This is a genomic window from Vibrio gallicus, assembly GCF_024346875.1.
GTDB lineage: Bacteria > Pseudomonadota > Gammaproteobacteria > Enterobacterales > Vibrionaceae > Vibrio > Vibrio gallicus.
Genome location: NZ_AP024871.1, coordinates 2,306,855 through 2,364,525, shown reverse-complemented (window position 1 = coordinate 2,364,525; position 57,671 = coordinate 2,306,855). Strand labels below are relative to the sequence as shown.

Sequence of the window (57,671 nt, the reverse complement as noted above, 5' to 3'; positions counted from 1 at the left end):
TGGCGAATAAATCTCGAGGGTTTCACGAGCAATGCGACGACGCTTATCTGGACGAAGAGCGCCAAGGGTTCGCATATTATGGGTGCGATCAGAGAGCTTGATAAGAATTACACGGATATCTTGCACCATAGCAAGGACCATCTTACGGAAGTTCTCAGCTTGCGCTTCTTTGCGATCGCGGAATTTGAGCTTATCGAGTTTTGATACCCCATCCACAAGTTCTGCCACAGCAGTACCGAACTCATTTTCGAGCTCTTCCTTGGTGACTTCGGTGTCTTCAATGACATCGTGCAACAAGGCTGCTTGTAGGGTTTCAAGGTCAAGGCGCATTTCAGCCAAGATTCGAGCAACCGCTACAGGGTGGATGATATACGGTTCACCACTAGAGCGTGTCTGCCCTTCGTGGGCATCTTTTGCTACCAAATAAGAACGACGAAGAGCCTCTAGTTGAGGCTCCGAGAGGTATTCTTTGGCAACGTCTTTGAGGCTATCAAATAGATACAAATTCAGACCCAAAAGTTACGTGAGAATGTGCTGATTAACGTGTGTGAGCGATGCTGCTCACTGCTGCTAGTTCAGCTGCTTCTTGTTCTTGCTGTTCTTGACGCTCTTTCGCATCCAAGATCTCTTTAGTAATCAGACCTTCTTCGATTTCACGAAGCGCTACTACTGTTGGCTTATCGTTCTCTTCAGGCACTAGAGAATCTTTGCCACCAGTTTGCATCTGACGTGCGCGGCGAGCAGAAATTAGAACTAGGTCGAAACGGTTACCAACTTTTTCAACTGCATCTTGTACGGTTACGCGTGCCATGAGGACTCCAAATTACTTATTTAAACTTCAAAAATGACGGGAAATTATACAGTGTTATCTCTTATTCTGCTAGTAATGCAGTCAGCATTCCACTGTATTTTGCTGTTTGTTTGTCTTTCTTTAAACGCTCAGCGCGCAGAATGGCTCTGAAATCCATTAAAGCAGCATCAAAGTCATCGTTAACTATAACGTAGTCATATTCATCATAGTGTGACATTTCAGACTTTGCCTCGCTCATGCGCTTAGCGATAACTTCGTCACTATCTTGACCGCGCACATTTAGGCGTCTTTCCAGTTCACCATTTGATGGTGGGAAAATAAATACGCTTTTAGCTTGCGGCATTTGCTGACGAATTTGACGTGCACCTTGCCAGTCAATATCAAGGAACACATCGATACCGCGATCTAGGTTCTGTTCTATCCAAACACGCGATGTACCGTAGTAGTTTCCGAATACCTCAGCATGTTCTAAGAATATGCCTTGCTCTATAAAGGATTCAAACTGATTACGCTCAACAAAATGATAGTGTGTACCATCTTCTTCCCCCGGGCGCGGAGCGCGAGTGGTATGAGAGATAGAGACCTTCATTGCGTAAACTGGATTTTTTTCAAGCATCGCTGAAATCAGGCTAGATTTGCCTGCACCACTGGGTGCTGAAACGATATAGAGGGTACCTTTTCCCATTTTGTTGGAACTCCAAAAGTGAGGGTTTGAAACGGCCGAGTATCGGCATTAGTAAAGATAGCACTAGAGTTAAGTTTAAGATAACCCTAGAAAAATGGTTGCGAAGAATAGCACGATTTTTGAAGTATTCTCAACCACTGTTCAATGTGAACAGCGTACTGTAACCCGTATGTTTGTTGCATTTAAATTTGGAATCTAGGTCGCTTTAAATCAACCCTTTGTAAAAAAACAGGAAATTACACTTTTATCTCATTTGTTAGAAAGCTACGGACAGCTGATGAAACTGATAAAGATAAATTTTTTCCTAATGGTAGGGGTTACCTTCTCTACAAATATGGTGCTAGCCTCTGAAATTTCACTCTATAGGGAATGCTCTGGAGCACTTTCCTGTGATGGTGGAGAGAATGAATCGGTTCCATCAGACTCCACTGACCTTGATGAAAATAATAAGGACTCCGAAGATACAGATACAGATGCAGTGCAGCAAGATTCAAGCGCTATACGCTCAGAGGTAGATGGACTGACATCACAAGCTATTGGTGCCGCTGCTGTAGCTGGTGAGGATGCGAAGCTGGCCGCAGATAGTGCTGATACACAAGCTGCCGCCGCTGATAGTGCAAACAAAGCTTCTGAAGCGCAGGCGAGTGGGAATGGTAATTCAGGTGATGCAACGGATTGCCCTGTTGAGCTTTACTCAGGATGTAAAATCACCCGTGAGGTTGACTTTGAGCATGTGCTATTTCCGCTAATTCGCCAGCATCGATTATCACAGGGCTCGGCGTGGTCTCTAGGAGTAGGCTGGCATAGCGCGATAGATTCTCGAATCCTGTGGGGTACGGCTATTGATAATCAGCCGCAGCAACAGGCTTATGAATTAGCTGCACAACAGTACGTTGCGATTATCGCTCAAATTGAGAGTGCAATTGCGAATCTGCGTTCTCAATTTGTTAACCGCGTAGGGTATAGCCCAGATATTGCTGGGTATATTGAAACTCAAATCGAGACGCTTAATGCGCTACAGGCGTCTTACGTTGCTCAATCTGAAAACGCAACACAGCAACTCGAATCCCTGCGTGAGATTAATAACCGTTCAGATGAGTATAAGCTGCGCAACCGCTACAGTGCTGACCCTAATTTTGCCAAAGAATATGAGATAGGCATCGGCAAGATTAAATGGATTACGCCGCAAGGTAGTCGACAGCTATTTAGCTTTGATTCGGCTTCTTTAAAAGCAAGCGCCTTGCAGGGAAACAGTGCCCAGCTTGAGGTATCACTCGCTAATGGTGCAATCGTCACTACTGCGGTTGGGGTTCGCTACCACTTTAATGTCTATGGTTTGTTGGTTCGTATTGAAGGTAACGATGGCCGCTGGGTAGAGATAGAACGCGATAGTGCACAGCAAGCAATAGCTATAGTTGATGAGTTGGGGCGTTACTTAGCTCTCGAATACTCCGATGGGCGCCTTGTTGGTATCACTGATCAAGTAGGGCGTATAACCCATTTCAGCTACCAAAATCAGAAATTAATTGAGGTGGTTCAATTCGATGGCCAACGTCAGAGTTATGAATACAACTATGAGACCAACCCATTAGCCATTACGCGTAAAAGTGATGGCAAAGGCAATAGCTCTGTTTATACCTATCGTGAACTTGACGGAACAAGCGTGGTTGACGTTCAAATTGACCCTGACGGAAATCGATTTGACTATGAATATGACTTTCCAAATCGTATGACTACCGTCATTAATCGCAATGGAACCCGCACCCGTTACCAATATGACAGCAATAACAACATCATATCTAAGGTATTTGAGGCTGATGGTAGTGAAATTGACTACCTTTACGATGAACAAGGGAATCGAGTCGCCGAATACAATGAGTTGGGAGAACAAACCCTCTATGAATATGACCAATTCAATAGATTGCTTTCAACCACGGATGCTAGCGGTCGAACCACAAGCCTACAGCGAGATAGCGATGGGCGAATCGTAACCTCCACCAACAATGCGAGTGAAAGCACGCATATCGAATATGACTTGCAAGGGAAGGTGCAGACTATAACCCAAGCCGATGGCTCAACGATTGAGGAGTTCTGGCAAAATGGTGTTTTGGTAAAGCGTACTGACCCGGTGGGGAGTCAAACCCTATTTGAATATGATGAGCTTGGCTACCCAACACGCATTGAACAATTTGATGCAAACACCCAATCAGGAGGTGAGGCGCTAACTCTGCTTGAGCATGACGCTATAGGGCGAATAACAAGGGTTTCACAAGGGGCAGGATCGTTAGCGGATGAAGAATGGCGCACAACCTATTATGAGTATTCTACTACCGATGGACGCAGCCTTAACCAGCCTACTCGTATTACTGACCCATTAGGTCGCCAGTCGGTATTTAATTATGATGTTACCGGGCAATTGACCTATCAAAAAGACTTTTCAGGGGTTGAGTCTTTTTATACTTATACCGCTGGTGGGCGTGTTTCTACTAAGCAAGTTAAAGTGCCACACGACGAGAAAAACCGACAATATCTGACTCAATATTTCTATGATGCAGAAAACAATCTAACCAAAACTATTCAAGCAAATGGTGCGATCTGGCACTACCAATACGACGCTCGCAATCGCCTTATTCACACTTATATTGAGGGTACTCAGGTAAGTAAACGATTTAGCTATGATGCGACGGGTCGTCAGCTTAGTGAACTAGATAGTTCAGGCAATATTACGCTATCCCAGCATTATTCTGATGGGCAGTTGCAAAGCATGACTAATGCGTTGGGCAATGTCTCTACATACAGCTATGACAACGCTGGGCGATTAAGCGCGGTGTTTGACGATGAAAGAGGGGATTACACACAGCAGTACCTCAGAAATGAACTAGGGTTTATTACTCAGGTTGTCGATGCCAATCAAAATTATACCGATTATGTGGTGGATTCGTTAGGGCAGAGCATCGCGGTTTCTGTACCAAACTCAAACCAAGAGCGAATTCGCTTGCAGCTGGATTGGCGCGGTAATCCAATCACACAATCGGATGCAGGTAGTGGTGAGCTTCGCTATCAATATACAGTATTTGGTCAAGTATCTCAGATAGTCGATTCCGAAGGTGGTATCGAAAGCTTTGAATATGATGCGATAGGCAGAAAGGTCTCACATCTAAACAAGGCAGGGTTAAAGACGCAATGGCACTACGATCAACAACCGACCAAATTAATCGTTACCCAGACGGAAACCGATACTCAGCAGTCGATAGTTTTCCTCAATAATCTCCGCACAAGCACTAAGACTTATGACCTTTTAGGAAGGTTAATAGCCTATAGTGACTCAATGGATCATGGGTGGTCAATTACTCTAAATGCTATTGGCTTAGTTTCAGGAATAGTCAATCCAGATGGGGGGCGAATTACTCGTGAATATAGCCTTGCTGGGCAAATGACTTCTGAAACAACACACTCAGCAGAGGGGGATTCTCGCACTAGCTACTATACCTATGATGGTGAGGGGCGAGTTATCACAGAGCAGCTGGCACATTACGCATTTGGTAGCGTTAATAGCTATCAATACAATGCGTTAGGGTTGGTAGAGTCGGTCACTATGCCAGATGGCGGTAGCTACAGTTACCAGTACGACTCAGCGGGGAGGCTCATGGCGAGCTATAACCCCCTCGGTTATGTGGAATCGTGGCAATATGATGGCAATGATAACCCCGTTAACTACACCGATAGTGAAGGGTTTGCTTGGCAATACGGTTACGATGCTGACAACCAAGTGGTGCGGGTTATTGATCCGCAAAGCACAGGCTCTGGTATTACCGAATATCAATATGATGAAATGAGCAGGCTTGTCGCGGTGAAAGACCCCCTGGCTAGAGTAACTGTTCAGCATAGAAACAGCTTAGGCAGAGTGATAGCGACATATGATGCGCAAGGGAACAGCGTTAACTATCAGCTTGATAGTGCAGGCCGCGCACTCAGGGTGACCAATCGGTTAAACCAAACTACAGTGCAGCAGTTTGATGCCTTTGGTAATCGGATATCGCTGACAACCCCGCAAGGGAATACTACGCAATTTGAGTATGATGCGCTTAATAGGCCAATAGCTCAAATCGATGCCCATAATGAATATCAGCAATGGACATACAACTATCGTGATCAGATCCATAGCTATACAGATCAGCTCAGTAGAACAACCCAATATCAATATAGTGGCTTTGGTAATCTTGTCTCAGTAGAGCAAGCAAATGGGGCGCAGACTCGCTATCAGTACAACACGGCCGATAAGCTCACTCAGGTTGTAAACCCGCTAGGTGAGAGCCAATCATTTGAATACGATGTTATGTCTCGACTCAGCTCATTTACTAATGAAGTTGGGCAACAATGGCATTATGAGTATGACCAAGCAGGGCAGCTAACTCAAAATAATCAGCCTCAATCATTGACCAATATTAGCTATCAATACGATAAGCGGGGTAACCTAACAGAGCGTCAACACTGGCAAAATGGGCAACTGATAAGTGAGTCCCTTAGCTATGATGAACTCGGACGATTGAGTGGTATTCATAGCCCAGCCCTTTCCGAACAATATCAATATGATAATGCCAGTCAGCTTATTCAGGTCAACAACGATACCCTCGGACAAACATTTAACTATGGCTACGATAATTTGGGTAATCGTGTTGCTAGTCAGTTGACCTCAGGAGACAGCGTTTACTACACCAGAGATGCAGAAGGACAAGTGATAGCCATGCAGCGTGAGGGAGCGCAGGGTACGTTCAACTTTACTGTAAACTATGACAGCAATGGGCGTATAACCCAGATTGATTATCCTAACCATAGCCGCAGAAGCCTCGAATACGATGAGCTTGAGCGAATCGTTGGTATCACCATTGAACAAGAACAGTATAAAGGAAAGCGCTGGAGCGGCAGTTGGCAAGCAATAGAAGTATTGAGTTATCAGTATGATGCTACTGGAAATGTAACTGCCTATAACCGCCAAACCGAGTTAGGTGCAAAAGAGCAATGGGCCTACTTTGAATACGACCAAGTCAACCGCTTACTGTCAGCAGATTATCCAAGTAATGATGATATTGATTATCGCTGGGATGCCGCAGGTAATCTCATTGAAAAGCAGACTAAATCGCATACTTTCTCGTACCGTTATAATCAGGCGAATCAACTTACCCAGATGTACGGACACCGTCTGCCAGGGTTTAGTTGCTCTGACTCCAATTGTGACGATGATGAGCAGGGTTCTAGCCAACATACCTATAATTATCAATATGATGCTAACGGCAACCTTGCCAGTGTTGATGACGGAAATGAAACTCAACACTACCAGCATGATGCACTAGGTCGTTTAACCTCAGTCGTTAACCCAAATGGCTCAGCAACAAATTATGCCTATGATTCACGTTCGCGCCGAGTTGTAACCGAGCACAGCTCTGATGGCGAGGTTACTGCCTTGGTCAGTCACTATGATGGACGCCAAGAGATTGGTCAGTGGCAACAAACAGCTAATGGCTTTGCGAACTTTCGCTCCCTAACTGCGCTACCAATACCGGGACTTCCCTATGCTGAAGTGCTTCATCAAACGCTGTCAGATGTTAATTCCGCTTTAGTAAAGGCAACGGGCACCAAAGGCGCAGATATCTCAAACTTGTTCATCCATCACGACAGGCTCGGCAGTGCAATACAGGTTCTAGATGCACAGGGTACTTCTGCAATGCGTTTAGGCTACAGCCCATTTGGTCAGGTATATCGTAGACATAACGACCAAACATTTTGGAAGATAAATGCGGGCGTGAATGCAAACAAACAACTCGCCCAGTTGATGCCGTATCAGTACACAGGCAGATACACAGATGGCAACACTGGTTTGGTCAATCTGGATTCTCGCTGGTACAACCCGCACATCAGCCGCTTTGTACAACCGGACCAGTGGAACTTCAAAAACACCTATCTCCCGCAAGAGATCCAACATGAACTCATGAGATATACCGGCCTAAATACCAATCAATTACTCCGTGATCCAAGCCAACAAATGTCCTATGGTTATGTAAGTGGTAATCCATTGTCGTGGGTGGATCCGTTTGGATTGTGTATGCCAGAATATTACAGAATAGAACCTGCTAACTCATACATGTCAGGTGGTGCTCTAGTCGAGGTGTATACAAATGGCACAGTAACTCACAATGGTGTCGATGCTTATAAGGCGACTCTAAGAGCAAAGGGTACGGGCTTTACTCAAGGTGATATAGAGGGTTTCTCAGATGCAATGAATATTCTTTCTACTGGCGCTTTATTTAGCGGGCAAGTGCACGTGGCTGTGGTAGCCGGGGCTTTATCTGCTGTAAGTGGTTATGTAGCAGCGGCTATAGATGATGATCCTAAAAAGGCCATTTCACAAGAGATTCTTGCCAATGTAACAGCTAGGAAAACATTAAAAACTATTGAAATGATAGGCAAGGGCAGTAAGATTTTACCTGAAGACTCTAATATGGTCGATGGTACTTTTGAATATCTCTCTAGAGAAATAACGGGCCTATTTGATGAAATTGAGGATGGTAAGAATAAATGAATCTATTTAAGGTGTATTTACCCAAAAAATATTTAAATATATTTAGATTCTTAATGTTATGTTTGGCGACGAATATAGGGTTGGATATCTACCCTGTCCTCGAGAGTGGGGTAACGGAGGATAAATATGGAAATGTTTCAACATTTTCTGATAATACATTCAACTTCTTAGCTAATGTAGGTAAAGACATATCACTTTGTCTATTTGCACTATACCTTGCCTTTAAGGGAAGTAAGCTGAGAGAGTGATAGATATATCACAATGACAATCTGTTGATAGCAGGTTCAGTGTGAGTGGTGATTATTGGTTGTGAGTGGGTTTGTTGGGGCGTGTTCCCTTTGCAGGCTGTGTGCTTTTATCTTTTAGATAAGCTTTCGAGCGAACTTTTATGAGAAGAAGATCATGCTACTAAAACTCAGCGTTACTCTATTGTTTGTTTTAACCCCATTTATTAGCTTTGCGTACGACTCTATCGATGATTTAGTCAATGCCAGTATTAAATATCATTTTGTAAATTCTCCAGAAAAAACAGCAGAACTCTGGGCTCCTTATAGTGGAGATTCTTCACCATTGCTAATGCTTTGATTCGTTATGAAAATCTATATAGAAAGCCCATATCTTATGAGACTATGGCGACTGAAAAAATAACACCTCGTGTTTCTATTGTGTTTCTTGCCGTCAACTATGAGAAAGGAGCGACCTTTTTAAGATTACAAGCCTATCTTGATATGAACAATAAGTGGTCTTTAATGTTTGTCACTATAAATCCAGAGCCTTTTGGTCTAATACCAACCATGATTACTTTTAGTGATAGATATAATAGTTACAATAATTGACGTTAGCGTGGATAACTAGGCTATTCACTGTTGTGGTTTATAGAAAACAACCTAATTTATTGCATAGTTAAGGTGAAAGGTGAAAGGTGAATGAAACTGACAGTAATCTATCTAGAATCAACATGGTTAATGGTCGCTAGGGCATGTATTTTATTATTTATTCTGGGGTGCTCTAGTACTATATTAGACCTTCTGAGTTTGGGACATACACCTAATCGGTATAGGTACCCTGCCTGGGGAGCAAATTACATAATGTTTCTAATTCAATATTCTGCATATGTAATTGTGGGCTTATATTTTTTATTCTATGGATTGCGCAAGAAGAAGAAGTTTGAGTTTAATCAAGCTATCGCTAAGCTTGAGCTTGGTATCATCATGCTAAGGGTTATTATCGAACAGTACCAATTGACCTTAAGTGGAAAGCGCTCTCTAACGCTCAACCATCTTAAGATCCTATAGGCGTTCTTTGTTTGAGGTGACGTTTTTAGGTGACGTAGCATTAAGATAAATAAGGCGAGTAGATAAAACATGAAACCAGGTCGAAATGAACTTTGTCCTTGTAGCAGTGGTAAAAAGTACAAGCATTGCTGTATGAACAGTATCTCTAAGCAGCACGTATCCATGCTAGATGATATTAAGCAGGTTGCCGCAATGAACCCTAACTTATCGATTGAAGAGCTTAATATCATCGCACAGCAAAGGATGAAAGCTGCCAATGAACGGCCTCACCCTGATTTTCATGGCCTTTCCCCAACACAAATTAGTAATTGGATATGTGCACCTTTTAAAGAGTTAGACGGGGTTAAGATTAGTACACCGGACGATCTTAACGCCTGTCCTGTGATGCGTTATTTAGAGTTGATTTTAGATGAAGCGATGCAGAGTGATGGCTCATTTAAAGCTACCAGTAAAGGTAATTTGCCGACAAAAATCGTTAAACAGGCTAGTGAATTATTGCCGGAGTTTGCAGTGTCTCAATTTGAACGAGATATCAGCATCAGCGAGTACGCAGGCAGTAACGAAGATAAGTTTAATGCATTACATTACAGCCGAATACTGGCAGAGATTGCTGGGATCATCTATCGCCGCAGTGGCCGTTACCATGTGAAAAAAGCAGCCCAAAAGCAGTACCGAACACACGGCATTCAAGCGTTCTTTATTCCCATGCTTGAATCGGCAACCACTCAGTACAATTGGGGTTATCTAGATGGGTGGGATCATGATGTTGATCTGAGGCCCTTCTGGTTGTTTATGCTGTGGAGAATGCAAAAGCATGGTAACACTGAGCAGTTTATTGACGAGGTGATTATCGCATTCCCAGATCTATTACTGAGTTGCCCTGAAGATAAGTATTCGTCTCCGAGTCAGCTATTAGGCATCATGATTGAATCGCGATTTATTAAACGCTTCTTGGCATTTTGGGGTTTTGTGACGGTTGCGCCACTGCGGTATGTTCATGAGCTGCGTATGCCAGATAAAGTAGAAATACAGCCATTGATGAAGCTCGTTTTCCAATTCGATGTTTAGCGTTAGTAAGCGATCTGTATTAGTTTTTTGCCTAATCGCTAGGTACTTTGTTTTGGTAAAGAGTTTGATCGCCAAGCGACTTTGTCATTAAGTTAACTTCCAAGGGATTTTATCGGGACTAATTTAATTTACTGTTAAAGCATTAAATGGAGCTTTAGATATCCGAAGGATGTTCTATATGGATTTTAAATCTCAATTTATTGTCGATATCATCAGCAAAGTTTTCGATGGCAAGATTAGTATTAATTGGTTGAAGAAGAGGTTGAAACCTAGATTGGTAAAATTATGATGCAAAATAGACTTTAGTCACTTATTGCAAATTAAGCTATGTTACTATCGTATTGACTTTCAACCGTTGGTCCGGATGATTAGTCATGCAAAGCCTTTTCGAGGGCTTTGCGCTCTTTCAGGATAAGCTCATGATTAGCAAAACAAAATCTTCACTATATCGTCGTCTGTTCGTAGCGTATCTAATAGACAATGGAATTAATACTATCCCTAAAATTCAGGGAGAAATTAATATACCAAGAAGGACTGCGCAGGATACAATCGTTGCGCTTGCTGAAGTTGATATTGTATGTATATTTACAGGCTCCCTTAAAAACGGCCACTATCAAATTGAATCATGGGGTCCCTTTAACAAGCTATGGGTGACAGAAAATCGAGAAGAACTTCGTAATGTATTAGGGTATTGATTATTTTCCTACTTACTAACATTTTTAGCAATTCAAGTTTGCAGTTAAGCAAAGGTGGCTTTAATGCATCAAGATTTCATTCGAATTAATTGTGAAACCAATAAGCTAGTTTTACAGGTATGCCAAATTGATTGGCCAGCCCCTCATGAGCCATCAGAAACTTGGGTTACTGCTAAATCTTTAGACTCTAGTATTGAATTAATGGAACTAGACGCTGAGATTCAATACCTTTTGAGTAATCCAAAATATTTTGGTTTTTGTACCCAATGTAAAGCGCATTTTGTTATCGGTATGATGCACTCTGATTCGCATTGTCACTCTTGTGCTGAAAGATGTTTAGGCATAGTTTACTAGCCTTACTAATTCAGTGTCTGACCTGACAGTTACCCATTTTGAGTTGGTACCTGTCAGATTACACCGGATAAATGTCATTTCGCCAACTCTGCTTTTATGGCAGTCACAGTATTCACTAGACAGATTTTATCAACTGACACAAGCAACATCTGACTGCTCCGATCTAAAAAACAGTATAGAAGATGAGGTTCAAATCCATTAAAAAGCTGAATGAGGGGTGAATCAACTTACCCGGATGCACCCGATCGTCTACCTGTATTTATCTGCTTCTATTTAATACGTCTATATCATTAAGTAAACGAACTAATGAGTGTCCAAGAGCGCGAGCCATATTCACAGGGACAGCATTACCAATTTGTTTATAAGCTGCGTTTTTTGTCCCTTTAAATTCCCAGTCGTCTGGAAAGGTTTGAATGCGAGCATACTCTCGTACTTGCAGGGGACGCGTCTCAATAGGATGACAACGTTCAGTTTGTTTTTGAGCTGGTGATGTGGTTAACGTCAGGCTTGGCTCATCAAGAGATAGGCGTCGCGCCATTCCGGTTTTTCCGCCACCTAAAAAGTAACTGCCACCCATGTACTCTCGTTGCAATTCATCAGAAAGGTCACGCCAGTAGCCACCCTGTGGTACTTCGGCCATAATCTCTCTCTTACGTTTAGGATATGTTTGGCCTTCAGATTCTGGTACTTCAGTGGCGTACAGCTCACCAGAATAAAAAGCATCGCGTAACGTCATTATTCGTTTATAAGGAGATGGCCAATAAAATTTCACACTTGAAGTCAAATCCTTGCGGATGCCCACCAAGATAAGACGTTCACGTTTCTGTGGTACCTTGTAGAAGATTGATTTCAATACTCGTGGCTCAACTAGTTCGTAGCCGAGTTCGTTAATCACTCTTTTAATAGTTTCTAGTGTTCTACCTTCATCATGGGTAAATAAAGCTTTGACATTTTCAGCCAAAAACACCTTTGGTTGTGTCTCTTTGATAGCTCGTGCCATCTCAAAAAATAAGGTACCGCGAGTATCTTCAAAACCGAGACTTTTACCTGCGTAAGAGAAAGCTTGGCATGGAAACCCGCCTGTCAGTATATCAACGTCTTGCTCTATTTGAGTAAAGTCTACCTGACTAATGTCGCCTTCAATCACGTTCCAGTCAGGGCGGTTATAACGTAGAGTATTACAGGCATTCTTGTCCAGTTCGTTTAGTAAGATGCTTTTAAGGCCTGCTTGTTCCATACCAATCGCAAGGCCACCACCACCCGCGAAGAGTTCGACTAAACTATAGGGGCGTTTGGGGGTGATTGCGTGCTCCTCATCCCAAGGGCTTCGGAGCATCTCTTGGATTTCAGGATAATTCTCCACTTGCTCAATCGGAATCTTGCCAGTAGCAGGGCATGGTGTTAACTCCCCTCGTTTGATTCTTGCCCTTATTGTTGCTTTGGACTGGGAGAGAATGTCGGCAAGAATTTCTAAGCTGTAGTACATATTATTTTGCTCAGTCTGGACATCAAACATTATGACGCTTCCAAGTTATGTTGCTGCATGTTCGAGATAATACACACTAAGTTAAGCATGGTCCAGAGTTTTTTCAAAAAATTACAACCACTATTAAGTAGTTTGTTGTTTACCTCTATTAGTAGAGGTTTGATCTGGAGTTTAATAGTGCATGGGCAAGAGCTAAGAGACTTTGATGACCAACTAATAGATACTTGTCAGCACCAACACACTTTGGTGTATGCCTTTTTTCCCATACACTAGAAACGTTATAGCTTCACACGTATGGGATTCAGGGGCTAGGTAATGGCTTGCTTAAGGCATTAAGGTTGATCTATATGCCTTTTTGTTTCTCTATATTGCGATAGCATAGCTAACTGATTTACATAAAGGTAAGCATCAATGTCAGATACGTATGGACTAGGGTTTATTCGAGATGAGCAGCTATTTGAACATGTGAAAGATACAGTTCAAAAGTACCGATTCAAAATTAACCTTTCGCAATTTAATAAAAACTTACTTGATCCTATAAAGCTAACATTTGATTCAAAAGTTTATGGCAAGACGGTACCAGAGATCATTGAATCAGAATCTATCCGCCAGATTGACAAGTCGAATACAAATCACATTGGCTATTTTCACCAAAATATTTTTAACTTTATCGATGGTTGGGAAGTACCCGAACAAGGGTTCGATGCGATTAACTCAGAGCTTAATATCTATGTGGAGATGAAGAATAAACATAATACAATGAATTCTGCGTCCTCTCAGAAAACGTATATGAAGATGCAAAATAAAATCGTTAGGGATGATAAGGCTACGTGCTATTTAGTCGAGGTTATTGCTAAGAATAGCCAAGATATTCCTTGGACTATTAGTCTAGATAGTGAAAAGATCAGCCACAAGAACATCCGAAGAGCTTCAATGGATAAGTTCTATGAAATTGCCACGGGTGATGCTCATGCTTTTAAAAAACTGTGTCAGATACTGCCCAAAGTTATTGACGATGTAATTGCTGAGGCCAATCTTGGGAAGATAGAGAACACGGTCTTAAGTGAGCTAGAAGAAATTTCGGACGATGTACTTAAAAGTATCTATCTTCTCCCATTTCAGCAATATGAAGGTTTTGACGAACTTAATTTTGATTAGTACTGTCTGGCCGTATAGGCAAGAACTTCAGCGGTAATTCGTTATTTTAAGTATAAGCACTCACCATCGATATGGCACTAGCGAGCGCTTCTACTTTAACTGCCAGTTTCCCTATAGCCCGGCATCCATGAGCCCGACTTTAATAGGTAACTGAATATTACTCAATATTCTGGATCTGCTCGCGCATTTGCTCAATTAGTACCTTCAGCTCAACGCCTGATGCGGTGATGTCGGTGCTGATTGATTTAGAGGCTAGGGTGTTAGACTCGCGGTTGAATTCTTGCATCATGAAGTCTAAGCGACGGCCTACTGCGCCACCTTTTTTCAGGATGTTGTTGGTTTCCTTAACGTGAGAGTCAAGGCGGTCTAGCTCTTCTGCTACATCTGATTTTTGTGCTAGTAGAATAAGCTCTTGTTCAACACGTGAAGACTCAAGCTCTATAGATGCGTCAGCAAACTTGTTGATCAGGCGATCACGTTGCCATTGTAGGATTTCAGGCATACGTGCACGAACCTTCACTACTTCTTCGGTGATGGTATTTAGTCGCTGAACAATCAAAGCTTTCATGTTTTCGCCTTCGCTAGCACGTGCATCGATAAAGTCAGAGATAGCCTCTTCAAAACCGACCAGCAGGTCTTTATTGATGCTGTCCATATCTTGCTCTGGTGCTTCCATCACACCTTGCCATTGCATTACTTGGAATGGATTAACGCGGCTGGTTTCTCCAGTCAGTTCCATAATACGGTTTGCGGCATTGATAACCTGCTTAGCAAGGTCTTCATTGATGGTGAGCTCACCCTTTGAGTTTGGGTTCGCTTCAAAGCGTAGGTGGCATTCAACCTTACCGCGAGCAAAGCGCTTACGGAAACGCTCACGTAGAATAGGCTCTAGAGCGCGAAATTGCTCTGGCATACGGAAATAGGTTTCTAGATAGCGTTGGTTTACTGAACGGATTTCCCAAACTGCGTTGCCCCAATCGCCTTTAACTTCTTTGCGCGCATAAGCGGTCATGCTGTAGATCATTGAATTACCTTACTCTTCACTTTTGTGTGTCGTACTATTGTGTGCAATGTTAGCACAACTCGTAGCGTCTCCCTAAGGTCGCATCCTGTTTCATGATGCTATATAATCACGCACCAATTCCTTCCCTATTTCTAAGGTGACTTTACATGCGTCCAAACGACCGCGCACTGGATCAGGTTCGTCCTATCAAAATGACTCGCAACTATACCGCTTATGCAGAAGGTTCTGTATTGGTTGAGTTTGGTAACACAAAGGTATTGTGTAACGCCTCTGTAGAAGAGAATGTGCCTCGCTGGCTAAAAGGTAAAGGCAAAGGCTGGGTGACAGCTGAATACGGTATGCTGCCGCGTGCAACTCATACCCGTAACCGCCGTGAAGCTGCCAGTGGCAAGCAGGGTGGACGTACTATGGAAATCCAACGCCTTATCGCACGTAGCTTGCGCGCAGTGGTTGACCTAGAAGCTATGGGTGAAATCATGGTGACAGTCGATTGTGATGTTATCCAAGCAGATGGCGGCACTCGTACCGCTTCTATCTCTGGTGCTAGCGTTGCAATGGCAGATGCATTCCAGAAGCTTGTAGATGCCGGTAAGCTAAAAGCAAATCCAATGAAAGGGCATGTGGCTGCAGTTTCGGTTGGTATCGTAGAAGGCGAAGCACGTTGTGACCTTGAGTACACAGAAGATTCAGCTGCAGATACTGATATGAATGTAGTAATGACCGAAGAAGGCAAAATGATTGAGGTGCAAGGTACCGCTGAGGGCGAACCATTCTCTCATGATGAACTTCTTCAGTTGTTGGCTCTAGCGAATAAGGGCATTGCCGATATTGTTGAATTGCAAAAAGCGGCTCTAGTCGACTAATTTTGATTTTAATAGCTCCTGTTTCAGGGGCTATTTTTTTGTCTCCAATCTTTGGAGCAACAGTTATGATATGTCTAAGTTTAGACCCCTAATAAGAGAGAAAAAAATGAAAGCATACCAGCGTGAATTTATTGAGTTTGCACTTGAGAAACAGGTTCTTAAGTTTGGTGAGTTTACTTTGAAATCAGGACGTATTAGCCCTTATTTCTTTAACGCTGGGCTATTCAATACCGGTCGTGATTTAGCGCGTCTTGGGCGTTTCTATGCAGCAGCATTAGCGGACTCCGCTATTGATTATGATGTGTTGTTTGGCCCTGCGTATAAAGGCATCCCTATTGCGACAACTACAGCGGTAGCGCTTGCTGATCACCACGATACCGATAAGCCATATTGCTTTAACCGCAAAGAAGCCAAAGACCACGGTGAAGGTGGTAACTTGGTAGGCAGCCCATTAGAAGGCCGAATCATGCTGGTGGACGATGTAATTACTGCCGGTACTGCCATTCGTGAGTCTATGGAAATCATTCAAGCAAACGGCGCGGATTTAGCGGGCGTATTGGTTGCAATTGATCGCCAAGAAAAAGGTAAGAGTGAGCTGTCAGCTATTCAAGAGGTAGAGCGTGATTTTAATTGCTCTATCATCTCAATTGTTAGCCTTACAGACCTAATTACCTTCCTTGAAGAGAAAGGCGGTAACGCACAACATCTAGATGCAGTTAAAGCGTATCGCGCACAATACGGCATCTAATGCTTAATTAAGTCATATTGAATATCAAAACGCCACTCAACTGAATGGCGTTTTTTATTGGCTACGGCTTTAATAACCCTTGTTGAAATCGACTATTGCACTCAATGGCTGTTGGTTAACCCACTTAAGATAGTTGCTCTTAAATAGCCCCATTATCTGATTTGGAAAGGAGTGAGCGGCAATGTGTGGCGTTACCGTTACCTGTGGATGTTGCCAGTATGGACACTGTTGCGAGATAGGTTCATTGATAAAGACATCCAAGTAAGCATGTTTAACCTGACCAAGCTTCAATGCCTCTAATAAAGCCTGAGTCTCTATGGCATCCCCGCGCCCAACGTTAAATAGAAGTGCATCCTTACAATTTGAGAAGGTGTCGCTATTTAGTATACCCTTGGTCTGCTCCGTGCGTGGCAAAACTGAAACTACAATATCGGCTAATTGCAGCGCCTGCTGAATGTCTCCTATCGCAAATACCTGATCAAACTGGCTATCTTGAGGCTGATTACCGCTTGAATTAACCCCGACTGTAGTAAGGCCAAATGCCTTGCAGGTATGTGAAAGGTATGAACCTATCGAGCCAGTCCCTAGGATAACAATGGTTTTTTCATTGAGGTTAGAGTATGAGTGCGGTTGCCAGTCTTGGGCCTCTTGCTGGCGTTGGTAGATGCCTAGGTGTCGGTAGTGATGGATAGCATACCCCAACACATATTCAGAGATTGACTGACCAAAGATACCTTTGACATTGGTGAGTAGGTAATCTTTACGTAAGCCATCTTGGATTAAAGGGTCTATACCAGCCGAGGAAGATTGAACCCATTCTAGATTTGGGAACTGGTCAAGCTTGTCGGCTAACCTTGGTGGGCCTGCAAGTACTATGTTCGCGATCTCTTTATCTTCGGTAACCTCAAGCCCTGGAAGGTCGGCTTGCTGAATGAGTTTGAGGTACTCGGATTTGGTCGCAGACTCGATATAAAGGTATTGAGTGTCCGTTTTCATGGATTGGCTTCCTTAAAAGTAAGTAAAACTATGAATAGCAAGCAATAATTGTGTACACTTTTGCTGTTTCCCCATAATTGCGAGTCGCTATGTTACAGAATCCTCTACAGCTTCGTCTTGAGAAGCTAGAACCTTGGCAACAAATTACTTTCATGGCCAGTCTGTGTGAGCGAATGTATCCAAACTATGCCATGTTTTGCCAGACAACGGAATTTGCTGAGGCTCGAATTTACAGAGATATTCTGGACAGTATCTGGGAGCTATTAACCGTTAAAACGGCCAAAGTGAATTTTGAGCGTCAGCTCGAGAAGCTTGAAGAGTTAGTGCCTAGTGCTGATGACTTTGATTTCTATGGCGTGTACCCAGCTATTGACGCCTGCATGGGGCTATCAGAACTGTTGCACGCTCTACTTGATCGCGACCTACTGATGGAAGCTATGCTTAATATCAGTCAGCAATCAGTATTAACCGTTGCTGATTTAGAGGTTGCGCAAGGTGCAGATGAGATCACCAATGACAATCAAAAGCAGAATGAAGCTGTGTGTGAAGAGTGGGATGTGCAGTGGGCTATTTTCCGCCCTCTAAAAGATTGCACTACCCGCGATATTGAATTGATTAAAGACTTGCGTACCGAACTAAAAGAAGACGCCGTTAGTAACATTGGTGTTGTAGTGGAGTAGAACAAACCACTCGACAAACAGGAGCCGATGGCTCCTGTTTTATTATCTAATCACTATAACTAGTCATCTATATTTTCGATAACATTGTGTTTCTTTTTCCAGCTTTCCCAGCGCTGGTAGGCCAGTTCTTGCATATCATTGCTAGTATCCGCCTCATCTACAATCTCTTCACCTAGTAGAAATTCAAATACATCTTCTAAGGTAACAAGCCCTTGTATCGTGCCATACTCATCGACTATCAGAGAGAGTTGTAGGCGCTTTTTTAGCATATTGTCGAATGCATTGGGCAAGATAATATTATTCAGGAAAACATGGATTGGGCGCATTATCGCGCCTAACTGAGCCTCACCTTGCCCTTGCTGTTGTAACTTAAACAGCTCAAGCCTATGCACGAACCCTAAGATGTTATCTTTCTGCTCGCTGTATACCAAAGGGCGAGAAAAAGGGCAGTCTTGATGCTGTTCTAAAAACTGATTTACGGTAAGGGTCGCGCTAACACGAAATACAACTGGGCGCGGAGTCATTACCTTAGTGACTGGAATGTTTGGTAGGTTGAGCAAATTATTTAAGATGCGCCCCTCATCCTCCGCAAATTCTCCAGATTCGGTGGCTAATACGGCCATTGCTGATATCTCTTCACGTAGCTTAGGTTCGACGGACTTTTTGGATAGGCGCTTGGTTATTTGTTCAGAGAACCACACAAACGGAGTCAACGCCCATACCATCCACCTTAGAATTGATGCGGAAACTGGTGCTAATTGTCGCCAGTAGGTTGCGCCAATGGTTTTAGGTATGATTTCAGAAAACAACAAGATACCCAGTGTCAGTACCGCAGAGAACACACCAAGCCATTGACTACCAAACACCACACTAGCCTGCGCTCCTGCGCTGGCTGCACCAACGGTATGCGCGATGGTATTTAAGGTCAGAATAGATGCCAAAGGGCGGTCAATATCGGCCTTAAGCTTACCCAGTTTTTTAGCCGCAGGGTGTTGGTTTTGTTTGAGGATGGCGATGTAACTAGGAGAGATACTTAATAACACAGCTTCAAGTACAGAGCAGATGAAAGAAACACCAATTGCAATGGAGACATAGAGGGTTAGCAGTAACATAATACCTTGTAAATATGAGTATGAAACATATGGATTATGGCAGGCATTTTGTTGAATTAATAGACTATGCTTAGCGATTGTAGTGTAGATAATTTAACCGGATAACGAGTGACAAGTAGATAATTTGTGAGTTGAATTACAAAATAAGTTAAAAAGTGTTCGCTTGAACCCCAAGATCGCCCTCAAACCTTTGCCAGATGGGGGCTTTATGCTTTAGAGTAATTTTGTTCTCAAACACTTAAGAAGGGAAACCCTAATGAACAAGACCCAATTGATCGATGCAATTGCTGAAAAAGCAGACCTATCAAAAGCTCAAGCAAAGGCAGCTCTTGAAGCTACTCTTGAAGGCGTTACAGAAGCTCTAAAAGAGGGCGACCAAGTTCAACTAATTGGTTTTGGCACATTCAAAGTATCTCACCGTAGTGCTCGTACTGGTCGTAACCCTAAGACTGGTGATGAGATCCAAATTGCAGCAGCAAATGTTCCTGCGTTTACTGCAGGTAAAGCACTGAAAGACGCAGTAAATTAATGTAAAATACGCCGAGTGATAGAGCTCGGCGTATTTTTATATGAAACATGTAACTCCCGTAATTTTTGTAACCCTAGTACTCGCTGGCTGCTCCTCTGCCACGACCCCCCTACGTCAGAACGCCCAGATCACCCAGTTTGCTGGTGGCGAAAGCAATACCGACAGAACCTCTTTCTATTGGTTAACTGAAAAGTTAAACAACCCAGAATCAAGCACCGATGACGTTAAGTTTGCGGATAACACTTGGTATCAAAGTCATTACACTTGGGATGGTAATTACCTTCGTGAGATTACTCGCGTAGGAGAAAGACGAAATAACTCAGGTGATAAAGTCCCTTTTCAAATGACACTGCGCTTTAGTCAAGCGGGTGAGGCTGTATATCAACGAATGCAAATTAACGGCAGAGTTATGCCAATGAAAAATGGCCAGATAGGCGAAGTTCGATCTCAAGCCGGTGAAGTAGTTTCAAAAAGCCGCTCTCAAAGAAATGAAGGACTAAGCCTTATTCAAGGGCATTGGAAAGATGGCGTTTTCACCACTTGCAATGGCGATGAGTATCGCAACATACAATTTAAACAACCCCTGCCTAAATTGTTGGTTGACCGTATAAAAGAAGAAGAGAACTTTGCGGCATTTATTGGTGAGCTTGGTGGGAAAAAGATAGTCGTAGATCAAATGTTGCTATTGAAGCACGGCGGCTATGCCTGCATTGAGCGACCAATGTTTAACGGATAAAAAGTTAAAGGATAAAAAAAGCCACTCCGTTTGGAGTGGCTTTTTACTATGTAGCTGTTATTACTTTTGCTGCTCGCGAGCAATCGCACGATAGCCAATATCATTGCGGTGGAACATGCCGTCCCAGCTTACCTGTTTTGCTAGTGCATAAGCTTGCTGCTGCGCTTCTGAAACTGTGTTACCCAGTGCCGTAGCACAAAGAACACGGCCGCCGTTTGTAACAACGTCGCCTGCTTCATTGTTAGCGGTACCTGCGTGGAAGATCTTCTGGTCTTCAGTATCAGCTGATGGCAGAGAAATCACATCGCCTTTAGCGTAGTCAGCAGGGTAACCACCGGCTGCTAATACAACACCAATTGAAGCGCGTGGATCCCACTTAGATTCTGCTTGGTCTAGCTTCTCATCGATTGCCATTAGGCAAAGCTCAACAAGGTCAGACTCCATGCGCATCATGATAGGCTGAGTTTCTGGGTCACCGAAGCGGCAGTTGTACTCAATAACCTTAGGTGTACCGTCAGCATCGATCATTAGACCAGCGTATAGGAAGCCTGTGTATGGTGCGCCTTCAGCGTCCATACCGCGTACAGTAGGGTAGATAACTTCTTCTAGGATACGGTTGTGGATCTCTGGCGTTACTACTGGCGCAGGAGAATAAGCACCCATACCACCAGTGTTAGGACCAGTATCTTTATCGCCAACACGCTTATGGTCTTGGCTGGTTGCCATAGGCAATACGCTAGCGCCATCAACCATAACGATGAAGCTTGCTTCTTCGCCTTCTAGGAATTCTTCGATAACGACGCGGCTACCGGCTTCACCAAATGCGTTGCCAGCCAGCATGTCTTTGATTGCGTCTTCTGCTTCTTCTAGAGTCATCGCAACAATAACGCCTTTACCTGCCGCAAGGCCGTCTGCCTTAACCACGATAGGTGCGCCTTGTTCACGAACGTAAGCGATTGCTGGCTCAATTTCAGTGAAGTTTGCGTAATACCCTGTTGGGATGTCGTGGCGAGCTAAGAAGTCTTTAGTAAATGCTTTAGAGCCTTCAAGTTGAGCTGCAGCTTGAGTTGGGCCAAAGATAGGCAGTCCCGCTTCACGGAAGGCATCAACAACACCGATAACAAGCGGTGCTTCAGGGCCAACAATGGTTAGCTCGATGCTGTTTTCTTTAGCAAAAGCAACAAGACCTGCGATGTCTTCAACGCCGATGGCGACGTTTTCTAGCTTAGGCTCAAGTGCTGTACCAGCGTTACCAGGAGCGATGAATACAGTCGCAACGTTTGGGTTTTGTGCTGCTTTCCAGCCTAGAGCGTGCTCACGACCGCCCGCACCGATAATTAAAACTCGCATATTTAAAAATCCTTAATCTCAAAATATCGTTTACTCAAAATAGTTGGTGCTGTGGCTAGGCAACAATTGAGCTCACCCCAGGAGCATAGCTCGCTATGTGACTGGGGTGGGCGAAAGCCGTTAACGACGCCGCAGTGCCAAATATGAAGAGTAAATTAGTGGCGGAAGTGACGCATACCAGTAAAGATCATCGCCATGCCATGTTCGTCAGCAGCATCAATAACTTCTTGATCGCGCATTGAACCGCCTGGCTGAATCACACACTTGATGCCAGCGTCAGCAGCAGCGTCGATACCATCGCGGAATGGGAAGAAAGCATCCGATGCCATTACGCAACCTTCAACTTGTAGACCTTCGTCAGCCGCTTTAATGCCAGCGATTTTCGCAGAGTAAACACGGCTCATTTGGCCTGCGCCTACACCGATAGTCATGTCACCTTTCGAATAAACAATCGCATTCGACTTCACGTATTTTGCTACTTTCCAGCAGAATAGCGCATCTTTTAGCTCTTCTTCTGTTGGTTGGCGCTTAGACACTACTTTCAGGTCATCTTGAGAAACCATGCCTTGGTCGCGGTCTTGAACTAGCAGGCCACCGTTTACACGCTTAACGTCAAAGCCAGTCGTCTTGCTTGTCCACTCGCCACACTCTAGAAGGCGAAGGTTCTTCTTAGCCGCAACGATTGCTACTGCTTCAGCAGAAACTGACGGTGCGATGATAACCTCAACGAATTGGCGCTCAGTGATAGCGGTTGCAGTTGCAGCGTCTAGTTCGCGGTTAAACGCGATGATGCCACCAAATGCAGATGTTGGATCGGTTTTGAACGCGCGGTCGTAAGCTTCTAGGATATTTTCGCCTAGTGCTACACCACATGGGTTAGCGTGCTTAACGATAACGCATGCTGGCTCGTTAAATTCTTTCACACACTCAAGAGCGGCGTCAGTGTCAGCGATGTTGTTGTAAGACAGTGCTTTACCTTGGATTTGGCGAGCTGTTGATACAGACGCTTCTTCTGGGTTTGCTTCAACATAGAATGCCGCTGCTTGGTGGCTGTTTTCACCGTAGCGCATGTCTTGTTTCTTCTCGAACTGTTGGTTGAACGTGCGAGGGAATTTAGACTCTTGGTCGCCTTCTTTGTTCTCACCGTAAGAAGGAACCATAGTACCAAAGTAGTTAGCAATCATGCCATCGTAAGAAGCCGTGTGTTCAAACGCTGCAATCGCAAGGTCAAAACGAGTCTCAAGAGTTAGAGAAGCGTCGTTTGCATCCATTTCAGCAATTACGCGCTCGTAATCGTGAGCGTTTACAACGATAGTCACGTCTTTGTGGTTTTTCGCTGCAGAACGAACCATTGTTGGCCCACCGATATCGATGTTCTCAACAGCATCAGCAAGGGTACAACCTTCTTTTGCTACGGTTTCAGCGAATGGGTATAGGTTAACAACAACCATATCGATAGGGTTGATGCCGTGCTTTTCCATTACGTCATCGTCTTGTCCGCGACGGCCTAATACACCACCGTGTACTTTAGGGTGCAGGGTCTTTACGCGCCCATCCATCATCTCTGGGAAGCCAGTGTAATCAGATACCTCGGTAACTGACAGGCCTTGTTCTGCAAGTAGGCGTGCGGTACCACCTGTTGAAAGGATCTCAACGTTACGTTCAGTTAGTGATTTAGCAAATTCTACGATGCCGGTTTTATCAGATACGCTGATAAGTGCGCGGCGAATTGGGCGAGCGTTACTCATGCTTCCATATTCCTCAATGATTCAGAATTTCCCCCAATGCCTGAAATTGAATCCAGGTTAGGGAATTAAGTTGGATGAAAAGATGTTTATCAAAGCTAAATTGCTGATGCTTAACTTTGATAACTATCCTTTACGAGCAAAAAAACACGGTTCTAGAATGGCGCGTATTCTAACGAAGAATGAGCTAAAAAGCTCGCGCAATCGTTTGGCTTTTGCATTTTTTGTTAAATTCCCTTTTCTATAGCTTGAAAAATTGATGAATTAAAACAAAAGTCATTTCCCAGTATTGACCTTGGAGTTATGTCTAAGGTTTATACTTTAAGAATGAACGATAATCTGGTGATGGTATGTATAAGATTGGAGAGCTAGCCAAAAGGTTTGCTATAAAAGCCGATACTTTACGTTTTTACGAAAAGCACGGATTGTTAGCGCCAAGTAGTCGCAGTGAGGGTGGCTACCGTATTTATACAGAGCAGGATGCTGAGCGTTTGAGGTTTATCTTGCGAGCTAAAAAGGTGGGTTTCTCTCTCACTGAAATAGGGGATTTACTGTCTATTCGTATCGACAGAGATCGTTATTCTTGCCATGAAGCGCGAGATATTGTTGATGCAAAATTAGCTCAGGTAAAAGAGAAGATAAGAGAGCTTCAGGTGTTTCAACAATCGCTGACAACTTTGAGTGCGTCATGCTGTGGAGGTAACGAACCTGCAACCCATTGTTCGATTCTAGAAGCACTTGATAGTGCCGATGGTGACAGCAAGGAAGTCCAATCATGAATTTAGTCCAGCATTTTATCGAGCTATTTATTGAATCAGGATTCTGGATGCTACTTGGTCTAGTAGTTGCTGGTTTATTGAAAGAATGGGTTCCGACTGAGTTGCTAAGTAAGCATCTTGGTGGAAAAGGAGCTAAGACAACCATTAAAGCTGCCTTTATTGGGGCGCCTTTACCGCTGTGTTCTTGTGGTGTAATTCCTGCGGCGCTCGGGCTTCGTCGCAGTGGCGCATCAAAGAGTGCAACTACATCATTCTTGGTCGCCACGCCAGAGACTGGATTGGATTCAGTCTCAGTATCTTATGCATTATTAGGGCCGTTTATGGCTGTTATGCGCCCGATAGCCGCTATCTGCAGTGCTATTGTTGCGGGGTTATTGGTTGGTAAGGATGCAAATAGAGCCGAGCCTAAATTAGATATAGCGGGGCTAAGGCCGCTGACTACCCCCCAACCGTCTAGCGTGGTACTAACAACTATAAAGCCGCAACCGGTTGAGTCCAATACAAGTTCATGTTGCTCTACTCAGAAAGCGACATGCTGCTCTTCAAAGTTAGCACCTACCAAGAAGGGAGCAGTACAAAAACTCAAGGCAGGTATTGGTTTTGCAGCGACTGATTTAGTTAAAGATATTAGCACTTGGTTAATAATAGGCCTGTTCTTTGCCGCTCTCGTGCAAACCTATGTGGAAGCTGATTTTCTTGCTCAATGGGGCGGTAGCATCTGGAGTATGCTACTGATGGTAGTAGTTAGTGTGCCTATGTATATCTGCGCCACAGCTTCTACACCAATCGCCGCAGGGCTATTGATGTCAGGTATCAGCCCTGGTGCGGTGTTGGTGTTTATGCTTGCAGGCCCGGCAACTAATGTTGCGACGCTAGGGGTTGTTTGGAAAGAGCTTGGGAAGCGTTCTTTGATTGCTTATCTTACTGGGGTGATAGGCACTGCATTGGTATTTGGATTTATGACGGACTACTTAGTTTCAGTACATGGTTTCGTCGTACAACCACTTAGCGCCGCCGAGCATGAGGTTGTGCCACATTGGTTGAGTATATCATCAGCGATCGTGTTGGCCGCTTTGATGGTTAATTACTATGTGCGGGTTGCTATTAGCAAGTGGAGTGCCAGCCCTAAATGCGGAAGTTGTAGTTAAAAAAGTTCATTCGCTAATAGCTCTGATAATTGTAATAAATGCAAGTTGGTGCAAGGGTCCTTTAAAGACATTCGCAATCAGGTACTGCAAAGGGTACTCGTAGAAGAAAATTACAATAAATCACAGGTTGCTAAGCAATTATCAGTGGATAGAACATCGATCAATCGTTGGCTCAATCAGGATTAAATGAAACTATGGCTGACTGTGATGCTAGCTGTTGATATGTACTATTGGAAAGCTATCAAAAACAATTAGTTATTTTGCTAGTGAGTGCTTTGAGCTAATTTACCTATAGGATGTGCTAGTTTTAAAGCATACCCCCAAGGAGAATTGGTTTATGAACATTATTATATTTTTAGCGATCGGCGCAGTTGCGGGTTGGTTAGCAGGCAACTTGATGAAAGGCGGCAGCTTTGGCCTAGTGATGAACATGGTGGTCGGCATTATTGGTGCTGTAATCGGTGGTTTTGTATTTAGCTCTTTAGGGCTTGCAGCTACTGGCTTAGTAGGTTCTATTATTACCTCTACCGTTGGGGCATGTATCTTGCTCTTCCTAGCTCGGTTGCTTGCTAAGTAGTACTAGCACTTAAAAGCAAAAAAGGTCTGATGCAATGCATCAGACCTTTTTTGTATGGACCAAGAAATTCTTAGTTCATACCATAGATTCCAAGATCTCAAACCCCACACTCTCAATGCTATACCCCGTATCTCAACTAAACTGTTGTCACATGTGACTTCATGCCCTTATTGAGTCTCACCATGTTTTATTGTAATCTTCTCAGCACCAACAAAAAGGCTCGCTTAAAGTGGGGTTTTGAGAGGAAATCATGAAATTAACAACGGCAAAGCTGAAATCCCTACACGGCAAGCCAGTACCCAAGAAGGTTAAGCACCAAGACGGCAACGGACTCATGGTTCTACAGCGCGAGAGTGGCGTTCTATCGTTCATCTTTCGGTATCGCTACAACAACAGGCAGAAAGAGTTAGTGCTAGGCCAATACCCAGTTATCTCTCTTGGAGAAGCAAGGGATAGAGTCTATAACCACAAACGCACTCTACTAGACGGATATGATCCTATGGTTGAAAGGAAGTTGGCAGTTAGCCGAGTACTGGACGCTGTAACGGTCAAAGACGCACTTGAGTACTGGCTAGATAACTACGCGGCAAAGAATCGAGCCAACCATGAGAAGCACCGCTCTCAGTTCGCCAAGCATATCTATCCGCATCTTGGCGCTATACCAGTCGAGAGAGTTGAAACTAGGCATTGGGTTCGTGTATTCGATGACATTTCAAAAGGCACTTTCTATAAACCCGCTCCAACAGCGTCAGGATATATCCTCCAAAACTGTAAACAGGCACTCCGTTATTGTTCAAACAGACAGTTCGCAGAGTCAAACGCGCTAATTAACCTAACCATTGCTGATATAGGCAAGCACCAAGGGAAAGGCGACAGGGTTCTTGAGTGGAATGAACTAAAAGACCTTTGGAAGTGGTGCGGGGATATACGCTCAAACTACTACTACAGAAACCTAACAGTACTTCTAATCAGCTTTGGAGCTAGAACCCAAGAACTAAGACTTAGCAACGTGAGTGAATGGGACTTGGAAAGCATGGTTTGGACTGTGCCAAAGACAAACAGCAAGACTGGCGTTGCTATCAAACGACCAATACCAATCAGCCTTGTAAGTCTGATCACCTCATTGAAGGGAAGCACCGATAGCGAATACCTGCTAGGCGAACTAAAGACACCAGAATCAGTAGCAGTGTACGGCTCTAGTCTTCACAAGAAGCTGAATCAAGAGAAGTGGACTCTACATGACCTACGCAGAACGTTCGCAACCATGCTCAATGATATGGAAATAGAACCTTACGTTGTCGAACAGCTACTAGGTCACGCGCTTGGTGGTGTTATGAGCGTCTATAACAAGTCTCAGCACCTAGAGAAGAAACGCGTAGCGCTAGATATATGGACGAACAGACTACTTACTGACGAAGACGAACAAATTAACAATGTGGTGAACCTAAGATGAGAAACGAAACAAAGAGACGGCTTGTGGAAAACATTGGGGTAAGTGACTGCGAAGCCGAGAAGCTTGCCGAACTGATTGAGTGGCTCGTGATTAACAGCGTTCCTCACGATCATGTAACAAGATACCTAAGCCAGTTAGAGAAGTTCAGAGAGTTAAGCGGCCAAATGCTTGAGCTAATGAACGCACGCGAACTAAAAGGCGGTCTAGGTTGTATCGCTGACGCACGAATACCAACAGAGGAAAGCAGTAACGCAGATGTCGTATTGCCAATTTACGGCAGTTTAGACCTATTCCTAAGAACTGCTGATGAGTTCAGTGTTAGTGAGATAGAGAGACTGGCAAGCAAGAGGCGCACTGGTGGTGTTAAGCGATACCAAAGAGAAAGCCTATTCGAGAACTACAACCACTTATCCGACTCATCACTAGCCAAGATTATGCGATTGTTCTTCGATACCAACATAGACGAAGACAGTGAGCGTAAGGCTTTTCAGAGGATTCGTTCCTCGTTCATTCAGAGTTAGGACAAAACCCCAAAAACTTTCGATACTTTTGTCCCTATACAGCAAAAAATCAAGGTGACAGAATACACAGGTCAAAACAAGGAGACACAAAATGAGCATTAGTAACAAAGAATTTATCGTACAAAACAAGTTGCTATCTACTACCGAAGTCTGTGAGCTAATTGGTCGTGGTCGCAATACTCTTTGGCGTTGGACTAAAGCAGGTCTGTTCGCCAAGCCAGTGCTTCACCCTGAGTACGGTACGGTTATTGGCTACCAAGCCTCTGACGTACAAGAGTGGATTCAATCAAGCAAGCAAGCCTAGGAGGTGTTGAATGTTAATAAGAAGTGAGTGTGAAAAGTTAGGTTTCCCAGCACCGCTAGAGACCGAGAGACAACAAGAGTACTTGGTTAGATTGATGTTAGAAGGTATAGCGCTGAACACACGCCAAGCGCGAGTAATTGGGATCGGCAACCTACATAGCCTAGTCAGCACCATTAAGAAACAAGGTATCTGGCATAGTATCGAACACAAGAAAGCTATGTGCCCTAAAACCCGAATCGTTCCACCATTCCTAGTAGTACACGTATTTATGACTATGGAGCAAAGAGAGGCTTACATTGACGACAAGATACGAAAGCAGGAGTTGGCCGAAGAACTGAAAGAGAAAAGGGCTCAGGTATTAACCCAAGCCCTTTGAGCAGAACATATTAGTTTAGTCGATTAATAGGCTCTGTTATCTATCACCGAGGGCTACGAAAGTTGATACACCGAGTAGCCCTCGACAACAGGAGTGATTATACAAATGTTATCACAAAAGAGTAGCTGTGATTTTAAACAGTTAAGACGAGAAATGAAAGGAGTTGAGATTGGAGTCCTAAGCAATCTAGGCGTTCACGTACACAAGAATCAAAACATTGGCTCACCTTGCCCTATGTGTGGCGGTACAGATAGATTTAGTTGGTATCTAAAAGGTAAGTCCGAATGGCGCTATCGCTGTAGACACTGCTCACCAAGAGGCGGTGATGCGTTCGACCTGATAACCAAAATCAACGATGGTGATGCCGTAGCAACGTCAAGCCAAGTAGTCGGAGTGTTGGGCTTAGAACCAATAGAACCTATCAACTACGCGCAGGTCGTTGCTGTAGACGAGAAAGAACGCGCCAAGGCAGTAATCCTAGCCAAGAAGATAAACAGAACCCTACTGAGTCGAGACGATCATAAGTACCTAGAGAGTCGAGGTCTTAACGGTGTTCGTGTTCCTTGCCTTAGTGCTTCACAACAGAGTGGTGGAATAGACTTCCCAAGCGGCTCTATATGCCTACCAATGACTGACGGCAGTGAGATAGTAAACGTTCAGCTAATCAATGAGAGTGGCCAGAAATGCTACCTAAAGGGTGGCAAGAAGCAGGGATGCTATCACCTACTAAACGGCACTAATCCAACTCGAATCTTTATGGCCGAAGGACTGGCAACGGCACTAAGCGTACATAGGGCTTTTGACGGTAAAGAACCTGTAGTTGTGTGCTTTGACTCAGGTAACTTGTCACACGTAGCAGGGAAGATAAGAGAGCTACATGCGAGAGGATTCTTCTCGAATGTGGAAATCTCGACTGTAGAAGAACTGCCAATGGTGTTTATGGCCGATAAGGACTTGAGCAAAGCAGGTATGAACGGAGCTAGTAACGCAGTACAACCTAATGATCACGTTCATCTACCACCAATAGACATTCCCGAAGGGCAAAAGAGCGTTGATTGGGACGACTACAGACAGAAAGGCGGTGATATCGCTCAAGCGGTACTGGACTTAGAGAACCCTGTAGCCAATGAACCTGAGTTTACGCCACCACCACCAATGGGTAGCTTCACTCCACCACCAATGCCAGTTACCAACGAGAATAAGCCCAATGGAAAGGGTCGAACTTTCATTGACTACCCAGACCTAAGAGACGACAACAAGCCACTAGGTACTTATGACAATGTTAAGGCGTTGGTTGAAGGTCTAGGACTAAAGCCTGCTCATAATACGATGAACCTTGAACTGGAAATGCTAAAGGACAACAAGCCATTGGATCTTAGCTATGAGGCTAAACGATCAATGCTAATCAGCGAGGCGCTAAAGAGTTGGCTACCTAAATCAGCTATCGAAGACCACATGAACGCACTATCAGAAAATGCCAACTATCACCCTGTGAAGGCATGGCTAGACAATGGTGAGTGGGATGGTGTTGAGCGCGTTGAAAAGGTCATAGACGCACTAAACGCTAAAGATAAGGCATTGGCTAGTATTGGCATGAACAAGTGGTTTGTAGCCTGTGTAGCCGCGCTTTATGAGAAGAACTTTACTTGTAAGCTAGTGCCTATCCTACAGGGCGACCAATCCTACATGAAGACAGCGTTTATTAGCCGATTCGCTGATGTAGTGCCATGTTCTTTCCTCGAAGGTGCTGAGTTGAACCCAGATAACAAGGACTCGATTCTAAGCTGTATCAAGTCGTGGATTGTTGAGCTTGGTGAGCTAGAGAGAACGTCCAAGAATAGCCAAGGCAGCTTAAAGGCGTTCATTACCAAGAATGTTGATAGCGTTCGTCCTCCTTATGGCAGGTCTGACGTTAAGAAGAAACGACAAACCGTGTTCATTGCCTCAGTTAATGGATCAGAGTTCTTGCGTGATGATACTGGCTCTAGTCGATACGCTGTTATTGAACTGGCCAAAGCCATTGATATGGATTCAGTGAACGAGATCCTAGGTTGGACTTACAAAGATGGGAGAGTTCAGCTAGTCGATGAGAATAAGCTTAGACAATTCTGGCTAGAGGTTAAGCACAACTACGATACTGGCGGTTCTTGGATGCTTAGTACCAAAGAGCTATCACTATTCGACAAGATAAACACGGAACATAAGTTCAAGAGTAATTGGCGATTCGAGCTTGAAGAAAAATTCCTAGATGTTGATATGAACACTCGCTCTATGGAATGGATGAAGGCTAGTGAGGTGTGCGCTTACTGTGATTTCCCTAAAGGTAAGTCTAGAGAGATTGGCAAGGCTTTAGCGTCTATGGTCAAGGATGGGCTTATTGTTAGCGAGAAGAAAAGCAGGAACGTAACCAAGTATCACTTACCGACACTGAACGAGTTTAACCAGTAATTACAGTCGAGAAGAATCATTACTAAGACCCTGCCTCAGTGCGGGGTTTTTGTTATCTGTAGAACCTTAAAACCTCAAAGTTGGTAAATCTCTTTCACTCTTTCACCGCTTGGCGAAACATAGTGGCCGCGTATCAGCTTTGAAGAATATCCCTCTCGAATGTGGATCTCTTTCTTTCACTCAGGCAGTACACAAACCTAACCAGTAATTACAGTCGAGAAGAATCATTACTAAGGCGAATAAGAGTGTGGGGTTTCTGTTATCTGTAGAACCTTAAAACCTTAAAGTTAGTAAAACTCATTAACACATTAACACCTATTGCCTAGAAGCCTTATACAGTAAGGGTTTGGTGGGGTGTTAATGAAAACAGTCGCTCATTAACACTCATTAACACCATTAACACCATTAACCCTTGGTGGTCGTTGATTTCCAGTTAGTGTTAATGAAAAAAGGTGTTAATGGTAATGAAGGTTTTTCTTTAACACACCCCTCTGAGGCCTTGGTACATAAGGGATTAGGCGTAAGTGTTAATGGTGTTAATGTAATCCCCAAGACTTTGGAAAACCCTAGATAAATCCAAGGTGATTAAAATACACGCAATAAGTCTATGAACTAATATTCTCTCTCGAATGTGGATCTTCATTCATCAATTATCATCATTGAACCTTGTCATTTGTCATTTGTCATATAGGCCAATTGGGTAACTCGGTACACTCTTGTCGCCTATCCGCGCCTACTATCGTCCACCAGATTTCAGCTTTGCTACTCGTGCCATTGAACTACAACCCCCAACCGAAACGATGACCAAACCAGTTAAGCGAGGGAAGTAATGCCAAGCGTTCCATTCAAGAAGCTAATGCCAAACCAGAAAGCACAAATCGTACTAGACCAAATGGGACTCGTTGCCTTGGGCGAGTGTGGCGAGGTTCTTAACTATCGAAGCGGTACTTTGCGTGTGGGGAATACATGCGAGTGGTGCGGAGCTATACATGCGAGAAGAATCCTCTCGACTGTGAATCTCTTGGGATTTGCGCCAAGACTTATCCAGTTTTCGTAAGCTTACAAAATGCGCGTTCCACTACTCGATAGCTAGATAGCTCTATAAGAGGCTTTGCGCTAAATGTTGGTGTTTGTACTAGTTGTGGTGTTTGGCTTGATACGGAGCGAAATAGACCTACTCATGATCGCGTCAGAGTCGTGTCTTAAAAGTGGCAAGGGGTTTATGTGGGGTTTTGGTATTAAAGGGCTAAGTGCTTACACTCTCAGCCCTTGATTTATAAGGGTTCACGGCTTGTTATTTAGTTCATACCATATTTTTTAAGCTTCTTGCGAAGAGTACCACGGTTGATACCCATCATAGATGCAGCGCGAGTTTGGTTACCGCGAGTATATTGCATGATCATATCTAGTAGAGGTTGTTCAACCTCTGCTAATACAAGCTCATAAAGGTCGTTGACATCCTGACCGTTTAGTTGTGCAAGATAGTTTTTAACTGAAACTTTTACCGAGTCGCGAAGTGGTTTTTGCGCGATTTGATCTTGTGCCGTTACAGTAGTAACTGTTAGTGCTTCGGAGGTCAGATTTTGTTCGAACATATGCGGTCTAGCTCTTCTCGTAATTATGATGCAACTGTATTCCTATCATTGATAGGAATTAAAATACTCTTCTAGCGCATCGAGCTGCTGGTTAGCAACCTCGATAGCATTGAAGACACGGCGGAACTCATTTGCTTGTTCATGTTCCTTTAGGTACCAACCAACGTGTTTTCTCGCGATGCGTGGACCTAAATACTCACCATAAAACTGGTGTAAGCTTTGAACATGGCCAAGCATGGTATCCTTAATTTCCCCTAAAGGAGGTTCAGGCATGGTTGTACCGTTTTCCAAGTAATGTTGGATTTCCTGAAAAATCCAAGGACGACCTTGGGCAGGCCGACCAATCATCAAAGCGTCTGCACCGGTATACTCCAATACATGCTTTGCTTTCTCGGGACTGTCTATATCACCATTGGCGATAACTGGTATCGAGATAGCTTGCTTAACGGCTTTGATGCTTTCATATTCTGCTTCTCCCTTGTACATACAAGTGCGTGTACGGCCATGTAACGCAAGTGCTTGTATGCCACAGTCTTCAGCCATTTTAGCGATTTCGACACAGTTCTTATGATCTGTATCCCAGCCGGTTCGAGTTTTGAGTGTCACAGGGACATCAACGGCGTTAACAACAGCCTTCAGAATTTGTTCCACAATTTCCGGATGCTTGAGTAACGCAGAACCAGCTAGTTTCTTATTCACTTTTTTTGCAGGGCAACCCATATTGATATCGATGATTTGAGCACCATTATCAACATTAAATTGCGCAGCTTCTGCCATTAATTGTGGATCTGCCCCAGCAATCTGTACAGAGCGAATGCCCGATTCGCCCTCATGTACTCTGCGTTGTTGAGACTTTGATGTATTCCATGTTTTTGGATTGGCTAGCATCATTTCGCTAACAGCCATGCCAGCACCATACCGTAGACATAACTCTCGAAATGGTCTGTCCGTAACGCCCGCCATAGGCGCAACAATCAAATTATTCTTAAGTTGGTAGTTTCCGATTTTCAAATCATGGTCACATTATTAACAGCAAGGGCGCGCATTTTACGCATTTTTTTGTCGCGTGAAAAGCCTAATATTTGAGCATTTCACAAAATATTTTACGGATTGCTGTTTTTTTGCTCAAAATTTGATGAGGCTCAATTGTTGTGCTTTGTACCAGAGATACGACACCACTCTTGCATCTCTTTTATTGGCTCAATATCAAACTGGTCACGGTAATAGTTTGCAACATCTTCAGCTTGGGTATTGAGTACTCCAGACATTGCCAGTTCACCGTTTTCTTTTACCAAGCTCTTAATTACGCCAGAAAGGTCACGTAATGGGCCGGCTAGGATGTTTGCGACAACAACATCGGCAACTAGGTTTTCAGGTTGGTCTTGTGGCAGGAAGAGCTCAAGCTGTTGTTTAACGCCGTTGCGCTCTGCATTTGCTTGCGAAGCAATAATAGCCTGAGGATCAATATCGATCCCGATAACTTTGGCGGCACCAAGCTTGATCGCAGCGATCGCAAGGATACCAGACCCACAACCAAAATCGACTACGGTTTTGCCTGTTAAATCTAGGCCTTCTAGCCACTCTAGACAAAGTGATGTAGTAGGGTGTGTACCGGTGCCAAATGCCAAGCCAGGGTCTAGCATTACATTGACTGCGTCAGGCTCTGGGATTTCACGCCAGCTCGGGCAAACCCATAAACGTTCACCAAATTTCATTGGATGAAAATTATCCATCCACTCTCGTTCCCAGTCTTTATCTTCGATCTGCTCAATCTTATACGCAAAGTTATCATCTAAAAGAGAGCTGGCTTTTGCTTGTTCAATGATCCAGCTAGTATCAGCTTCTGCATCATAGAGCGCTAGGATATCTGTTTCTCCCCATAGACGAGTTTCACCTGGTAGAGGCTCAAACACTGGCGTGTCTTTAGCATCAAGGAAGGTAATAGATAGCGCACCAGTTTGCTCCATAAGCATGTCACCGATTTGTTCCGCGTTCTTATCGGTTGCGTTAAGCTTGATTTGAATCCAAGGCATGAATTGATCTCTGAGTTTAGGAGTTTTGTGAGGAGTTTATACTCAAGTTACCTCAAGGTACAGAATTCAGCGCATGAGTTGTGTAAGGGGAGTATTAAAAATAGATAAGATAATCACGACTAAAACGAGAGCAGCAGTGGAGTAATGGATACAAAAATGCCCACCGAGGTGGGCATTGGAATTTTTTAATCGCGAGGATTATTGAAGACCGAGTTTCTTCTCTAGGTAGTGGATATTCGCACCACCATGTTGGAAGTTTTCGTCGTTCATGATGTCTTGTTGAAGCGGTATGTTGGTTTTGATGCCGTCGATGATCATTTCACCTAATGCATTCTTCATACGTGCAATCGCCACATCACGGTTTTCACCAAAGGTGATGAGCTTACCAACCATTGAATCGTAATGAGGTGGAACGGTATAACCAGTATAGATATGTGATTCCCAACGTACTCCCATGCCACCAGGTGTATGCAAACCTTTAATCTTGCCTGGGCAAGGTAGGAAGCGCACTGGATCTTCAGCATTGATACGACATTCGACAGCGTGTCCACGCAGTTTGATATCATCTTGGGTGTAAGATAGTGGCTGACCTGCAGCAACACGAAGTTGCTCTTTAACCAAGTCAACACCAGTTACCATTTCAGTTACTGGGTGCTCTACTTGAATACGGGTGTTCATTTCAATGAAATAGAACTCACCATTTTCGTATAGGAACTCAAATGTGCCAGCACCGCGATAGTTGATCTCTAGGCAGGCACGAGTACAGCGTTCACCAATGTATTTACGCATATCATCGGTAATGCCCGGTGCTGGTGCTTCTTCAACTACTTTTTGGTGACGACGCTGCATTGAACAATCACGCTCTCCAAGATGGATTGCTCCACCCTGACCATCGGCAATAACCTGAACCTCAACGTGGCGTGGATTTTCTAGGAATTTCTCCATGTAAACCACGTCATTGTTGAAAGCAGATTTTGCTTCTGCGCGAGTCATCGCAATGGCTTCAACAAGATCTTGTTCAGCATGAACTACACGCATACCACGACCACCGCCACCACCAGATGCTTTGATGATTACTGGATAGCCGATACGCTTAGCGTGTGCTTTGTTAGCAGCATTATCATCATCTAGAGGGCCGTCTGAACCAGGAACACAAGGAACGCCAGCTTTTTTCATGGAATTGATTGCTGAAACCTTGTCACCCATAATGCGGATAGTTTCGGCTTTAGGGCCAACGAAGATAAAGCCAGATTGTTCTACTTGTTCTGCAAAGTCAGCATTCTCTGAAAGAAAGCCATAACCTGGGTGGATAGCAACCGCCCCAGAAACCTCAGCCGCAGAAATAATACGGGGGATGTTAAGGTAGCTATCAATGCCTCGAGCAGGACCGATACAAATAGATTCATCAGCAAGTAATACGTGTTTTAGATCACGGTCAGCTGTTGAATGTACGGCTACGGTTTTAATCCCTAGCTCTTTACATGCGCGGAGGATACGAAGCGCAATTTCGCCTCGGTTCGCGATGACTAATTTGTCTAACATAATTTACGACCTCTATTATTCGATCACGATTAACGGTTGGTCGAATTCTACTGTGCTGCCATCTTCGGCAAGGATTGCTGTTACAACGCCAGATTTGTCAGCTTCAATTTGGTTCATCATTTTCATCGCTTCAACGATACAGATAGTATCGCCAACATTTACAGTCTGGCCAACTTCAGCAAATGGTTTTACGTCAGGACCCGGTGCGCGATAAAAAGTACCCACCATAGGTGATAATACGTTGTGACCTGTAGCGACAGGAGCCGCGGTTACTTCTTCTGCTGCAACCGGTGCAGCAACTGGTGCTGGTGCTGCCACAGGAGCTGGTGCTGGTGCTGCATAGTGGATAGGAGCTACAGGAGCTGTGCTATTACGGCTGATTCGTACTGATTCTTCACCTTCTGAGATTTCTAGCTCAGCGATACCTGATTCTTCTACTAACTCGATAAGTTTTTTAATTTTACGAATATCCATGATTCTTCTCTATATCTGGTGTTTTACAATCTCAATTAGCGTTATTGAGACAACGACGTTTATTTTTTCTGTAGCTGGCTAACAGCTGCAGACAGAGCAAATTGATAGCCCTCGGCACCTAATCCACATATAACCCCAACGGCTTTATCCGAAAGGAATGAATGGTGACGGAACGACTCTCGGGCATGTACGTTCGATAGATGAACTTCAATAAATGGAATGTTCACACCGAGCAAAGCGTCTCGAAGTGCGACACTTGTATGGGTAAAAGCGGCTGGGTTGATGATGATGAAATCAATCTTACCCATGGCATCATGTATAGCCTCGACTAGTTCATATTCGCGGTTAGACTGCAAATGCGTAAGCTCCACATCATGATGAGTGGCTTGTTGCATAAGGTTATCAACTATGTCATTTAATGTAGAATAACCGTAAACCTCTGGTTCCCGTTTACCTAATAAATTTAGGTTGGGTCCATTTAGGAGTAGAACGCGAAATTTTGTAGACATCGTGCCGCTATTTTCCGTTAATTTGAGTTAATCATTATTGCTTATAATTATTTTACTAATCTCGATTAATTTCCAGTCAAGATTAGGTAATAAAGCAAATTAGCGCCTGATTATAGCTAATTCAGCGAAATTAACAGCAATATACTGGTCTAATCACCAGAAACTGGCTGTTTTTAGCAGCAAGGTTACTGTTAGCTTAATGTAACATTACATGCTCGGGTGTTTTTTGTTCGTCTTTGTTAAGTGATTGCTTCTATTATGATTAATCTATAATCAACCGAAAACAAAAAAGCCGCCACAATGTGACGGCAGATGCAATTAGTTGCACTGGTTTAACCAGTAAGATAGGTCGTTTTAAACTAACTCACTCTTCTCTGAAATCAGTTTTTCCACTACTCCTGGGTCTGCAAGGGTCGAAGTATCACCAAGATTTCCAGTGTCTCCGGTGGCAATTTTACGCAATATTCGGCGCATAATTTTCCCTGAACGGGTTTTTGGTAGAGAATCTGTCCAGTGTAAAGTGTCAGGTACTGCGATTGGTCCAATCTCTTTACGAACCCAATCTTTCACTTCTTTATGCAGCTCTACGCTTGGGTATTCACCTGCATTGAGGGTGATATAGGCGTAGATAGCCTGTCCTTTTATGTCATGTGGAACACCAACGATTGCCGCTTCAGCGATCTTATCGTGGGCAACGAGTGCCGACTCTAATTCAGCTGTGCCCATTCGATGTCCAGAGACATTAAGTACGTCATCAACTCGCCCGGTTATCCAGTAGTAGCCATCTTCATCTCTGCGAGCCCCGTCTCCGGTAAAGTACATACCTTGGAACGTAGAGAAATAGGTCTGTTCAAAGCGGTCGTGGTCACCATAAACCGTGCGCATTTGTCCTGGCCATGAGTCTAGAATAACTAAGTTCCCCGAGGTTTCCCCATCTAGGATATTACCCATGTTGTCAACTAACGCAGGCTGTACACCAAAGAATGGTCGTGTTGCTGAACCCGGTTTTAGTTGGGTTGCGCCCGGTAGCGGTGTGATGAGTATTCCACCGGTTTCTGTTTGCCACCAAGTGTCTACAATCGGTGACTTACCATCTCCTATGGTGTTGTAATACCACTCCCATGCTTCTGGATTGATAGGCTCACCAACCGACCCCATAATTCTTAAAGAGTCTCGGGTTGTACCTTGAATCGCGTCATTACCCTTAGCCATTAGCGCTCGGATAGCGGTTGGAGCGGTATACAAGATTGATACGTTGTGCTTGTCTACCACTTGGCTCATGCGATTAGTATCTGGGTAGTTTGGAACCCCTTCAAACAAGATTGTTTTCGCACCATTGGCAAGCGGGCCATAAACTAGATATGTATGCCCAGTTATCCAGCCTACATCCGCAGTACACCAAAAAATGTCGTCAGGCTGGTAATCGAAGACATACTTGAAGGTCATAGTGGCGTAGACGAGATAGCCACCAGTAGTATGCAGTACCCCTTTAGGTTTACCTGTAGACCCTGAGGTATAAAGAATAAATAGCGGGTCTTCGGCGTTCATTTCTTCAGGAGGACAGTCAGCATCTACGTTCGCAATTGCATCATGCCACCAGATATCAAGGCCAGTATTCCATTCAACTTCAGCGCCGGTGCGTTGGAAGACAATAACGCTATCAATGTCTTTTACACTTGGGTTTTTAAGGGCTTGGTCTACATTCTTTTTCAATGGTACCGCGCGTCCACCGCGAACACCTTCATCTGCGGTAATGACGACCTTAGCGTCGGAATCGTTGATTCGCCCAGCGAGAGCTTCAGGTGAGAACCCACCGAACACAACCGTATGGACTGCGCCGATTCGAGTGCAGGCAAGCATCGCGATAGCGGCCTCGGGTACCATCGGCATATACAGACATACCACATCACCTTTCTTTACCCCTTGAGCTTTAAGGGCATTGGCAAATAAGCACACCTGATGATGGAGTTGATTAAAGGTGAGAGTGGTATCTTGAGTTGGATCGTCGCCTTCCCAGATGATAGCAACCTCGTCTCCGCGCGATTCTAAGTGGCGGTCAATACAGTTGGCTGAAACGTTAAGCGTGCCATCCTCAAACCACTTAATATCCACGTGACCTGGGTCATAAGAAGTCTGCTTAACCTTGGTAAATGGTTTTATCCAATCGACTATTTTACCGTGTTCGCCCCAGAAGCCTTCAGGGTCTTGTACCGATTGTTGATACATTTGTAGATATTTTGCATCGTCAACGTGAGTGGTAGCTTTAATGTTGTCTTTTACAGGATAAATATGGACTTCACTCATTTTTCTCTCCTTGGGCTGAGCTCGTAGTTTCGCGTTACGATTCCTTTATTCTATGTATAGAGTTCAATACTTCGGTTCTTTCCACAATTAGACTTTAGGATTAGGTGGGGCTATTTTGCGTTGTTTATCTGTGATTTTTGAGAAGTAGAACAACTACTTGGTTATATGGGGAAAGCTCAAATCAGGAAGTTCACCTTTCTTCAATCGAACAAAAATGAGCGCCGCGGTGATGGAGTCTTGCAAGGCATCATGCTGTTCATAAATAGGCAGGTCTAGATGACGGCATATGGTCTCTAAGCTTAGGTCGAAGTAGGCGTTCTGGAGGTGCTTTTCGAGCTTTTGTTGGTATAACTGACTGACTTCAATGACTGAGTTGGGTAATGGGAACCCTAAGTGCTTTTTACAAGCGCTGTTTAAGATCTGCTTATCATAGCGAATGTGATAGCCCACTATTGGGCGGTTACCTATAAAGGATAGAAGTTCTTCTATTGCCTGCCCTTCATCCATGCCATCTCCAAGGTCTTGATGGCGAATCTGATGCACCTTAATCGAACTCTCGGTTAGGCTCGAAGGCGCTTTAAGCTTCACATGAAAAGCCTGACTTACTAATACTCGATTGTTTACGACTTTAGTGGCCGCTATGGTGATTATTTCCGCTCGGCTAGGGTCTAGGCTGGTTGTTTCACAGTCGATCGAGACATATTCATCGCCTTGAGGCGTATTGAATAGGTATTTGAACTTGTTATCTTTTAGCTTTTTAAGCCAGTAGTAGCGTAGCAGAAAGTTCATAGCTTAATCCCTTATTTGATAATGGTAGGCTAAAAACTGCTGGAACTTTTTCACCACGTGGAATGCATGGCGAACCAGATCTCTCTCACTGCGATTGAGTTTAGAAAAATAGATGTGATTTTCGGACTGAGTGCTGTTTCCTTGCTCGATGAGTCGTAGCTTAAAGAAGAGCTTGAGTGCGTCGGAAAGGTTATTGACAGTGCTTTGCTCTAAGCGCCCTTGTGCGCCCAATTCTATAATTCTTTCAAAGGTATTGCGTTGGGGGATGCCATTCTCTAAAGAGAGGGTTCGAATACCGTGCACAATTGGGAAAATCCCACCTTTTTTAATATCGATACCTTGTTTCTTATTTTTGACATTGCCAAATAAAGTCAGGGGAACTGCAAACTGTAGGGCAGGGCGAACGAAATCAGATAACAGCAGCATATTACCTTTTAATTTAGTATGTAAATGCTCGATGACAGGCTCAATTAGGCTAGAGTGCCCAGCCACTGGGTGTGCATCGGCAAAAATCGATAGATGCATAACCGATTGTGCGGTAATAGTTTGAGTCCAGCTATCGATATGCGCTATCCATTGGGATTGCGTCTTAACCCACTGCTCATTGTTGACCATTACTTTACCAGGGCAAGGTGGATAACCAAGCGCATCAAGGTGCTGGCTGAAGGTTATCATGCTCTCACTACAATCAGGCCATTGATGGGTGTCAGACAGAACTAGGGCATTGTCTTGGTCGGTTTTAAATACCTGCTCTCCTCGACCTTCAGAACCGAGAACCAATAAACTGCAATAATCTTGATGCTGTTCTGGGATGGTCAATTCAAATGCTTTTTGGATTATTTGCTCATTTACGACAGAAATCAGTTCCATAATAAAGCGAGTTCGGATGCCATTTTCTAACAGGCTTTTTATAAAGGCGTCCTGCCTTTGTGATACCGCAACTAACTCTTGGATGGAGTTAGCGCGAGCGATACTAAGGCTGATAACGTGTGAGTGAGACGAAAAAGCACTCAATATCTGTGTTAGGTCAAGCATGCCAACCGCTTGCTGCCCATTGGTCACCATGAGGCGCTTCATTTTATTGCGTGTCATTGTCAGCATGGCGTTAAACAGAAATGTCCCTTCTTGCGCTTGATAGACAGGGAAGGTCGCAATATCAATAACGCATGTCGTAAGCATTTTTCCTTCAAGTGCGAGGGCGTGCAATAGGTTGGTTCGAGTGACTATGGCATACGGTGGATGCTGGGAATTATTAATAAGGCGCGAGTCCGCGGGGTCTAATTGCACTAACGCGGCATCAAGTTCGAGTTGTTGCATCTTGGCGGTCGCATCTCGTAATGTGGTATTGCTGCCCAGTATTAATGGAGGATGATAAATAGCACTACTAACTCGGGTGAGAATAAATTCTGCGAGGCTTTTTTGTTTTTGAGCTGAGTTTTGGAGCTGTTTTCGCTGTGAAAAATCACCATTAAAGTACTGCTTAAACTCTGGGTTATCTTGGCATAAACAAAGGAATGTTGTTCTAGGGATTAGATAACACAGTACGTCTTCTGTTGCTCTAAATTGATAGGAACAATGATGGGTAAAAAGAGCATCGGGATCAAAAAGATCATCATGTCCAAAATGCGCGATAACCTGTCCATTGTGAACCTGTTCTACAGACCCTTTAATTAATACGTATAGGCTGTCGCTAATCTCACCAGTCTCTAATATAGACTCACCCTTTCTGTAATACGCAATATCCAACGACTCAAGCAAAGCTTGGGTTTGATTGGGGGTTAGCTTATCGAAAGGTGCATGTTGTGTATTAAATTGCTCGGGCATAATCTCGCCTAGACAGGTGACATCTAAGTATACATTTTGCCAAGTTTTACACGGTACTCCAGACGACTTTGGTCTAATACGGAAAAGATGAAATGCAGATTATCCCTTTTTGTTATCGGTACTTGCTTTCATAATGTGTCAGCTTATTTCTTATGTGTGGAATCTATAATGCTAAAACCCTCTCCCTATGCTTGGATATCTCAATACTTTATCGGGTTCTTCTTTGCCTATGGCGTTTATCTACCGTTTTGGGCCCTATGGCTAAAAGACCAGGGTATATCTGCTGGTGATATTGGTATTTTGCTTGGTTTGGCGTTTGCTACTCGTTGTGTGGCTAATCTAGTGATTACACCGCGCATTCATAAGGTTGAGCATTTGATCCCAACGCTAAGAATATTAAGCGTAGCTTCCGCTTTTTTTATTGCATTTCATTTGGTTACAGGCGGTAATTTTTGGTTGTTGGTAGTCGCGACCATACTATTCAATTTGTGTTGTGGGCCTGCCATACCTCTGTCTGATGCTCTTACCAATTACTACTCACGCTTGCGTATGCTCGACTATGGTCGTACACGACTATGGGGGTCGATTGCCTTTATTTTAGGTTCAACGGTGGTCGGTTTTCTGGTTGCGCAGTTCGGTATCCAGATGATTGTGTTTACTGCTTTGTTTGGTGTGTTGCTGTCAATTGCTTTGTCGCTTCGAAGCCCTACGACTTTGCCCGTGACCGCAGAACAAAATAAAGCGGTAAGGCCTAGACTCAGCCTGTTGATGCGTGATAGAGCGGTGATTAAATTTTTGATTCTGGTGGCACTGATTCAGTGTAGTCATGCCGCCTATTATGGTTTTAGTTCTATCTATTGGAAAGACGCAGGGTATTCGGCAGATGTGATTGGGTATCTATGGAGTTTAGGGGTTGCGGCAGAGGTATGTATTTTTGCACTGAGCAACCGACTATTCGGAGGGTGGACATTGCGCTCTCTATTTTTGGTCGCTTCTGTAGGCGTGGTTATTCGCTGGGGATTAACAGCCTCTACAACTCTACTGCCCGCATTGGTGTTTATTCAGATGCTACATGGCGTAACCTTTGCACTGGCGCACATAGCGGCTATTCGTTATATACAAAACTCAGAGCCTAACCGCATGGTTGCACTGCAGGCGTTATATAATGCGATTCCGCTAGGTATTGTTATGGCAGCAATGACAACATTAAGTGGATGGGGCTATGAATATTGGGGAGTAAATATCTTCTGGGGGATGGCATTGATGGGCGTGGTAGCGATGTTTATTAAGTTGAAGGTGCCACAATCAGAGGAAAGCCATTCAGAAGTCGAGCCTACCGCACAAAAATCAACCTAACTCATTGAGTAATAAGCAACTCCTTGTCTAATCTAGTTAAGTTACTTTGTATTAGCCAAGGATTGCTCTATGCCAGGATGGGTTGTCGTTCCTGCATCTCTCGTCTATCTAGGAATTTTGTTTTGGGTCGCTTGGTATGGGGACCGCCGTAGCCGTTGGCTGGCTCGTTTTAGACCCTGGATCTATAGCCTTTCGATTGCGGTTTATTGTACCTCTTGGACCTTTTTCGGTACCGTAGGCCAAGCCAGTGATAACCCTTGGTCTTTTCTTCCGGTTTATCTTGCCCCTATCATCGTTTTTGTCTTTTTTTGGCGTGTGCTAGCCCGCATGATCTTGATTGCGAAGCGGGAGCATATCAACTCCATTGCCGATTTTATTGCGGCGCGTTACGGAAAATCTCAAGGATTAGCCGTCTTTGTTACCCTAATTTCTGTGGTTGGTATCTTGCCATATATCGCCCTCCAGCTGCGAGGGATCATGATGGGCTTAGAACTCATTGCACCAGAGCTATTACCTGTGGAAGGCGATGGAAAGTTCTACCTATCTTGGCTAGTAGTTATTGCTTTAGCTGGTTTTACGGTGTTGTTTGGTACGCGACATATAGATAACACTGAGCACCACCGAGGTATGATGATGGCTATCGCCTTTGAGTCGATAGTGAAGCTGGTGGCTTTCTTAGTCGTTGGCTTGTTTGTCTTGTATAGCATAAGCGGTATGCCTGATATCTCTCTTATATCATCGGCTAAAGATTCCTACGCCTCCCCAAATATAGCCACACTTTTGATACACACTGGGTTAACCATGATGGCGATTTTTTGTTTGCCAAGGCAGTTTCATAGCATAGTGGTTGAAAATGAACAGGCGACAGATTTACATACAGCTCGTCGTGTATTTCCCTTATATCTCGTATTGATGGGGATCTTTGTACTGCCTATTGCTTGGGTTGGAAATGCTTTGTTATCAGGAGTTTCTGCTGATAGCTATGTGATTAGCCTACCTCTTGCGCTGGGAGCAGACTCTGTCGCTTTGTTGGCATTTATTGGGGGGGTATCAGCCGCCAGTGGGATGGTTATAGTATCGACTATCGCCCTTGCAATAATGGTTTCAAATGACCTAGTCATGCCGCTTCTTTTGAGGCGAATGCGTATTTCTTCACATAACTTTAAGCTCTTTTCTGGGCGTCTGTTGGTGGTAAGAAGAGTCCTTATTGTGCTGCTAATTGTTGGTGCATGGTTTTTTTATCGGGCACTAGATAGCATAGGAACACTGTCTGCGATTGGCTTTCTCTCCTTTGCCGCCGTCACGCAATTTGCACCGGCCCTGTTAGGGGGGATGTACTGGCGCCGAGGCAATCGAAATGGGGTATTGGTTGGTTTAACTGTGGGGTTCGTGGTATGGCTTATTACCTTAATGAGCCAAGCTAGTGTTTTGGCAGGGGATGCAACCAGCAACTTTTTATTGAGCTTAATTGCACCTCCTAGATGGTTATCTTCGTTAGATATTGAGGCGTCTGATTGGGGGCTGTTAGTTAGTGTTGCTTTAAACGCACTGTTTTATGTTGTGGTTTCGATGCTAAGTCGCCCTAACGTTAGTGAACGCTTACAATCAGCGGCTTTTGTTGGTTCGCCATCTCCTGAAGCTGACAATATTAGCCTGTACCAGAGTCGAGTCACCGTTGGTGAATTGGAAATGGTAGCGTCTAGGTTTATTGGACGTAAACGGATGAAGTCAGGGTTTGTTCAATACTGGGATCAACAACAGCATGTATTAATGCCAAATCAAAACGCACCCTCTACCTTGATTCGTCATACCGAAAGGCTGTTGGCCGGAGTATTTGGTGCATCTTCAGCTAAGTTAGTGCTTACTTCTGCTCTGCAAGGTAAAAACATGCACCTAGATGAGCTGGCAACCATAGTTGATGAAGCCTCTGAGGTATACGATTTCAGTCGTAGTTTATTGCAAGGAGCTATAGAGCATATTGGGCATGGTATCGCTGTGGTAGATAAACAGCTAAGGCTGGTGGCGTGGAATCAGCGATATTTAGAGTTATTTAGTTTTCCTTCTGGTCTGATTCAGGTGGGCAGACCGATAGAAGATATTATCCGTCACAACGCTGAACAAGGGCTATGTGGTCCGGGTAACCCTGAGATTCATGTGGCTAAGCGATTGAGTCACTTGCGTCGTGGGTCGACCCATACCTCATCCAGACAGCGACCAAATGGACAGGTTATTGAGGTACAAGGGAACCCAATGCCAGGGGGCGGGTTTGCTATGAGCTTTAGCGATATCACTGTTTTTCGTCAAGCAGAACAAGCGTTAAAAGATGCCAATCTGACCCTTGAAGAGCGCGTTCATGAACGAACTCAGGAGCTTGAAGAACTTAACCAACAATTGATGTTAGCGAATCAGCGCTCTGAGATGGAGTCTCAATCTAAGTCGCGATTTCTAGCTGCTGTAAGCCATGATTTAATGCAGCCCCTCAATGCAGCTCGGCTGTTTACCTCCTCTCTGATAGAGGTAGCTCAAGACGCCGAAACCAAGAAAGTGGCGAACCATATCGAGAATGCGATGTATGCGGCAGAGTCTTTGATTAGCGATTTATTGGATATCTCACGCCTAGAATCTGGAAAGCTAGAGTGCAACTCAAAACCATTTGCCATCCAAGAACTGTTTAACAATTTAGATGCCGAGTTCGGAGTGATTGCAGAGGAGCAATCGATCCATTTTTCAACCATAGCCAGTAGCTTGGTTATCGATTCTGACATTAAGTTATTGCGTCGTGTGATCCAAAATTTCTTAACCAATGCCTTTCGTTACAGTCCACAAGGAAGAGTCGTTTTAGGGGTGAGGCGAGTTGGTCACAATGCTCAAATTCAGGTTTGGGATAATGGGGTCGGTGTTGAGCCAAGTAAGCAGCAATTGATTTTTGAGGAGTTTACACGAACCACTCCAATTGGTGCAGATAAAGGACTGGGGTTAGGGCTTGCCATTTCACGGGGTATTTCTCAATTACTCAAGCATCAAATAGACGTGCGCTCATGGACTAATAAAGGCAGTGTATTTTCGATCTCTGTTCCAATTGCAGATAAGCCGCCAGTCACTGTTGCATCACCACATCAATCCCAAGTAGATAGCTCAAGCCTGAAACAATTGAAGGTATTGTGCGTTGATGATGAGCTGGAAATTCTGCTAGCGATGGAAGGCGTATTGCAGCGCTGGGGCTGTGAGGTGCAGTCCGCCAATTGTTTGCTGGATGCGAAGCTAATATTGGCGACAGAGTGGCAACCTGAGGTTGTATTATCAGACTATCGTTTGCAAGAATCAGCAACAGGATTGGATGTGTTACAGATGTGCAAACAAAAGCTAGGTAGTGACTTTTCAGGGGTTATCATTAGTGCAGATAGAGCCCCTGAAATAATTGAGTCAGTAACGGAACAAGGCTTTGAGTTTTTAGCGAAACCGGTTAAGCCGCTTCGATTGAGAGCCCTGTTAAATCGCTATCAAGCCAACATACCAGATTAATCAAGCAGTGTTTTATAGATAACAAATTTAGTCTCAGCCTCTCCAAAATAAAGATTGCTATCAGCCTTGATTGCGACTCGTAGTTTTTTAGTGTCGATATCCTGTGATGGCAATTGGACTGACCAATTCTTTTGAGTGTCATTGGTCGCTGTCATGTCAGTAGGCTTTTGCTCTGATGATGCCGTTGAATCCGCTAAGGCAACTGCAATACCAGTAATAGGGAATTTGGAGGTTAGACTTAAGGTGAGGGTCTTATCTGTTAGTTGTTCAGAGCGAAATTGAACCTTAAATTCGCCATTCTCCATGTCACACAAACCACTGGTATAGCGACAATTTGATTTGCTGATCAGCTTATAGCTTTCACCTTCTTTGGCGGCGTGTGGTTTTTCGCTCAACGCCATATCTACCCCAAAATAGGCTATGCTGGCTAAGATTGGAGTCACTACCATTGCAATAATAAAGTGCTTGTTTTTAAACATATTTACATCCTTGTTTAGATGCTAAATACCATAGCCTAAAACTGTGGTCAGGGTTATTTTTGACCTTTAATATTGTGAGCCTTGTTGAGTATTGGTGCGTGATGAACAGACAAAAAAAACCTCTCATACAGAGAGGTTAATAGTACATCATAGATATGTTTTTCTAATTATAATATCACTGGGAGAGATGAATCGAGGGCTAGGTTATTCAACGGAAATCCCCCCCGATTGCGAGTCATAAAAAATTATTGAATTAGACCGAATAGTCGAGGCAGAGCCAAGCTTAGTTCAGGAATAAAGGTAATCATCATTAGAGTGGCGATGAGTACTGCGCAAAACGGAAGAATCGATTTGATTACATTTTCTATTTTTGCGCCACTTACCGAGCAACTAACGAATAATGCTGTGCCTACTGGCGGCGTTGCGATACCAATACACAAGTTGAAAATCATCATCATTGCAAAGTGAATGGGATGCATTCCTAGGTGCGTCGCTATCGGCATAAAGATAGGAGTGAAGATAAGTACGGCAGGTGTTAAGTCCATAAACATACCTACAACCAATAGGATCAGGTTCATCATGATAAATATGATGATTGGGTTATCAGAAACCGACAACATCCAGTCAGATATCATATTAGGTAAACCGGTAAATGCCATTGCCCACGACATGATGGTTGAAGCACCGATTAGGAACAGCATGATGCCGGTAATCTCAGCAGTCTCAACACAGATGGTACGTAGCGTGCTTATGTTTAGATTTCGGTAACACAAGGCCAGAGCAAACGAGTAGAGGACGGCAATACATGCCCCTTCGGTTGCCGTGAAAATACCACCGATAATACCGCCAATAACAACGATAACTAAACCAAGGCTTGGCAGTGCGCGCAATGTAATGGCGAACTTTTGTTTTGATGTAAGTGCTTCACCTTTGCTGCTGTATCCTTTTTTACGGGCAATCAAATACGCCACTAGCATACAGCTAAGTCCCATTAAAATACCGGGTACATAGCCTGCAATAAATAGTGCTGCAATTGAAGTACCGCCAGAAACAACGGAAAAGACAATTAGTGAATTTGACGGCGGGATAAGCAGGCCCGCAGGGCATGACGCCGCGTTCACTGCAGTTGAGAATGACTTATCATATCCCTCTTTTTCAAGCTCTGGTTCAAGGGTTTTACCAACCGCTGCTGCTGCTGCAACTGCAGATCCTGATACCGAACCAAATAGCATATTTGCCAATACGTTCACATGTGATAACGCACCCGGTAAGCGACCCACTACAATTTTAGCGAAGTCGACTAAGCGTGTTGCAATACCACCACGGTTCATGATGTTTCCGGCCAAAATAAAGAACGGAATAGCAAGTAAGCTAAAGCTATCGATACCTGTTATTAGCTTTTGACCTGCGGTCATAAAGGCAATGTCACCAGGTAAAATGGTATACATGATCGCAAGTGAAGATAAGGCTATCGCAACTGCAATCGGTATACTAAAGCAGATTAAAAATAGGAAAGCCCCTAAAAGGTATAATCCAACTGACATATCCATGTTAGTTACCTTCTTTGTTTGTGAATAATTGAGCGGTATTAATCGCGATATAGGTCAGCATGATAAAGCCAGCAATTGGTAGAACTAAATACACATATGCCATTGGAATTTGCAGTGCAGGTGAGAATTGATGCATGGTGCGGCCAACGAGCAATAAGCCGCCTTTAATCATGGCTAGATAAATAAATATGACGGAAGCGGCATGAATAAGGACTTGGAGAGCATTTTTTAGTTTATCTGGAACAGCATCAATCATTAGTGTGATAGATAAATGACCATTTTTTCCATATAGGTAGCACGCACCAGCCAAACCAAACCAGATCATAGTGTAACGAGCAAATTCATCGGTCCATGAACTTGGATTGTTGAGCACATAGCGACTAAATACTTGCCACGATACGCTTGCGACGAGAGCCAGTAGCGCAACACCACAAAAAGAGAGAATGCATTTATCAAGAATGTTTTTTATTTTGCTTAAGACAGTGAACATAGGTTTCTCAAAGCATAAGAGAGGGAGAGAAATAGCCCTCTAGCTGTAATAGATTGCTAGGGGGCATTTTTTGCTAGCTAGGAGTTACATTTTTTCAATAGCATCGATGTAGTAAGAAAGTTTTGGATCTTTCTTAGCATTGTCGATCATTGGTTTTACTTTTTCGCGGAAAGATGCGGTATCAACCTCAACATATTGCACGCCATTTTTCTTACCAATTGCCATGTTCTTAGCATCGGTATCTGCCCAAATTTGAATCTCTTCTTCCATAGATTCACGAGCAGCTTCTTTGATGATTTTTTGTTCAGCAGGTTTTAGGCCTGACCAAGTTGCTGAGTTAATCATGATGAGGTCTGGAGTCATCATGTGCTGATCCATAGAGTAGTACTTAGCAACTTCTGAGTGCTTCATTTCAATGTGGCTAGAAATGTTGTTTTCAGCAGCATCGATAACGCCTTGCTGAAGAGCAGTATAAACCTCGGTAAATGGTACAGGCGTTGCTTTAGCGCCAAGAAGTTTCATCATCTCCATCATAGTTGGAGAGCCTGGTACGCGAACTTTAAGGCCAGCAAGGTCTGCTGGAGTGTGGATTGGTTTTTTAGCGTAGAAACTGCGAGAACCTGAATCGTATAAGGTCACACCTACAAAGCCTTTATCTTTTGATGACTCAAGTAATTTTTGAGCTGCATCTGAGCGCATGAATTTATGCATGTGGTCAGCATCGCGGAATAGATAAGGGATAGACATTACTTTATAAGTTGGCTCGAAAGATTCAGCTAAAGAACCATTAATTTTAGCCATACTAAGTGCACCAGTAACAACCTGCTCAGCTTGATCTCGCTCTGAACCTAGCATGCCATTAGGGAAGATTTTAACGGTTAAATCACCATGAGATTTTTCTTTAACTTTTTCAGCAAAGATAACCATGCCTTTGTGTGCAGCACTATCGACATTCATAGCGTGGCCAAGGGTTAACATTTTTGCGTTTACAGCAAAGGCCGCCATTACTGATAATGCAGCAAGAGTTAGAGTTGTTTTTTTCATGGAAATTTCCTTGTTAATATAACTAATTCTTAAAAGATACGGTTAGTTAGAGGCATGGAATTAGCTAGGGGGTGTGATTAGCTTTGACTAAATCCAGCCTCAACATTTGCGTATAAAATAATACAAAATAGCTGAATGGTTATGTGATGCTCTTCACGAAGGGGGGCGGGGTGCTCTCTCAATTAAAGAAAGTAACATTCCAATAATGAGTCGATACTATGGTGCGCGATGCATACAGATGTGATCGCTGAGAAAGAAAGGAAATAATTAGTGAGAGCTAAGTCTCGCTGGTTAACATCAGTCGTTGTGTTTGTGGTTTATATTTATTTTGTACAGTGAATTTTTATGGATGAAAACTGAACAAATAGGTATAAAAAAGCCCCCGAAGGGGCTTAATTAGTCGAGGTCAATTTAGTGAGACTGTGCGGAACCTGCACCTACTGGTACACGAACATGCTCCACTAGATCCTTCACTTCTTGTGGTGTTTCTTTAGTTACTTTAGATACTGCGTATGCAACCACAAAGTTGAACACTGCACCAATTGCACCGAAAGCATTAGGTTCAATACCTAAGAACCAATTGCTCCCCCAGCTTTCTAGGTATTTCCAATCTGCAACAAACAGGATGCCTTTGTGTTGGAATACATAGAATAGGGTAATACTAATACCTGCAATCATACCTGCGATTGCCCCTTCTTTATTGATGGTCTTACTAAAGATACCCATCATTAAGGCTGGGAATATTGAGGAGGCGGCTAATCCGAATGCCAAGGCAACGGTACCAGCTGCAAACCCTGGCGGATTGAGCCCAAGATACCCTGCAACCCCAATAGCAACGGCCATTGATATTCGGCTAGCTAATAGCTCTTTCTTCTCTGATATATTTGGATTGATAACCCCTTTTATTAGGTCGTGGGATATGGCCGATGATATTGCTAGCAGTAACCCAGCAGCAGTCGATAGTGCTGCTGCTAACCCACCTGCGGCAACCAATGCAATAACCCAATTTGGTAGTTTGGCAATCTCAGGGTTAGCCAATACCATGATGTCGCGGTCAACTCTTAGTTCATTGGTAGCAGGATCAGAGGTATATTGAATCGCACCATCATTGTTCTTATCTTCAAACCCAAGAAGACCAGTCGTCTCCCAATTTTTAAACCAATCAGGACGTTGGTCATAAACTAGGTTTTGCCCTTGAGCTGGGTTTACGGTTTCCATTAGATTTAGACGAGCCATAGCTGCAACTGCTGGAGCTGTTGTGTATAGAATCGCAATAAATAGCAACGCCCAACCAGCCGATGTCCTTGCATCGCGAACCTTAGGTACGGTAAAGAAACGAATGATGACATGTGGTAGACCCGCGGTACCTATCATTAGAGACATGGTATACACGAACATGTTTAAGGTATCTCCCCGCACCGAAGTGGTATATTCGGTGAACCCGAGCTCTGTGACCACCTGATCGAGCTTATCGAGCAGGTAGACATCTGAGCCGGTCATGGTACTCCCGAGTCCAATCTGAGGCAGGGCATGCCCTGTGAGCTGAAGTGAGATAAATACTGCTGGAATGGTGTAAGCAAGAATCAGGACGCAGTATTGAGCTATCTGAGTGTAGGTGATGCCTTTCATACCACCCATTACGGCGTAGATGAATACGATGCACATACCAATCATAAGGCCAGTAGCGTAGTCCACTTCAAGGAAGCGACCAAATGCAACTCCAACCCCTTTCATTTGCCCGATAACATAGGTAACTGAAGCAATGATCAAACAAATTACGGCAACGACGCGCGCAGTGTTGGAGTAAAAGCGTTCACCTACAAATTCCGGCACTGTAAACTTACCAAATTTGCGCAGATAAGGAGCAAGTAATAGTGCTAGTAATACATAGCCGCCAGTCCAGCCCATTAGGAATACTGAACCACCATACCCCATAAATGCAATTAAGCCTGCCATGGAGATAAAGGATGCAGCAGACATCCAATCTGCTGCGGTAGCCATACCGTTGGCGATTGGGTTGACCCCACCACCTGCGACATAGAATTCTTTGGTTGTTCCAGCCCTAGCCCAAATCGCGATACAAATATAAAGCAAAAAGGTAGCACCCACGACTAGGTAGGTAATAGTCTTAAGATCCATCTCAATATTCCTTATTCATCTACACCGAATTCGCGGTCAATTTGACGCATCTTCCATGCATAGTAGAAAATTATTGCCAAAAAGGTATATATCGAGCCCTGTTGTGCAAACCAGAAACCGAGCTTGTAACCTCCGAGCTGAAATTGATTGAGCACATCGACAAATAAAATGCCGCAACCAAACGATACGACGAACCAAATTACGAGCAATGAAAGCATTAAGCGTACATTTTTGCTCCAGTAGGCTTTGGCTCTTTCTTCGTTTTCGAATGCCATTACCGTCTCCTTACGTTTTGTTAATAAAATGTTTCAGGAATACGATAGCAGTGGCAAGGCAATTCTACAGTTGAACTTTAGTCGTGCAGTATGAAAGGCTATTTTTTAATAAAAACAATTGGTTATATAAAATTGATTTGAGAGTGTGAAGTGGGTGTCGGGGAGTGTTAGCCAAAGGTCTAATACAGTTAACCCCAACCTTTGTAATAAAAAAGAGATCTACGAATTTATTTCAGTCTGTTGCAGCATAATCACAGCTTGAGTGCGGTTGTTTACGCCGAGCTTGCGGAATATAGCGGTCATATGCGCTTTTATCGTTGCCACTGAAACATCTAGTTCATAGGCGATCTGCTTATTCAACAGACCATCGGCAAGCATACCCAATACCTTGTACTGCTGGGGAGTTAAGGACGCAAGTTTATCACCTATATCGTTGTGGGTTGCGCAGTTGTTGCTTGTCCCCTGAGGGAAGAAAGGAACACCATCTAAAACTTGATTTAAGGCTTTAATCAAACTGCGCATGTCACTCGATTTTGGAATAAATCCGAACGCACCGTGTTGCTTAACTTGATTCACCACGCTGCTATCTTCACTGGCAGAGATAACAACGATAGGTAGATCTGGATATTGTCCGCGCAATTGAATAAGACCAGAGAGCCCGTTAGCTCCAGGCATTTTAAGATCAAGCAGCAATAAATCGACGTCTTCTCGGCTCTTTAGCTGAACCATTAATGAGTCTAATGAGTCCGCTTCAAGTAGATTTGCTCCGCTAATAGCCATGTGTACTGATTGAAACAGGGCATTGCGAAACAGAGGATGATCATCTGCAATCAAGATAGTGTAGGAAGCGTCCATATTCCTGTTCTCGTTTTATATTAACGAGTTAAAGTATTAAGCTTTTTAATCAAAGCAACAAGATGCATACGCTAAAACTTAGCCTTGGGTCACTAGAGCGTTAAGTAACGCTCTAAATTACGCAATAATCCCGTTAGTAGAGGCATAGATTAGAGCTTAAATTGTTCGAGATGCTGTATAAAAGGCTGTGCCTTAACAAAACCGGTTAATCGAGCCTTACTAATATGATTACCATCAGCATCCCAGAACTCAATTGTCGGTAGCCCTAACACCCGCATTTGCTCAAGTAGCTTTATATCTTGAGGTTGGTTTTTAGTCACATCGGCCTGCAGCAATATAAAGCCTTGCAGGCGTGGCTCAACCTGTGAGTCATGAAAGGTATATTTCTCAAACTCTTTGCATGCCACACACCAGTCAGCATAGAAATCAAGCATGACGGGTTTACCTTGTTGTTTGGCTAGCGCCAACTCTCGTTCTAGGTCTTGTGTCGTACTTATACGCTTGAATTCAATCAAACTTGACTGATCAGTTGAGGTGAGTTTCTGCCCTGATATTAGGCTCCATAGTGGGTGCACTGAACCAACCAAGCCCAAGATAGCTATGATTGCTAGGATGCTTTGCTTCCAATGTCCAAATGGCAGTTGATTCTTGGCGTGATATATCCATGCAAAGAAAGCAATTCCAAGTAACGACCAAAGTACCTGCATATAACTTGGGTCTAGGATGCGCTCGATAAAAAATAGGGGGGCTGCGAGTAAGACAAAACCAAACAAGGTCTTGACCTTATCCATCCACACTCCAGATTTTGGCAATAATTTGTTGCCAAATACCGCTACAAGAATAAGCGGGATTCCCATACCTAAAGCGAGGGCATAAAGAGTTATAGCTCCAGTAGTCAGGTCACCGCTTTGGGCTACATATAATAGGGCTCCAGAAAGTGGTGCAGTGGTGCAAGGAGAGCATACTAAACCTGAGATAGCGCCCATAATAAATACGCCAAACCACTGCCCTCCTTTTTGCTGATTACTCAGCTCATTGAGCTTGGTTTGCATACGACTTGGTAGCTGTAGGTTATAAACACCGAACATGGATAGCGCAAGAGCGACAAACATGATGCTGATAGATATCAAGACTGCAGGGTGCTGAAGAGCTGCCTGAAACTGCATACCCGCTGATGCTACTACTAATCCCAGTAGCGTATAAGTGAGCGCCATCCCTTGGACGTAGACTAGAGAGAGACTCAATGCTCGGGTATGTGACTGCTTACCACCACCAAGTACAATACTGGTCAGGATCGGGTACATAGGTAGTACACACGGAGTAAATGCGAGCCCAATACCGAGCAATAAAAATAACAATGGAGTTGTCCATTGAGACTGCTCTAGTAGAGAGGTTAGATTTGTCTGCTGAGGAGCATCAGTGCTTGCTGATGGCGCGCTATCACCAAAGCTAGCAGGATTTAGGTCGATGACTTTGGTCTCTGGAGGATAGCAGAATCCAGCTTTAGCGCAGCCTTGGTATTGGACAATGAGTTTGGCTGCGCCACTTTGGGAGTGTAGCGGAATCGATATTGAAATAGGCGAAGTGTAGATATTCACTTCTCCAAAGAATTCATCTTGATAAGGAATACCATTAGGCATATTGATATCGCCTATCTCACCGCCCTCTATTTGTACTGAAAGGCGGTCTTGGTAAAGGTAATATCCCTCTTTTATCTGCCAGTTTAGATTGACCACATTGCCTTGCTGAAGATAATCAAAAGGGAAGGCTTGGTCTACCTTCACAAAGGTAGGTTCAGTAAATGAAGGCTGTACAACGCTACTTGAAAATGAAGGTTGTGGGGCGCTATCAAAGGCCGCCAAAGCATTTGATGACAATAGAATGAGTAGCAGAGAAATAAAAGCTGAGCGCATAATGTCCGTAAACGTTAGAGGGTGCTTATTAATAGACCTGATAGTAACCAATTAAGTTTCTTAATAATACGATATAGCAGTAAATTGGAGCTATAAAAGGGATGCATTGCGCATCCCTAGAATATTTTAGTTAAAGAACTAAGCCTCCGACTAAGAAGCCAAGAGCAACAGAGGAGCTGATTGTCGCTACACCAGGCAAGAAGAATGGGTGGTTAAATACATACTTACCAATGCGAGTTGAACCAGTGTCATCCATTTCAACTGCGGCTAAAAGTGTAGGGTATGTTGGAAGAACGAATAACGCACTAACGGCTGCAAATGATGCAACCGCGGTTAACGGAGCCACACCAATAGCAAGGGCAGCAGGCATTAGCGCGACGGTAGTTGCACCTTGTGAATAGAGCAGCATCGATGCAAAAAAGAGCACTAGAGCTAGCATCCATGGAGATTCAGCAAGTAATGCTCCTGCGACTTCTTTGATGTCATTAACATGGGCATTAACAAAGGTAGAACCAAGCCAAGCAACGCCGAGCACACATACACAGGCCGTCATTCCTGAACGGAAAGTGGCCGCTGAAGGTATCAGTGCTGCATCTATTTTAGTGGTCAGTACAATAACCGCAGCCGCACCTAGCATAACCGTCATAATCGCTTCATTACGACCTAGAGTCGGGTTTTCAATCAGGCCGATTGAACCAGAAATAGCCGCTGCATATATGACTACAAATGCGATAGCAGCTAAGAAAATGAAAGTAGCTCGCTTCGCTGTCGGTAATATTTCACGTTTTTTATGCGTATTTAGCTTAACCAGACCTTGTTCTAAACGCTCCTGATAGACAGGGTCATCCTTGAGTGGACAACCGATGAAATTAGCCACGAAGGCTCCAATCATACAAGCGATAAAAGTTGTTGGAATGCAGATTGCCAGTAGGGTTAAATAAGACACCCCTACTGGCTCTAGCATAGTTGCAAAGGCAACTACTGCTGCTGAAATAGGGGATGCAGTGATGGCAATTTGTGATGCAACAACGGCAATTGATAATGGGCGCGATGGACGAATGCCTTGGCCTTTAGCGACCTCAGCAATAACAGGAAGAGTAGAAAATGCGGTGTGTCCAGTGCCAGCCATTAGCGTCATAAAAAAGGTGACGATTGGCGCGTAAAAGGTGATGCGTTGTGGGTTTTTACGTAAAAAGTTTTCTGCAATTTCTACCAACCAGTCCATTCCGCCAGCGACTTGCATTGCCGCAATTGCCGTGATCACAGACATGATGATCAAAATAACATCAACCGGTACATAGCTTTGGCTCGTCGGGACGCCAAGTACCAGTGATAGGGCAATAACACCTAATCCCCCGGCTAAACCTATACCAATCCCACCAATTCTTGCACCCAAATAAATGAATACTAGAACGGTAAGTAACTCTATTATTACCATGGTTAATTCCTCTGTATTATAA

Annotated in this window: 48 protein-coding genes (1 of these 48 cut by a window edge); 21 read left to right on the top strand and 27 right to left on the bottom strand. The window is 43.9% G+C overall.

Translation table 11 applies throughout. From position 1 onward, the window contains the following. From spoT to gmk, 3 genes are all read right to left on the bottom strand, one after another. On the bottom strand, positions 1-504 hold the 5' end (the start) of the coding sequence (gene spoT, locus OCU28_RS11025) for a bifunctional GTP diphosphokinase/guanosine-3',5'-bis pyrophosphate 3'-pyrophosphohydrolase (protein WP_261816221.1). Its footprint begins 1,617 nt before the window's first position; the window shows 504 of its 2,121 coding nt (coding positions 1-504); its start codon is at positions 502-504; its stop codon lies beyond the left edge, outside the window. A 34-nt stretch (positions 505-538) separates the two neighbouring features. Then, positions 539-811 (bottom strand): DNA-directed RNA polymerase subunit omega, encoded by a 273-nt coding sequence (gene rpoZ, locus OCU28_RS11020; protein ID WP_261816220.1) that lies wholly within the window; start codon positions 809-811, stop codon positions 539-541. Between the two features lie 61 nt (positions 812-872). After that, positions 873-1,496: a guanylate kinase gene (gene gmk / locus OCU28_RS11015; RefSeq protein ID WP_261816219.1), complete on the bottom strand. Its 624-nt coding sequence runs from the start codon at positions 1,494-1,496 to the stop codon at positions 873-875. A 277-nt stretch (positions 1,497-1,773) separates the two neighbouring features. Here gmk and OCU28_RS11010 point away from each other — a divergent pair, with 277 nt between their 5' ends. The 5 genes from OCU28_RS11010 to OCU28_RS10990 all read left to right on the top strand — a co-directional run bounded on the left by OCU28_RS11010 (position 1,774) and on the right by OCU28_RS10990 (position 11,485). After that, entirely contained in the window at positions 1,774-8,073 is a 6,300-nt protein-coding gene (locus OCU28_RS11010; RefSeq protein WP_261816218.1) for an RHS repeat-associated core domain-containing protein, read from the top strand. Positions 8,074-9,161: 1,088 nt separating this feature from the next. Beyond that, positions 9,162-9,368, top strand: coding sequence for a hypothetical protein (locus OCU28_RS11005; RefSeq protein ID WP_261816217.1), 207 nt, complete (start codon positions 9,162-9,164; stop codon positions 9,366-9,368). A gap of 69 nt (positions 9,369-9,437) precedes the next feature. Then, the gene (locus OCU28_RS11000; protein WP_261816216.1) at positions 9,438-10,436 is read left to right on the top strand and encodes a YecA family protein; all 999 of its coding nucleotides are present in this window, start codon (positions 9,438-9,440) and stop codon (positions 10,434-10,436) included. 419 nt (positions 10,437-10,855) lie between these two features. Further along, positions 10,856-11,131, top strand: a complete 276-nt coding sequence (locus tag OCU28_RS10995; RefSeq protein ID WP_261816215.1) for a winged helix-turn-helix domain-containing protein — start codon at positions 10,856-10,858, stop codon at positions 11,129-11,131. Positions 11,132-11,194: 63 nt separating this feature from the next. Continuing rightward, complete coding sequence (locus OCU28_RS10990; RefSeq protein ID WP_261816214.1) at positions 11,195-11,485, top strand: hypothetical protein; 291 nt, start codon at positions 11,195-11,197, stop codon at positions 11,483-11,485. 259 nt (positions 11,486-11,744) lie between these two features. Here OCU28_RS10990 and OCU28_RS10985 read toward each other — a convergent pair whose 3' ends face one another. Then, positions 11,745-13,001, bottom strand: a complete 1,257-nt coding sequence (locus OCU28_RS10985; RefSeq protein WP_261816213.1) for a DNA cytosine methyltransferase — start codon at positions 12,999-13,001, stop codon at positions 11,745-11,747. A gap of 381 nt (positions 13,002-13,382) precedes the next feature. Between OCU28_RS10985 and OCU28_RS10980 the strand changes: the two genes are divergently transcribed. After that, complete coding sequence (locus OCU28_RS10980; RefSeq protein WP_261816212.1) at positions 13,383-14,129, top strand: Eco47II family restriction endonuclease; 747 nt, start codon at positions 13,383-13,385, stop codon at positions 14,127-14,129. A gap of 157 nt (positions 14,130-14,286) precedes the next feature. Here OCU28_RS10980 and OCU28_RS10975 read toward each other — a convergent pair whose 3' ends face one another. Further along, complete coding sequence (locus OCU28_RS10975; protein ID WP_261816211.1) at positions 14,287-15,153, bottom strand: YicC/YloC family endoribonuclease; 867 nt, start codon at positions 15,151-15,153, stop codon at positions 14,287-14,289. A 146-nt stretch (positions 15,154-15,299) separates the two neighbouring features. On the opposite strand from OCU28_RS10975, the gene rph reads away from it, so the two are divergent. Together rph and pyrE are read left to right on the top strand one after the other, a co-directional pair. Next, positions 15,300-16,016 (top strand): ribonuclease PH, encoded by a 717-nt coding sequence (rph, locus tag OCU28_RS10970; RefSeq protein WP_261816210.1) that lies wholly within the window; start codon positions 15,300-15,302, stop codon positions 16,014-16,016. 106 nt (positions 16,017-16,122) lie between these two features. After that, positions 16,123-16,764 (top strand): orotate phosphoribosyltransferase, encoded by a 642-nt coding sequence (gene pyrE, locus OCU28_RS10965; protein WP_261816209.1) that lies wholly within the window; start codon positions 16,123-16,125, stop codon positions 16,762-16,764. 69 nt (positions 16,765-16,833) lie between these two features. Here pyrE and OCU28_RS10960 read toward each other — a convergent pair whose 3' ends face one another. Further along, positions 16,834-17,760 (bottom strand): D-2-hydroxyacid dehydrogenase, encoded by a 927-nt coding sequence (locus OCU28_RS10960; RefSeq protein WP_261816208.1) that lies wholly within the window; start codon positions 17,758-17,760, stop codon positions 16,834-16,836. An 89-nt stretch (positions 17,761-17,849) separates the two neighbouring features. Between OCU28_RS10960 and OCU28_RS10955 the strand changes: the two genes are divergently transcribed. After that, the gene (locus tag OCU28_RS10955) at positions 17,850-18,440 is read left to right on the top strand and encodes a YjaG family protein (RefSeq protein WP_261816207.1); all 591 of its coding nucleotides are present in this window, start codon (positions 17,850-17,852) and stop codon (positions 18,438-18,440) included. Between the two features lie 59 nt (positions 18,441-18,499). Here the strand turns inward: OCU28_RS10955 and OCU28_RS10950 are convergent, their stop codons facing one another. Then, complete coding sequence (locus tag OCU28_RS10950) at positions 18,500-19,552, bottom strand: CNNM domain-containing protein (protein ID WP_261816206.1); 1,053 nt, start codon at positions 19,550-19,552, stop codon at positions 18,500-18,502. 256 nt (positions 19,553-19,808) lie between these two features. Between OCU28_RS10950 and hupA the strand changes: the two genes are divergently transcribed. After that, positions 19,809-20,081, top strand: coding sequence for a nucleoid-associated protein HU-alpha (gene hupA, locus OCU28_RS10945; RefSeq protein ID WP_261816205.1), 273 nt, complete (start codon positions 19,809-19,811; stop codon positions 20,079-20,081). A gap of 40 nt (positions 20,082-20,121) precedes the next feature. Beyond that, complete coding sequence (locus OCU28_RS10940; protein ID WP_261816204.1) at positions 20,122-20,817, top strand: DUF1481 domain-containing protein; 696 nt, start codon at positions 20,122-20,124, stop codon at positions 20,815-20,817. A 60-nt stretch (positions 20,818-20,877) separates the two neighbouring features. Here OCU28_RS10940 and purD read toward each other — a convergent pair whose 3' ends face one another. Together purD and purH are read right to left on the bottom strand one after the other, a co-directional pair. Further along, a complete protein-coding gene (gene purD / locus OCU28_RS10935) occupies positions 20,878-22,167 on the bottom strand; it encodes a phosphoribosylamine--glycine ligase (RefSeq protein WP_261816203.1) in 1,290 nt (429 codons plus the stop codon). Between the two features lie 155 nt (positions 22,168-22,322). Further along, the gene (gene purH, locus OCU28_RS10930; RefSeq protein WP_261816202.1) at positions 22,323-23,915 is read right to left on the bottom strand and encodes a bifunctional phosphoribosylaminoimidazolecarboxamide formyltransferase/IMP cyclohydrolase; all 1,593 of its coding nucleotides are present in this window, start codon (positions 23,913-23,915) and stop codon (positions 22,323-22,325) included. A 347-nt stretch (positions 23,916-24,262) separates the two neighbouring features. Between purH and zntR the strand changes: the two genes are divergently transcribed. The 8 genes from zntR (at position 24,263) to OCU28_RS10890 (ending at position 31,518) form a co-directional block, all read left to right on the top strand. Continuing rightward, positions 24,263-24,691 carry a Zn(2+)-responsive transcriptional regulator gene (gene zntR, locus OCU28_RS10925; RefSeq protein ID WP_261816201.1) on the top strand — a complete coding sequence of 143 codons (429 nt, stop codon included), beginning with the start codon at positions 24,263-24,265 and terminating at the stop codon, positions 24,689-24,691. Beyond that, positions 24,688-25,839, top strand: coding sequence for an SO_0444 family Cu/Zn efflux transporter (locus OCU28_RS10920; RefSeq protein ID WP_261816200.1), 1,152 nt, complete (start codon positions 24,688-24,690; stop codon positions 25,837-25,839). The genes zntR and OCU28_RS10920 overlap by 4 nt, the downstream gene beginning before the upstream one ends. Positions 25,840-26,176: 337 nt before the next feature. After that, positions 26,177-26,416, top strand: coding sequence for a GlsB/YeaQ/YmgE family stress response membrane protein (locus OCU28_RS10915; protein ID WP_261816199.1), 240 nt, complete (start codon positions 26,177-26,179; stop codon positions 26,414-26,416). Positions 26,417-26,666: 250 nt separating this feature from the next. After that, positions 26,667-27,869, top strand: coding sequence for a tyrosine-type recombinase/integrase (locus OCU28_RS10910; RefSeq protein ID WP_261816198.1), 1,203 nt, complete (start codon positions 26,667-26,669; stop codon positions 27,867-27,869). Positions 27,870-27,892: 23 nt separating this feature from the next. Then, complete coding sequence (locus tag OCU28_RS10905; RefSeq protein ID WP_261816197.1) at positions 27,893-28,390, top strand: hypothetical protein; 498 nt, start codon at positions 27,893-27,895, stop codon at positions 28,388-28,390. A gap of 91 nt (positions 28,391-28,481) precedes the next feature. Then, positions 28,482-28,694 (top strand): helix-turn-helix transcriptional regulator, encoded by a 213-nt coding sequence (locus OCU28_RS10900; protein WP_261816196.1) that lies wholly within the window; start codon positions 28,482-28,484, stop codon positions 28,692-28,694. A gap of 10 nt (positions 28,695-28,704) precedes the next feature. Next, positions 28,705-29,070, top strand: coding sequence for a hypothetical protein (locus tag OCU28_RS10895; RefSeq protein ID WP_261816195.1), 366 nt, complete (start codon positions 28,705-28,707; stop codon positions 29,068-29,070). A 153-nt stretch (positions 29,071-29,223) separates the two neighbouring features. Then, on the top strand, positions 29,224-31,518 hold the full coding sequence (locus OCU28_RS10890; protein ID WP_261816194.1) for a VapE domain-containing protein: 2,295 nt from the start codon (positions 29,224-29,226) through the stop codon (positions 31,516-31,518). A gap of 1,298 nt (positions 31,519-32,816) precedes the next feature. On the opposite strand, the gene fis is transcribed toward OCU28_RS10890, so the two are convergent. The 9 genes from fis to OCU28_RS10845 all read right to left on the bottom strand — a co-directional run bounded on the left by fis (position 32,817) and on the right by OCU28_RS10845 (position 42,588). Continuing rightward, positions 32,817-33,113 carry a DNA-binding transcriptional regulator Fis gene (gene fis / locus OCU28_RS10885; protein ID WP_261816193.1) on the bottom strand — a complete coding sequence of 99 codons (297 nt, stop codon included), beginning with the start codon at positions 33,111-33,113 and terminating at the stop codon, positions 32,817-32,819. Between the two features lie 45 nt (positions 33,114-33,158). Next, a complete protein-coding gene (gene dusB / locus OCU28_RS10880) occupies positions 33,159-34,124 on the bottom strand; it encodes a tRNA dihydrouridine synthase DusB (RefSeq protein WP_261816192.1) in 966 nt (321 codons plus the stop codon). Positions 34,125-34,255: 131 nt separating this feature from the next. After that, on the bottom strand, positions 34,256-35,146 hold the full coding sequence (gene prmA, locus OCU28_RS10875) for a 50S ribosomal protein L11 methyltransferase (protein WP_261816191.1): 891 nt from the start codon (positions 35,144-35,146) through the stop codon (positions 34,256-34,258). Between the two features lie 198 nt (positions 35,147-35,344). Continuing rightward, a complete protein-coding gene (gene accC / locus OCU28_RS10870; protein ID WP_261816190.1) occupies positions 35,345-36,688 on the bottom strand; it encodes an acetyl-CoA carboxylase biotin carboxylase subunit in 1,344 nt (447 codons plus the stop codon). A 15-nt stretch (positions 36,689-36,703) separates the two neighbouring features. Continuing rightward, on the bottom strand, positions 36,704-37,162 hold the full coding sequence (gene accB, locus OCU28_RS10865) for an acetyl-CoA carboxylase biotin carboxyl carrier protein (protein ID WP_261816189.1): 459 nt from the start codon (positions 37,160-37,162) through the stop codon (positions 36,704-36,706). Between the two features lie 59 nt (positions 37,163-37,221). Further along, positions 37,222-37,671, bottom strand: coding sequence for a type II 3-dehydroquinate dehydratase (gene aroQ, locus OCU28_RS10860; RefSeq protein WP_261816188.1), 450 nt, complete (start codon positions 37,669-37,671; stop codon positions 37,222-37,224). Positions 37,672-38,025: 354 nt separating this feature from the next. Continuing rightward, entirely contained in the window at positions 38,026-39,975 is a 1,950-nt protein-coding gene (gene acs / locus OCU28_RS10855) for an acetate--CoA ligase (RefSeq protein WP_261816187.1), read from the bottom strand. A gap of 153 nt (positions 39,976-40,128) precedes the next feature. Beyond that, positions 40,129-40,764: a 3'-5' exonuclease gene (locus OCU28_RS10850; RefSeq protein WP_261816186.1), complete on the bottom strand. Its 636-nt coding sequence runs from the start codon at positions 40,762-40,764 to the stop codon at positions 40,129-40,131. A 3-nt stretch (positions 40,765-40,767) separates the two neighbouring features. Beyond that, positions 40,768-42,588 carry a DUF294 nucleotidyltransferase-like domain-containing protein gene (locus tag OCU28_RS10845; RefSeq protein ID WP_261816185.1) on the bottom strand — a complete coding sequence of 607 codons (1,821 nt, stop codon included), beginning with the start codon at positions 42,586-42,588 and terminating at the stop codon, positions 40,768-40,770. Between the two features lie 168 nt (positions 42,589-42,756). Between OCU28_RS10845 and OCU28_RS10840 the strand changes: the two genes are divergently transcribed. Both OCU28_RS10840 and OCU28_RS10835 read left to right on the top strand, forming a co-directional pair. Then, a complete protein-coding gene (locus tag OCU28_RS10840) occupies positions 42,757-43,944 on the top strand; it encodes a 3-phenylpropionate MFS transporter (protein WP_261816184.1) in 1,188 nt (395 codons plus the stop codon). Between the two features lie 69 nt (positions 43,945-44,013). Beyond that, positions 44,014-47,466, top strand: coding sequence for a hybrid sensor histidine kinase/response regulator (locus OCU28_RS10835; protein ID WP_261816183.1), 3,453 nt, complete (start codon positions 44,014-44,016; stop codon positions 47,464-47,466). Here the strand turns inward: OCU28_RS10835 and OCU28_RS10830 are convergent. From OCU28_RS10830 to OCU28_RS10790, 9 genes are all read right to left on the bottom strand, one after another. Continuing rightward, positions 47,463-47,945, bottom strand: coding sequence for a hypothetical protein (locus tag OCU28_RS10830; protein ID WP_261816182.1), 483 nt, complete (start codon positions 47,943-47,945; stop codon positions 47,463-47,465). The two genes, OCU28_RS10835 and OCU28_RS10830, sit on opposite strands and share 4 nt — an antisense overlap. Before the next feature lie 245 nt (positions 47,946-48,190). Beyond that, positions 48,191-49,495 carry a TRAP transporter large permease gene (locus tag OCU28_RS10825; protein WP_261816181.1) on the bottom strand — a complete coding sequence of 435 codons (1,305 nt, stop codon included), beginning with the start codon at positions 49,493-49,495 and terminating at the stop codon, positions 48,191-48,193. A 1-nt stretch (position 49,496) separates the two neighbouring features. Continuing rightward, positions 49,497-49,985 (bottom strand): TRAP transporter small permease, encoded by a 489-nt coding sequence (locus OCU28_RS10820; RefSeq protein ID WP_261816180.1) that lies wholly within the window; start codon positions 49,983-49,985, stop codon positions 49,497-49,499. 84 nt (positions 49,986-50,069) lie between these two features. Continuing rightward, entirely contained in the window at positions 50,070-51,029 is a 960-nt protein-coding gene (locus OCU28_RS10815; RefSeq protein ID WP_261816179.1) for a TRAP transporter substrate-binding protein, read from the bottom strand. A 411-nt stretch (positions 51,030-51,440) separates the two neighbouring features. After that, entirely contained in the window at positions 51,441-53,168 is a 1,728-nt protein-coding gene (locus OCU28_RS10810) for a sodium:solute symporter family protein (protein WP_261816178.1), read from the bottom strand. An 11-nt stretch (positions 53,169-53,179) separates the two neighbouring features. Then, the gene (locus OCU28_RS10805) at positions 53,180-53,443 is read right to left on the bottom strand and encodes a DUF4212 domain-containing protein (protein ID WP_261816177.1); all 264 of its coding nucleotides are present in this window, start codon (positions 53,441-53,443) and stop codon (positions 53,180-53,182) included. Between the two features lie 219 nt (positions 53,444-53,662). After that, positions 53,663-54,298, bottom strand: a complete 636-nt coding sequence (locus OCU28_RS10800; RefSeq protein WP_261816176.1) for a response regulator transcription factor — start codon at positions 54,296-54,298, stop codon at positions 53,663-53,665. Positions 54,299-54,447: 149 nt separating this feature from the next. Continuing rightward, a complete protein-coding gene (locus OCU28_RS10795) occupies positions 54,448-56,211 on the bottom strand; it encodes a protein-disulfide reductase DsbD (RefSeq protein WP_261816175.1) in 1,764 nt (587 codons plus the stop codon). A 130-nt stretch (positions 56,212-56,341) separates the two neighbouring features. Continuing rightward, positions 56,342-57,649, bottom strand: a complete 1,308-nt coding sequence (locus OCU28_RS10790; protein WP_261816174.1) for an anaerobic C4-dicarboxylate transporter — start codon at positions 57,647-57,649, stop codon at positions 56,342-56,344. Between the last annotated feature and the right edge of the window lie 22 nt (positions 57,650-57,671).

Excerpts from the sequence above, each read along its gene's own strand:
- rpoZ (WP_261816220.1), bottom strand. The coding sequence starts at position 811 with ATGGCACGCGTAACCGTACAAGATGCAGTTGAAAAAGTTGGTAACCGT.
- gmk (WP_261816219.1), bottom strand. The coding sequence starts at position 1,496 with ATGGGAAAAGGTACCCTCTATATCGTTTCAGCACCCAGTGGTGCAGGC.
- OCU28_RS11010 (WP_261816218.1), top strand. The coding sequence starts at position 1,774 with ATGAAACTGATAAAGATAAATTTTTTCCTAATGGTAGGGGTTACCTTC.
- OCU28_RS11005 (WP_261816217.1), top strand. The coding sequence starts at position 9,162 with ATGTTTCTAATTCAATATTCTGCATATGTAATTGTGGGCTTATATTTT.
- OCU28_RS11000 (WP_261816216.1), top strand. The coding sequence starts at position 9,438 with ATGAAACCAGGTCGAAATGAACTTTGTCCTTGTAGCAGTGGTAAAAAG.
- OCU28_RS10995 (WP_261816215.1), top strand. The coding sequence starts at position 10,856 with ATGATTAGCAAAACAAAATCTTCACTATATCGTCGTCTGTTCGTAGCG.
- OCU28_RS10990 (WP_261816214.1), top strand. The coding sequence starts at position 11,195 with ATGCATCAAGATTTCATTCGAATTAATTGTGAAACCAATAAGCTAGTT.
- OCU28_RS10985 (WP_261816213.1), bottom strand. The coding sequence starts at position 13,001 with ATGTTTGATGTCCAGACTGAGCAAAATAATATGTACTACAGCTTAGAA.
- OCU28_RS10980 (WP_261816212.1), top strand. The coding sequence starts at position 13,383 with ATGTCAGATACGTATGGACTAGGGTTTATTCGAGATGAGCAGCTATTT.
- OCU28_RS10975 (WP_261816211.1), bottom strand. The coding sequence starts at position 15,153 with ATGATCTACAGCATGACCGCTTATGCGCGCAAAGAAGTTAAAGGCGAT.
- rph (WP_261816210.1), top strand. The coding sequence starts at position 15,300 with ATGCGTCCAAACGACCGCGCACTGGATCAGGTTCGTCCTATCAAAATG.
- pyrE (WP_261816209.1), top strand. The coding sequence starts at position 16,123 with ATGAAAGCATACCAGCGTGAATTTATTGAGTTTGCACTTGAGAAACAG.
- OCU28_RS10960 (WP_261816208.1), bottom strand. The coding sequence starts at position 17,760 with ATGAAAACGGACACTCAATACCTTTATATCGAGTCTGCGACCAAATCC.
- OCU28_RS10955 (WP_261816207.1), top strand. The coding sequence starts at position 17,850 with ATGTTACAGAATCCTCTACAGCTTCGTCTTGAGAAGCTAGAACCTTGG.
- OCU28_RS10950 (WP_261816206.1), bottom strand. The coding sequence starts at position 19,552 with ATGTTACTGCTAACCCTCTATGTCTCCATTGCAATTGGTGTTTCTTTC.
- hupA (WP_261816205.1), top strand. The coding sequence starts at position 19,809 with ATGAACAAGACCCAATTGATCGATGCAATTGCTGAAAAAGCAGACCTA.
- OCU28_RS10940 (WP_261816204.1), top strand. The coding sequence starts at position 20,122 with ATGAAACATGTAACTCCCGTAATTTTTGTAACCCTAGTACTCGCTGGC.
- purD (WP_261816203.1), bottom strand. The coding sequence starts at position 22,167 with ATGCGAGTTTTAATTATCGGTGCGGGCGGTCGTGAGCACGCTCTAGGC.
- purH (WP_261816202.1), bottom strand. The coding sequence starts at position 23,915 with ATGAGTAACGCTCGCCCAATTCGCCGCGCACTTATCAGCGTATCTGAT.
- zntR (WP_261816201.1), top strand. The coding sequence starts at position 24,263 with ATGTATAAGATTGGAGAGCTAGCCAAAAGGTTTGCTATAAAAGCCGAT.
- OCU28_RS10920 (WP_261816200.1), top strand. The coding sequence starts at position 24,688 with ATGAATTTAGTCCAGCATTTTATCGAGCTATTTATTGAATCAGGATTC.
- OCU28_RS10915 (WP_261816199.1), top strand. The coding sequence starts at position 26,177 with ATGAACATTATTATATTTTTAGCGATCGGCGCAGTTGCGGGTTGGTTA.
- OCU28_RS10910 (WP_261816198.1), top strand. The coding sequence starts at position 26,667 with ATGAAATTAACAACGGCAAAGCTGAAATCCCTACACGGCAAGCCAGTA.
- OCU28_RS10900 (WP_261816196.1), top strand. The coding sequence starts at position 28,482 with ATGAGCATTAGTAACAAAGAATTTATCGTACAAAACAAGTTGCTATCT.
- OCU28_RS10895 (WP_261816195.1), top strand. The coding sequence starts at position 28,705 with ATGTTAATAAGAAGTGAGTGTGAAAAGTTAGGTTTCCCAGCACCGCTA.
- OCU28_RS10890 (WP_261816194.1), top strand. The coding sequence starts at position 29,224 with ATGAAAGGAGTTGAGATTGGAGTCCTAAGCAATCTAGGCGTTCACGTA.
- fis (WP_261816193.1), bottom strand. The coding sequence starts at position 33,113 with ATGTTCGAACAAAATCTGACCTCCGAAGCACTAACAGTTACTACTGTA.
- prmA (WP_261816191.1), bottom strand. The coding sequence starts at position 35,146 with ATGCCTTGGATTCAAATCAAGCTTAACGCAACCGATAAGAACGCGGAA.
- accC (WP_261816190.1), bottom strand. The coding sequence starts at position 36,688 with ATGTTAGACAAATTAGTCATCGCGAACCGAGGCGAAATTGCGCTTCGT.
- accB (WP_261816189.1), bottom strand. The coding sequence starts at position 37,162 with ATGGATATTCGTAAAATTAAAAAACTTATCGAGTTAGTAGAAGAATCA.
- aroQ (WP_261816188.1), bottom strand. The coding sequence starts at position 37,671 with ATGTCTACAAAATTTCGCGTTCTACTCCTAAATGGACCCAACCTAAAT.
- acs (WP_261816187.1), bottom strand. The coding sequence starts at position 39,975 with ATGAGTGAAGTCCATATTTATCCTGTAAAAGACAACATTAAAGCTACC.
- OCU28_RS10850 (WP_261816186.1), bottom strand. The coding sequence starts at position 40,764 with ATGAACTTTCTGCTACGCTACTACTGGCTTAAAAAGCTAAAAGATAAC.
- OCU28_RS10845 (WP_261816185.1), bottom strand. The coding sequence starts at position 42,588 with ATGCCCGAGCAATTTAATACACAACATGCACCTTTCGATAAGCTAACC.
- OCU28_RS10840 (WP_261816184.1), top strand. The coding sequence starts at position 42,757 with ATGCTAAAACCCTCTCCCTATGCTTGGATATCTCAATACTTTATCGGG.
- OCU28_RS10835 (WP_261816183.1), top strand. The coding sequence starts at position 44,014 with ATGCCAGGATGGGTTGTCGTTCCTGCATCTCTCGTCTATCTAGGAATT.
- OCU28_RS10830 (WP_261816182.1), bottom strand. The coding sequence starts at position 47,945 with ATGTTTAAAAACAAGCACTTTATTATTGCAATGGTAGTGACTCCAATC.
- OCU28_RS10825 (WP_261816181.1), bottom strand. The coding sequence starts at position 49,495 with ATGGATATGTCAGTTGGATTATACCTTTTAGGGGCTTTCCTATTTTTA.
- OCU28_RS10820 (WP_261816180.1), bottom strand. The coding sequence starts at position 49,985 with ATGTTCACTGTCTTAAGCAAAATAAAAAACATTCTTGATAAATGCATT.
- OCU28_RS10815 (WP_261816179.1), bottom strand. The coding sequence starts at position 51,029 with ATGAAAAAAACAACTCTAACTCTTGCTGCATTATCAGTAATGGCGGCC.
- OCU28_RS10810 (WP_261816178.1), bottom strand. The coding sequence starts at position 53,168 with ATGGATCTTAAGACTATTACCTACCTAGTCGTGGGTGCTACCTTTTTG.
- OCU28_RS10805 (WP_261816177.1), bottom strand. The coding sequence starts at position 53,443 with ATGGCATTCGAAAACGAAGAAAGAGCCAAAGCCTACTGGAGCAAAAAT.
- OCU28_RS10800 (WP_261816176.1), bottom strand. The coding sequence starts at position 54,298 with ATGGACGCTTCCTACACTATCTTGATTGCAGATGATCATCCTCTGTTT.
- OCU28_RS10795 (WP_261816175.1), bottom strand. The coding sequence starts at position 56,211 with ATGCGCTCAGCTTTTATTTCTCTGCTACTCATTCTATTGTCATCAAAT.
- OCU28_RS10790 (WP_261816174.1), bottom strand. The coding sequence starts at position 57,649 with ATGGTAATAATAGAGTTACTTACCGTTCTAGTATTCATTTATTTGGGT.